This is a genomic window from Micromonospora sp. NPDC004551 (genome assembly GCF_040609975.1).
Taxonomy (GTDB): Bacteria; Actinomycetota; Actinomycetes; order Mycobacteriales; family Micromonosporaceae; genus Micromonospora.
In genome coordinates, this window is record NZ_JBEXLM010000005.1 from 222138 (window position 1) to 278049 (window position 55912).

At 70.5% G+C, this 55912-nt stretch carries 50 protein-coding genes and 1 pseudogene (1 of these 51 running past the window's edge); 22 read left to right on the plus strand and 29 right to left on the minus strand.

All coding sequences use genetic code 11. The features are described 5' to 3' along the window. Window positions 1-874, plus strand: the 3' portion of a protein-coding gene (locus ABZW14_RS09150; protein WP_355342263.1) for an ROK family transcriptional regulator. 233 nt of this gene lie to the left of the window's left edge; the window shows 874 of its 1107 coding nt (coding positions 234-1107); its start codon lies off the left edge, out of view; the stop codon is at window positions 872-874. A gap of 282 nt (window positions 875-1156) precedes the next feature. Here the strand turns inward: ABZW14_RS09150 and ABZW14_RS09155 are convergent, their stop codons facing one another. Together ABZW14_RS09155 and ABZW14_RS09160 are read right to left on the minus strand one after the other, a co-directional pair. Continuing rightward, complete coding sequence (locus ABZW14_RS09155) at window positions 1157-2485, minus strand: radical SAM protein (RefSeq protein ID WP_355342266.1); 1329 nt, start codon at window positions 2483-2485, stop codon at window positions 1157-1159. A gap of 129 nt (window positions 2486-2614) precedes the next feature. After that, entirely contained in the window at window positions 2615-3796 is a 1182-nt protein-coding gene (locus ABZW14_RS09160; RefSeq protein WP_355342269.1) for an MFS transporter, read from the minus strand. 485 nt (window positions 3797-4281) lie between these two features. Here ABZW14_RS09160 and ABZW14_RS09165 point away from each other — a divergent pair, with 485 nt between their 5' ends. Then, window positions 4282-4860 carry a TetR family transcriptional regulator C-terminal domain-containing protein gene (locus tag ABZW14_RS09165; protein WP_355342272.1) on the plus strand — a complete coding sequence of 193 codons (579 nt, stop codon included), beginning with the start codon at window positions 4282-4284 and terminating at the stop codon, window positions 4858-4860. Window positions 4861-4918: 58 nt separating this feature from the next. Beyond that, window positions 4919-6151 carry an MFS transporter gene (locus ABZW14_RS09170; RefSeq protein WP_355342275.1) on the plus strand — a complete coding sequence of 411 codons (1233 nt, stop codon included), beginning with the start codon at window positions 4919-4921 and terminating at the stop codon, window positions 6149-6151. 129 nt (window positions 6152-6280) lie between these two features. Here the strand turns inward: ABZW14_RS09170 and ABZW14_RS09175 are convergent, their stop codons facing one another. Then, window positions 6281-7474 carry a DUF418 domain-containing protein gene (locus tag ABZW14_RS09175; protein ID WP_355342278.1) on the minus strand — a complete coding sequence of 398 codons (1194 nt, stop codon included), beginning with the start codon at window positions 7472-7474 and terminating at the stop codon, window positions 6281-6283. 162 nt (window positions 7475-7636) lie between these two features. Between ABZW14_RS09175 and ABZW14_RS09180 the strand changes: the two genes are divergently transcribed. Together ABZW14_RS09180 and ABZW14_RS09185 are read left to right on the plus strand one after the other, a co-directional pair. Then, window positions 7637-8524: a TetR/AcrR family transcriptional regulator C-terminal domain-containing protein gene (locus ABZW14_RS09180; protein ID WP_355342281.1), complete on the plus strand. Its 888-nt coding sequence runs from the start codon at window positions 7637-7639 to the stop codon at window positions 8522-8524. Window positions 8525-8671: 147 nt separating this feature from the next. Then, window positions 8672-8839, plus strand: coding sequence for a hypothetical protein (locus tag ABZW14_RS09185; RefSeq protein ID WP_355342284.1), 168 nt, complete (start codon window positions 8672-8674; stop codon window positions 8837-8839). A gap of 213 nt (window positions 8840-9052) precedes the next feature. On the opposite strand, the gene ABZW14_RS09190 is transcribed toward ABZW14_RS09185, so the two are convergent. The 5 genes from ABZW14_RS09190 to ABZW14_RS09210 form a co-directional block, all read right to left on the minus strand. Beyond that, window positions 9053-10012 (minus strand): CU044_5270 family protein, encoded by a 960-nt coding sequence (locus ABZW14_RS09190; protein ID WP_355342287.1) that lies wholly within the window; start codon window positions 10010-10012, stop codon window positions 9053-9055. Next, window positions 10009-10554, minus strand: a complete 546-nt coding sequence (locus ABZW14_RS09195) for an RNA polymerase sigma factor (protein ID WP_355342290.1) — start codon at window positions 10552-10554, stop codon at window positions 10009-10011. Before ABZW14_RS09195 ends, ABZW14_RS09190 begins: the two co-directional genes overlap by 4 nt. Window positions 10555-10756: 202 nt before the next feature. Continuing rightward, window positions 10757-12964, minus strand: a complete 2208-nt coding sequence (locus ABZW14_RS09200) for a sulfatase-like hydrolase/transferase (RefSeq protein WP_355342293.1) — start codon at window positions 12962-12964, stop codon at window positions 10757-10759. 37 nt (window positions 12965-13001) lie between these two features. Then, entirely contained in the window at window positions 13002-14012 is a 1011-nt protein-coding gene (locus tag ABZW14_RS09205) for a formylglycine-generating enzyme family protein (protein WP_355342296.1), read from the minus strand. A 110-nt stretch (window positions 14013-14122) separates the two neighbouring features. Beyond that, complete coding sequence (locus ABZW14_RS09210; RefSeq protein WP_355342299.1) at window positions 14123-16126, minus strand: sulfatase; 2004 nt, start codon at window positions 16124-16126, stop codon at window positions 14123-14125. A 660-nt stretch (window positions 16127-16786) separates the two neighbouring features. Between ABZW14_RS09210 and ABZW14_RS09215 the strand changes: the two genes are divergently transcribed. Together ABZW14_RS09215 and ABZW14_RS09220 are read left to right on the plus strand one after the other, a co-directional pair. After that, a complete protein-coding gene (locus ABZW14_RS09215; RefSeq protein ID WP_355342302.1) occupies window positions 16787-17158 on the plus strand; it encodes a metalloregulator ArsR/SmtB family transcription factor in 372 nt (123 codons plus the stop codon). A gap of 214 nt (window positions 17159-17372) precedes the next feature. Continuing rightward, window positions 17373-19529, plus strand: a complete 2157-nt coding sequence (locus ABZW14_RS09220) for a glycogen debranching N-terminal domain-containing protein (protein WP_355342305.1) — start codon at window positions 17373-17375, stop codon at window positions 19527-19529. A gap of 99 nt (window positions 19530-19628) precedes the next feature. Here the strand turns inward: ABZW14_RS09220 and ABZW14_RS09225 are convergent, their stop codons facing one another. Beyond that, window positions 19629-21080, minus strand: a complete 1452-nt coding sequence (locus tag ABZW14_RS09225; RefSeq protein ID WP_355342307.1) for a HAMP domain-containing sensor histidine kinase — start codon at window positions 21078-21080, stop codon at window positions 19629-19631. 1 nt (window position 21081) lies between these two features. Beyond that, window positions 21082-21762, minus strand: coding sequence for a response regulator transcription factor (locus tag ABZW14_RS09230; protein WP_355342310.1), 681 nt, complete (start codon window positions 21760-21762; stop codon window positions 21082-21084). Between the two features lie 121 nt (window positions 21763-21883). On the opposite strand from ABZW14_RS09230, the gene ABZW14_RS09235 reads away from it, so the two are divergent. The 8 genes from ABZW14_RS09235 to ABZW14_RS09270 all read left to right on the plus strand — a co-directional run bounded on the left by ABZW14_RS09235 (window position 21884) and on the right by ABZW14_RS09270 (window position 27456). Then, on the plus strand, window positions 21884-22492 hold the full coding sequence (locus ABZW14_RS09235; protein WP_355342313.1) for a phosphatase PAP2 family protein: 609 nt from the start codon (window positions 21884-21886) through the stop codon (window positions 22490-22492). Further along, window positions 22489-23097 carry a DedA family protein gene (locus tag ABZW14_RS09240; RefSeq protein ID WP_355342316.1) on the plus strand — a complete coding sequence of 203 codons (609 nt, stop codon included), beginning with the start codon at window positions 22489-22491 and terminating at the stop codon, window positions 23095-23097. Before ABZW14_RS09235 ends, ABZW14_RS09240 begins: the two co-directional genes overlap by 4 nt. After that, on the plus strand, window positions 23061-24116 hold the full coding sequence (locus ABZW14_RS09245; protein WP_355342319.1) for an ATP-binding cassette domain-containing protein: 1056 nt from the start codon (window positions 23061-23063) through the stop codon (window positions 24114-24116). The genes ABZW14_RS09240 and ABZW14_RS09245 overlap by 37 nt, the downstream gene beginning before the upstream one ends. Continuing rightward, complete coding sequence (locus ABZW14_RS09250) at window positions 24113-24970, plus strand: ABC transporter permease (protein ID WP_355342322.1); 858 nt, start codon at window positions 24113-24115, stop codon at window positions 24968-24970. The genes ABZW14_RS09245 and ABZW14_RS09250 overlap by 4 nt, the downstream gene beginning before the upstream one ends. A 26-nt stretch (window positions 24971-24996) precedes the next feature. After that, the gene (locus ABZW14_RS09255; RefSeq protein WP_355342324.1) at window positions 24997-25425 is read left to right on the plus strand and encodes a hypothetical protein; all 429 of its coding nucleotides are present in this window, start codon (window positions 24997-24999) and stop codon (window positions 25423-25425) included. A gap of 588 nt (window positions 25426-26013) precedes the next feature. Further along, window positions 26014-26541 (plus strand): dihydrofolate reductase family protein, encoded by a 528-nt coding sequence (locus tag ABZW14_RS09260; RefSeq protein WP_355342327.1) that lies wholly within the window; start codon window positions 26014-26016, stop codon window positions 26539-26541. 4 nt (window positions 26542-26545) lie between these two features. Beyond that, entirely contained in the window at window positions 26546-26836 is a 291-nt protein-coding gene (locus ABZW14_RS09265; protein WP_355342330.1) for a DUF4287 domain-containing protein, read from the plus strand. A 47-nt stretch (window positions 26837-26883) separates the two neighbouring features. Continuing rightward, window positions 26884-27456 (plus strand): dihydrofolate reductase family protein, encoded by a 573-nt coding sequence (locus tag ABZW14_RS09270; RefSeq protein ID WP_355342333.1) that lies wholly within the window; start codon window positions 26884-26886, stop codon window positions 27454-27456. Between the two features lie 197 nt (window positions 27457-27653). Here ABZW14_RS09270 and ABZW14_RS09275 read toward each other — a convergent pair whose 3' ends face one another. From ABZW14_RS09275 to ABZW14_RS09305, 7 genes are all read right to left on the minus strand, one after another. Beyond that, window positions 27654-29537, minus strand: coding sequence for an L-lactate permease (locus tag ABZW14_RS09275; RefSeq protein WP_355342336.1), 1884 nt, complete (start codon window positions 29535-29537; stop codon window positions 27654-27656). Between the two features lie 56 nt (window positions 29538-29593). After that, window positions 29594-31015, minus strand: a complete 1422-nt coding sequence (locus tag ABZW14_RS09280) for a heterodisulfide reductase-related iron-sulfur binding cluster (RefSeq protein WP_355342339.1) — start codon at window positions 31013-31015, stop codon at window positions 29594-29596. Further along, a complete protein-coding gene (locus ABZW14_RS09285) occupies window positions 31015-32262 on the minus strand; it encodes an FAD-binding oxidoreductase (RefSeq protein ID WP_355342342.1) in 1248 nt (415 codons plus the stop codon). The genes ABZW14_RS09280 and ABZW14_RS09285 overlap by 1 nt, the downstream gene beginning before the upstream one ends. Then, entirely contained in the window at window positions 32262-33734 is a 1473-nt protein-coding gene (locus ABZW14_RS09290; RefSeq protein ID WP_355342345.1) for an FAD-linked oxidase C-terminal domain-containing protein, read from the minus strand. The genes ABZW14_RS09285 and ABZW14_RS09290 overlap by 1 nt, the downstream gene beginning before the upstream one ends. Before the next feature lie 30 nt (window positions 33735-33764). After that, window positions 33765-35348, minus strand: a complete 1584-nt coding sequence (gene aceB, locus ABZW14_RS09295) for a malate synthase A (protein WP_355342348.1) — start codon at window positions 35346-35348, stop codon at window positions 33765-33767. 323 nt (window positions 35349-35671) lie between these two features. Next, a complete protein-coding gene (locus ABZW14_RS09300; protein WP_355342351.1) occupies window positions 35672-36241 on the minus strand; it encodes a GNAT family protein in 570 nt (189 codons plus the stop codon). Window positions 36242-36538: 297 nt separating this feature from the next. Then, the gene (locus ABZW14_RS09305; protein WP_355342354.1) at window positions 36539-37285 is read right to left on the minus strand and encodes an MBL fold metallo-hydrolase; all 747 of its coding nucleotides are present in this window, start codon (window positions 37283-37285) and stop codon (window positions 36539-36541) included. A gap of 237 nt (window positions 37286-37522) precedes the next feature. On the opposite strand from ABZW14_RS09305, the gene ABZW14_RS09310 reads away from it, so the two are divergent. Then, on the plus strand, window positions 37523-38500 hold the full coding sequence (locus ABZW14_RS09310; protein WP_355342357.1) for a hypothetical protein: 978 nt from the start codon (window positions 37523-37525) through the stop codon (window positions 38498-38500). A gap of 20 nt (window positions 38501-38520) precedes the next feature. Here ABZW14_RS09310 and ABZW14_RS09315 read toward each other — a convergent pair whose 3' ends face one another. Both ABZW14_RS09315 and ABZW14_RS09320 read right to left on the minus strand, forming a co-directional pair. Beyond that, window positions 38521-39144 (minus strand): dihydrofolate reductase family protein, encoded by a 624-nt coding sequence (locus ABZW14_RS09315; RefSeq protein ID WP_355342360.1) that lies wholly within the window; start codon window positions 39142-39144, stop codon window positions 38521-38523. Continuing rightward, on the minus strand, window positions 39141-40055 hold the full coding sequence (locus ABZW14_RS09320; protein ID WP_355342363.1) for an alpha/beta hydrolase: 915 nt from the start codon (window positions 40053-40055) through the stop codon (window positions 39141-39143). The genes ABZW14_RS09315 and ABZW14_RS09320 overlap by 4 nt, the downstream gene beginning before the upstream one ends. A gap of 85 nt (window positions 40056-40140) precedes the next feature. Between ABZW14_RS09320 and ABZW14_RS09325 the strand changes: the two genes are divergently transcribed. After that, on the plus strand, window positions 40141-40896 hold the full coding sequence (locus ABZW14_RS09325; protein ID WP_355342366.1) for a PIG-L deacetylase family protein: 756 nt from the start codon (window positions 40141-40143) through the stop codon (window positions 40894-40896). An 87-nt stretch (window positions 40897-40983) separates the two neighbouring features. On the opposite strand, the gene ABZW14_RS09330 is transcribed toward ABZW14_RS09325, so the two are convergent. The 3 genes from ABZW14_RS09330 to ABZW14_RS09340 form a co-directional block, all read right to left on the minus strand. Continuing rightward, on the minus strand, window positions 40984-42063 hold the full coding sequence (locus tag ABZW14_RS09330; protein WP_355342369.1) for an endonuclease/exonuclease/phosphatase family protein: 1080 nt from the start codon (window positions 42061-42063) through the stop codon (window positions 40984-40986). A 178-nt stretch (window positions 42064-42241) separates the two neighbouring features. Continuing rightward, entirely contained in the window at window positions 42242-42916 is a 675-nt protein-coding gene (locus ABZW14_RS09335) for a cytidylate kinase family protein (RefSeq protein WP_355342371.1), read from the minus strand. 317 nt (window positions 42917-43233) lie between these two features. Further along, window positions 43234-43971 carry a hypothetical protein gene (locus ABZW14_RS09340; protein WP_355342374.1) on the minus strand — a complete coding sequence of 246 codons (738 nt, stop codon included), beginning with the start codon at window positions 43969-43971 and terminating at the stop codon, window positions 43234-43236. A 1123-nt stretch (window positions 43972-45094) separates the two neighbouring features. Here ABZW14_RS09340 and ABZW14_RS09345 point away from each other — a divergent pair. Beyond that, entirely contained in the window at window positions 45095-46603 is a 1509-nt protein-coding gene (locus tag ABZW14_RS09345; RefSeq protein WP_355342377.1) for a hypothetical protein, read from the plus strand. 217 nt (window positions 46604-46820) lie between these two features. Here the strand turns inward: ABZW14_RS09345 and ABZW14_RS09350 are convergent, their stop codons facing one another. The 3 genes from ABZW14_RS09350 to ABZW14_RS09360 all read right to left on the minus strand — a co-directional run bounded on the left by ABZW14_RS09350 (window position 46821) and on the right by ABZW14_RS09360 (window position 50066). Beyond that, a complete protein-coding gene (locus ABZW14_RS09350; protein WP_355342380.1) occupies window positions 46821-47402 on the minus strand; it encodes a dihydrofolate reductase family protein in 582 nt (193 codons plus the stop codon). 65 nt (window positions 47403-47467) lie between these two features. Further along, window positions 47468-48298, minus strand: coding sequence for a helix-turn-helix domain-containing protein (locus tag ABZW14_RS09355; RefSeq protein ID WP_355342383.1), 831 nt, complete (start codon window positions 48296-48298; stop codon window positions 47468-47470). A 181-nt stretch (window positions 48299-48479) separates the two neighbouring features. Further along, on the minus strand, window positions 48480-50066 hold the full coding sequence (locus ABZW14_RS09360; RefSeq protein WP_355342386.1) for a hypothetical protein: 1587 nt from the start codon (window positions 50064-50066) through the stop codon (window positions 48480-48482). Between the two features lie 443 nt (window positions 50067-50509). Here ABZW14_RS09360 and ABZW14_RS09365 point away from each other — a divergent pair, with 443 nt between their 5' ends. Both ABZW14_RS09365 and ABZW14_RS09370 read left to right on the plus strand, forming a co-directional pair. Then, window positions 50510-50911: a hypothetical protein gene (locus tag ABZW14_RS09365; RefSeq protein WP_355342389.1), complete on the plus strand. Its 402-nt coding sequence runs from the start codon at window positions 50510-50512 to the stop codon at window positions 50909-50911. A gap of 10 nt (window positions 50912-50921) precedes the next feature. Continuing rightward, entirely contained in the window at window positions 50922-51356 is a 435-nt protein-coding gene (locus ABZW14_RS09370) for a hypothetical protein (RefSeq protein ID WP_355342392.1), read from the plus strand. A 261-nt stretch (window positions 51357-51617) separates the two neighbouring features. On the opposite strand, the pseudogene ABZW14_RS09375 reads toward ABZW14_RS09370, so the two are convergent. Continuing rightward, window positions 51618-51717, minus strand: a pseudogene (locus tag ABZW14_RS09375) (integrase); the annotation flags it as partial. A 99-nt stretch (window positions 51718-51816) separates the two neighbouring features. Here ABZW14_RS09375 and ABZW14_RS09380 point away from each other — a divergent pair. After that, complete coding sequence (locus ABZW14_RS09380; protein WP_355342395.1) at window positions 51817-52359, plus strand: dihydrofolate reductase family protein; 543 nt, start codon at window positions 51817-51819, stop codon at window positions 52357-52359. A gap of 94 nt (window positions 52360-52453) precedes the next feature. On the opposite strand, the gene ABZW14_RS09385 is transcribed toward ABZW14_RS09380, so the two are convergent. Further along, the gene (locus ABZW14_RS09385) at window positions 52454-53494 is read right to left on the minus strand and encodes a DUF4034 domain-containing protein (RefSeq protein WP_355342398.1); all 1041 of its coding nucleotides are present in this window, start codon (window positions 53492-53494) and stop codon (window positions 52454-52456) included. Window positions 53495-53766: 272 nt separating this feature from the next. Between ABZW14_RS09385 and ABZW14_RS09390 the strand changes: the two genes are divergently transcribed. Further along, a complete protein-coding gene (locus ABZW14_RS09390; protein WP_355342401.1) occupies window positions 53767-54900 on the plus strand; it encodes a VCBS repeat-containing protein in 1134 nt (377 codons plus the stop codon). A 316-nt stretch (window positions 54901-55216) separates the two neighbouring features. On the opposite strand, the gene ABZW14_RS09395 is transcribed toward ABZW14_RS09390, so the two are convergent. Both ABZW14_RS09395 and ABZW14_RS09400 read right to left on the minus strand, forming a co-directional pair. Continuing rightward, entirely contained in the window at window positions 55217-55615 is a 399-nt protein-coding gene (locus tag ABZW14_RS09395) for a VOC family protein (RefSeq protein ID WP_355342404.1), read from the minus strand. Between the two features lie 140 nt (window positions 55616-55755). Continuing rightward, the coding region (locus ABZW14_RS09400) for a heme-binding protein (protein WP_355342434.1) at window positions 55756-55912 on the minus strand (157 nt) is incomplete at its 5' end.

Genomic DNA, 55912 nt, shown 5'->3' on the forward strand with positions numbered 1-55912 from the left:
CGCGCTGTCACCGACGGTGGGGGTGGCGTTGGCGGTCACCATCGCCCCGGAGGGCGTGGTGACGGAGTGCGTGGACGTCTACGGCGACACCGTGGCCCGCGCGGTCCATCCGATCGACCGGCCTGCCCGTCCGAGCCAGGTCTCGTCGGCGTTGCGGGCCGCGGCCGCGCAAGCCGGCGCCGCCGCCGGGCGGCCGGCCCGCCTGGCCGTCGTCGGCGCGGCCGACCCGGTGGACCGCGCCACCGGCCGGCTCGTGCAACTGCCGGACGCACCCTTCCTGATCGGCGAGCTGGACCCGGTCGCCGTCCTCGAGCCCTACGCCGACGGACCGGTCGTGGTCGACAACGACGTGAACTGGGCGGCCCTGGCGGAGCGCGACAGTGTCGGCGCCGAGCAGCTACACGACTTCGCCTACCTCTATCTGGGCGAGGGCCTCGGATGTGCGATCGTCAACGACGGCCGGGTCCGGCGTGGGCGCACCGGCCTGACCGGCGAGATCGCCCATGTCGTGACCGCCGGGCCAGGCGGCCGGGCGGTCCGGTTCATCGAGCTGTTCGAAGAGCTGGGTCTGCGCCGCGACGGATCCACGGCGATCGACACCGGGCGGCTGCTCGACAGCTCGGCAGCCACGCACGCGGCCATCGGCACGGCCGTCAGCGGTGTCGTCGCCGCCGTGGTCGCCCTCGCCGACCCGCAGGAGGTCGTCGTCGGCGGCTCGTGGGGCCCGGCGCTGGTCGAGAACATTCGCGCGGCGACGGAATTGATGCCGCGCCAGGTTTCCGTCCGATCTGCCGGGCTGACCGGCGAGCCGGTCCTGGCCGGAGTGCGAGCGGAGGCTGTGCGGCGCTTGCGGTCATCGGTCACCGCCAGCTGACGCCGCCCCAGGCAGGAACTGATGGCAGGGCCACATCCGCTAGAGCGTCCTAGGAGGATAGGTTCTTCCGGTCTGGGCGCGGACCCTCGCGTACCGCCAGGCATGCCTTCAGTAGCCGACGACACCGGACTACCTCGCGCGGCCGGCGCGGACTTCACTTCCGAGGGCCAGACCGGGACGATCACGCCGAAGAACTCAGGCGCCGAGCCGACGAACTAGACAGGTCCTCCCCACGCTGACCTTCGCCGGCACACGGTGTCGATCGCGTGTACGCCGATCCGGCTACGCCGGGGTGGCTGCCGGACTTTCCTCGGCCGGGAGGCTGTCCATGAAGGAGCTGACCGAGAAGACCGCGTTGCCGGCCCCGGGCGGGCCGTAGCCCGGCGGGCTGGACAGCCCGTTCGCTTCCATCGTCGCCCGGTAGACCTCCAGCAGGCGGATGTGGTACTCCAGCGGGGCGCCCTGCGGGTTGGTGCGGCCCAGCGGCGTCGTCGGCTCCGGGCACCACGTGGTGAACCGCGGGGTGATACCGCGGGACATGAAATACTCCAGGCCCTCGGCGGTCGAATCGATCGCCTCATCGACCGTCGCGAACCCATACGGCGCGGCCATCTCCACCCCGGCGACGAAGTTCGGAATCACGTTGCGCGGCCCGAAGACGTCGGCGGAGTCGAGGATCCGGCGATGCCACTCCTCGCGTCCCACGTACCGCTCCTTGCCCGGGCAGTACAGCTCGAAGAGCCGCTTGTCCCACACCTCGTAGTTCGGGTGGTAGATGCGAATGCCGTAGTCGTGGAAGCGCTGCACATCGGCCTTCGGTAGCGCCTGGGCGACGACCTTGCCGATCCACCGGCCCGGGAACCGCTCCTCGATGGCCTTGGCGTAGCGGCCGTAGAAGTCCGCCTCGGCCAGCCCGTCGACCTTCGAGGTCACGCTGCCGCCGGTGAGGGTGTACGCGCGCGAGGCCCCGGCCGTGTCGTACCGGTCGATGATCTCCATCGCCTCCAGCACCTCGTCGACCGGCTTGACCCCGGTGTACGGCCGGCCGGCCGCCTTGTGCTGGCGCCAGTTGTGGTTGATGTCGCAGTACTGGCACTCCTCCTTGGCGCCGAAGTACTGACACACCCGGAACACGGTCAGGTAGACCAGGTAACCCCATTGAATCGTCGGCGCGACCTCCATGACCGACTTGCCGTTGGCGAGGCGGTGCCGGTAGTACTCCGGCATCGGTGGCAGACCGACGTACGCGATCGGCCGGTCGTCCAGGAACAGCTGCAGGGCGCCGCTCCCGTCGTCCTTCACCCGGTACGGCGAGTCGGGATTGACGCGCACCGACACGACGGTGCGCCGCAGCCCGTACGGGCCGCCGGTGAGCACGATCTCCTCCGGTGGCCGGCGCAGAGCCGCCGTGCCCAGCTCCGGCAGGGTCCGGTGGTCGAAGGAGAAGATGAAGTACGACTTGGGCTTGACGTCGCCGGTCTCGTTGTCGGTCAGCGCCGAGTCGTCGAAGGCCATGCCGCCACGCAGCAGGTCCTCCTTGATGACCGCCTCCGGCGGGATGTGCGGGAACCGCCCCATCAGGTCCTCGATGAGATCCGTGCGGGTCTGCATGCGCGCTCCCCCAGTCCGTCGTGACGACGCCGCCGCGAACGGCATCAACCAGGTCAGCGGCCGCGAGCGTCGTTGTGCTCCGCCGACGCTACCTGGTCCCACTCGGCGAGTGAGGGTGACCTCCGCCGCTCACCGACAGACCGTCTCCGGGTGCCGCCTGTCGGCCTGGCGGCGGGAACCGAGGGCGAAGGCTACGCCGCCCACTGCGGCCGCCACGCCGCAGAGGAGCAGCGTGCTCCGATAGCCGACGTGCTCCACTGCCACGCCGGTCAGGATCCCGGAGACCAGGAGGCCGGCCGTGGACGCGTTGGCGAAGAGCGTGGTAGCGCGGCCGGTCGCCGGGGCGAGGAGGTCCTGGAAGTAGCGGATGCCGGCGGCGCCGACGATCGCAATTCCCACGCCACGGAGGACCTGCCCGATCACGAGCATCAGCAGGTCCGACGACACGACCGTCAGGGCGTAGTAGCAGACGAAGAAGCCGAAGCCGCTGAGGATCACGGCACGCTGGCTGAACCGGGCGGGCACGACTGCCAGCCCCAGCGTGGCCACCACCTCGACCGCGGCGCACACGCTGAAGAGCAGACCGACGGACGCGGGTTGCTGATGCAGGGCACGCGTGACGAACAACGGCAGTGCCACACCGCCTGCGAACATCGCGGTGAAGAACAGGGTGACGCCCATGGTGAGCAGGACAGGGGTACCGCCCGGCGACGCGCCCGCTGCCACGACCGGCCCGGGCCGCGGCACGACGAGAACGGTCAGCGCCGAAGCGAGGAACACCCCGGCAGCCGTCCACATCAGCCAGGAATAACCGCCCTGCGACAACACGAGCGCCCCCAGTAGCGGCCCGCCGGCCCACGCCAGGGACCAGGCCGAGCGCAGCAGCGGCGCGGAACGCTGCCCGGCGGCACCCTCGCCCAGCACGGAGCGGGCCAGGGCGAACAACTGCGGAAAGGCGGCCCCCAGCGCCCCGAGCATTGTCGCCGCCATCAGGAGCAGCACCGGGAAGCTCGAAACCCGCGGCAGCAGCAGATAGCCCGCCGAGCCCACCAGGATCACGCCGATCGCGTACGTGCGCGCGGGCCGGCGGTCGAACAGCCGGCCCAGCCACCAGCCGGTCGTGATGCCGCCGATCGCGAACACCGAGGCCCACTCGCCGATCTGCAGCGGCGTCAGTCCCGCCACATCGGCGCCGAAGAGCACGATGTAGGAGTTGACCATCGAGTCCGCGATGCCGAGCAGGAGGACGGCGGCGAAGAGCGCGACAGTCGGCACATGATCTTCGTACCGGTCGGACTCTTCCGGCGACATCGATTAACTCACGGCGGCGGCGGTCGTCCCCGCGAGCCTGCCGTCGCTGCAGCTCCTAGGCGCCCCACTCCCTGCGCACCGGAGGTGGTGGCGGCTCCTCGTGTGGGGGATCTGTGTCCACGGTCTCGACCAGGTCCTTGGCCGGCGTGACTCGGGCGGGTAGCTCGCCGAACCTGACGTGCCGCAGGCGGGCGAACTCTTCGTCCGTTGACCGTTCGGTGTGTCCCAGATCCTCAGCCATCGCCGATCTCCCTCGTCGGGTTCCATTGTTCCTCGCTGAGGCGATCTTGGCGCTGGTGGCGGCCCGTCGAGGTCGCGGCGTTATCGCCCGGACGAACACACGAAGGACACGACTGCCTTTACCGGTTCCCCGAGCCCGCTCGCAGGGAAAAAGATCATGACCCGCATATGTACTACCGTACGTATCATGCGTACGATCGTACGCATGACGAATGCAGTGAGGGCAGGGTCGAGGACGGCATCAGGTGAATGAGCCCGCCGATGCCGCCGCGGTGTCCGTTCCGCGGCGGTCACGCAGGCATGATCCCGGCCGGCGCGACCGACTGGTCGATGCCGCCCTGACCGTGATCGCCGCGCACGGTGTGGCCGGTACGACACACCGGGAGATCGCCCGCATCGCGGACGTGCCCCTGGGCTCGATGACCTACCACTTCGCGAGCCTCGACGAGATTCTCTTCGAAGCCTTCACCCGGCATGCCGAATCGGTTGCCGCAGTTTTCGATCAACGGCTGGCTGCGGCCACCGATCGCGACGAGGCGATCGAAGCGGTCATCACCCTGGTGAGCGAGGACGTGTTCGGCTCACCTCGCGACCTTGTGCTCACCGTGGAGCTGTACGCAGCGGCGGCACGCAATCCGGCCCTGCGCACCGTCACACAGGCATGGATGGAACGTAGTCGCCAGGCCCTGGAACTCCACTTCGACCCGGCCACCGCTCGCGAGGTCGACGCCCTCATCGAGGGTCTGACCCTGCACAACTGCCTGTCGACGCACCCCATGAACGCCCAGCAGATCCGCCACGCCGTCGAGCGCTACCTGCGCTGAACTGTCGGCGCCTCAGCTTCTTCGCCTCGCCCGATCCGACCCGTTCCGGAGTTTCACCGTGTCCATTTCCACCACGGCCGCGCCCGCCCGGCAGACACGCCAGGCCCGCGCCGCCGTCGCCGCGTTGTTCCTCACCAACGGCGCCGTGTTCTTCAACATCGTGCCGCGCTACCCGCAGATCAAGGCCGACCTCGGCATCAGCAACGCCGTGCTCGGCACCGCGATCGCCGGCTACTCGATCGGCGCGCTGGTGGCCGGGCTGCTCGCCGGTGCCGCCATTCGCCGGTTCCGGTCGGCTCGCGTGGCGGCGTTCGGCATCGTCGTCACCACCATCGCAACGCTGGCCATCCCGGTCGCGCCGCACTGGGCCGCGTTCGGCGGCGTGTTGTTCGTCGTTGGCGCCCTGGATGCTGTCGTCGACGTCGCACAGAACGCCCACGGCCTGCGCGTGCAGCGTCTCTACGGCCGGTCCATCCTCAACTCGCTGCACGGTGTGTGGAGCATCGGCGCCGTCATCGGCGGCCTGATGGGCTCGGCCGCCGCCGGCCTCGACATTCCCCTTGCTGTCCACCTGGGCATCTCGGCAGCGACGTGGAGCGTTGTCGCGCTGGTTGCGTACCGGTTCCTGCTGCCGGGTCCTGAGGACGCCGAACGTGAAGCCGAGGCCCAGGACCTCGCCGCTGCGGATGGCCACCCGGGCGCCCCGCCGGCCCGGCACGGTGGTTGGCGCTCGTGGGGTGGGCCCGCCGTGCGGATGCTCGCCGCGTTGAGCGCGCTGGCCGCATTCGGCGCTCTGGTCGAGGACTCCGGCGCCTCGTGGGGCGCGCTCTATCTGACCAGCCTGCACGCCAGCGCGGCCGTCGCCGGCTTGGCCGTCGTGGTCTTTCAGGTCGCGATGACGATCGGTCGCCTGGCGGGCGATCGGGTCGTTGATCGTTTCGGGCAGCGTACGGTCGCGCGCGCCGGGGCTGCGTTCGCCGCTGTCGGTATGGGTGCGGCTCTGGCCGTGCCGTCGGTGGGTACCGCGTTGGCCGGGTTCGCCTTCGCCGGGCTCGGGTTCGCCACCCTCGTGCCCGCCGCCATGCACGCCGCTGACGAACTTCCGGGGATTCCCCGCGGGACCGGCCTGACCATCGTCAGCTGGCTGCTGCGCGTCGGGTTCCTGCTGTCCCCACCGCTGGTGGGGTTCGTCGCCGACCTCGCCAGCCTGCGCGTCGGTCTGCTCACCGTGGTGGTGGCCGGCACCGCAACCTTCGTCCTCGCCCGTGTCTTCGCCAACCGATCCGCATGAAACCGATGGTGATCCGGATGCACCGCGTTCGGGCCCTCGCACCGGTCTCTCCCACCATGACGAACAACAACGCGACCGGTCACGCAGCGCGCAACCGGCCTCGTCGATCTACCTCTCAGGTCGAAGTGGCTATCGCCGCATGGCGGGCCGCTTCCGATGGGTCCACGCGCGCAACGCCCATTCGACGGGGCCGTAGCGGAACTGCCGCATCCACCATGAGCTGGCCGCCAGCTGCACCACAAAGATCGTCAGTACGATGAGCAGCGTCTGCGCCGGCGAGGCGTGGCCGGCCAGGCCCAGCCCGACGCCGGTGAAGACGAGCACGCAGATGAGCGACTGGCCCAGGTAGTTCGTCAGCGCCATGCGTCCCGCGGGCGCCAGCGCGTCCGCCACGCGCGGCCGCCGTGTGAACAGGCGCAGCAGGGTCGCGGCGTAGGCCGCCGCGAGGAACGGCGCGGTGACGATGCTGACCATCAGGCCGGTCATGCTCGCCGTGCCGCCACCGATCGCGAACACCGTGGCGCCGGCCAGACCAACCGGATAGCCGACCCGCTCGCATCGGCGCAGAAGGTTCTCGTGGGTGTGCACGGCGGCGAGCATCCGGTGCTTGCCGGCGGCGAGACCGACGAGGAACGCGGCGAAGGCCAGCGGTCCTTGCACGGCAAGTGCGCCGAGCATTGCCGGCAACGAGCGCAGGTGCTCCAGGACGACGTCGCCGAGCCCGCCGCGCAGGGCCTCCGTGGAACGCGCACCGGCGGTCAGCGCGGCGGCCTCGTCCGGGACCACCACGGCACCGAGAACCGCGGCCACACCGACCACGAACGCGATCACGCCCACAATGATCACCGCTGTGAACAGGGCGGTGCGCGGCTCGATCCGCCGGACGGCGAGCAGCACGAGACCGAGCAACGCGTACGTGGTGAGGATGTCGCCGTGGAACAGCAGCACCGCGTGCAGCGCCCCGAGCACGAACAGCCCGGACAGCCGGCGCAGGAACGACCGGGCGAAGGGCGCCCCACGACGGGCCGCCGAGTCGAGTTGCAGGGTGAAGCTGTAGCCGAACAGGAATGAGAACAGCAGGTACGCCTTCATCGCGAACAGCAGTTCCACGGCACCTGTGAGCAGCCGGTCGAGCGCGCCGTACGCCGGGTCGTCGACGAGTTGGAACTCGTATCCGGAGCTGAAGTACCACACGTTGACCAGCAGGATGAGCAGCAGTGCACTCCCGCGCAACGCGTCCACGACGTTGATCCGGGCGTCGTCATTGTTCTCAGCGGACACACCCAGGGCATGGCCCTGCCGGTCAGGTCGGAGCACGCTCATGGCATCGAACCTCCCGGGTCGTGGCTCACCCTGAGCGGCTTCGGACGAACGATATCAGTCATGCCGTACAGCGTATGAGTGCACTAGGGCCAGCGGTAGTGGGGCTATCCCCCGTATTCGTCCTCCGGGTACCGTGACTGCACTAGTGCACGGGAGGCTGCTGTGGAGGAACCGCCGTACCGCCGGATCGCCGCCGATCTCGCGGACCGGATCGCGTCCGGCGAGCTCGCACCCGGGGCGAGGATCCCGTCGACCCGGCAGCTCATGGCCGAGTACGGGGTCGCGATGGCGACCGCGACGAAGGTCCTGGCAACCCTGCGCGAGCGGGGTCTCGTCGAGCCCGTGCGGGGCGTCGGCACCGTGGTCGCCGCGGCCGGGGTGGGTAGAGCACCCATCCCCGACCGCGAACAGGTGGTCGCCACCGCCGTGGCCATCGCCGACGCCGAGGGGCTGCACGGCCTGTCGATGCGCCGGCTCGCCGGTCAGCTCCGCATTCCGACGATGGCCGTCTACCGGTACGTGGCCGACCGGGAAGAGCTGGTGCTCTTCATGATCGACAAGGTCATGGGCGACAACCCGCCCCCGGCCCTCACCCCCGACCGCGACGGCTGGCGGGCCAGCCTCGAGGCCATCGCCCAGCTGCATTGGGCGATGTACCGTCGGCACACCTGGCTGGCCCAGGCGGTCTCCTTCACCCGGCCGCTGCCGGCCCCGCACGCCATGGCCCACACCGAGTGGATGATGCGGGCCGTGAACGGGCGCGGCCTCGACCTGAACGCACAGTTCACGGCGGCGGTGACGGTGGCCAACTATGTGCGCGGTACGGCGGTGAACCGGGCCGAGGAGGCGCAGGCCGAGCAGGACAGCGGCCTGACCGACACCCAGTGGATGGCGGCCCAGGAAGAACGGATCGGCGCGGTCCTGGCCGACGGGCGGCTGCCGTTGATGGCCCGCTTCATCGCGGCCGACGACGGGCTCTGGAACCTGGACATGCTCTTCGAGTTCGGCCTCCAGCGCCTCCTCGACGGCCTCGCCCCGCTCCTGCGATGAGGGTCCGCTGGGGAGATGACGGCGTCGGGCGTCGATGGGCCCCCGAACATCCAGGAACGTGTCACCGTTCTGACCCAGCGTGACGTCGACCTGGTGGGCCAGCTGGCCCGACGGGCGAGACCACGATGGCACCAACTCTGCACGAACGTGCCAGAGGTCGTACTGGCAACCCTGGGGGAGGCATTCAAGGACAACCAGGCGCTCAGCGCCGCCGTTGGAGTCAGCGCCGACGAGGTCTCCCTGGCCGTTGCCGAACCCGCCCTCGCCCAGCTCGTCGCCGCGATCGACCTGACCGAACTCACCAGCGGCCGGTAGCGGCAAGCGATTTCTGCTCAGCGCTAACGGTCAGTAACGCGTTGCGGCCGACCCAGATGGGTCCTTCTGTGCGCGGCGGTGATTCATCACGTGAGGGTGACCTGCCGGCTGGACGCCGCTGGCGGTCCACGCGATGCACGTCGGCCGTCACCGAGCACGACGAGGCGGTGCGGACCGGTCGCGCCGCACCGCCTCGTGTGTGTCCCGATTTCGTCAGCGCAGTGCGGATGCCTCCGGGAGGCCGTCGTCGGACCATCGCGCGGTGATCACCGCGGTGAAGCTCGCCGGGTTGCCGGCGACCCAGCTCTCCTGGGCCAGTGCCCGGCCAGTCGTGGGATCGACGATCAGGCGGGTCTGCGCCTTGCCGAAGTCGCCCTGGCGGCTCACCGCCACGGCCACGCCGGGCCGGCCCAGCCGGTCGGCCACCCGGCCCAACGACGTCACCCCGGGCATCGCCGCGAGCATCCGGTACGCCGCCGCGCGCACCTGCGGGGACACCGGCAGGTCGAGGACGATGGCGGCGCCGGAGTTGAACAGGAACTCGTCGCGTTGCTCGACGCCGCCGGTGTCGGCGTACCAGGTGAGCAGCTTCTCCGTGAGCTTCGCGGGGTCGGTCGGCAGTGCGGCCAGTTCGCGCGCGGACCTGGGCGACCCGGCGAGCAGGAAGTTGTTGTCCGCGGTGTGGCCCCGCATCGGCCGGGAGGTCCACGAACCGTCAGCGGATCGGACGTAGCCGACCGAGGGCAGGCCCGGTACGGCAGCCAGCCACAACTCGTCCTGCACGCGCCGGGCGCCGTCGCCGTGCTCGGTCCGCACCACCCAGTAGCGGCCGGCAGTGACAGGCGCGGACTCGCTGCGTTCGGCAGCGACCAGCAGCAGGCTGCCGGCGCCGGTGGGCACGTCGACCGGGACGGGCGAGGACGTCGCCGGCTGCACCACGGGCGCCCCGGGCCCGGACGTGTTGTTCAGCAGGATGGCGCCGGTCGCGGCGAGCGCCACGGCAGGCAGCGCGCCCGCCAGCACGAGCCGGCGCACCGGCCGTCGGGCGACACGGGTGGCCGATTCCCGCCGGGGATACGCCATGATCAGGGCAGGATCGGCGGGCCGCTCGGACGGGTCGAGGCTGCGCGGGCGAGCGTCGGCCAGCGCCGCCAGGGTGTCGCGGTGACTCATCGGGCATACTCCTGTTCTGGGCTGCGGGCGGGGCGGTGACGGTCGACCGTTACGGCGTCGGACATGGCCTGCTCCAGGCGTTTGCGCGCTCGGTGCAGGCGCACGAAGAATGTGGCGGTCGAGCAGCCGAGGACGCGGGCGGCGTCCTTGGCGGACAGGCCCTGCCACGCCGTCAGCGTCAGCACCTCGCGGTCGTCCTCACTCAGACCCGCGAGCGCGGCCAGCATCGCCGCACGTTCGGCGACGCTGTCGGCGATGTCGGCGTCCGTTTCCACGACCCACGCGCGCAGCTCGGCGGCGAGGCTCGCCTGGCGGATGTCATCGCGGAAGCGTTCGCGGGTCACGTTGCGGGCCACGCCCAGCAGCCACGGAAGCGGTCGGGCGGGTACGTCGTCCAACCTGCGCCAGGCCACCAGGAAGGTGTCCCCGACCACGTCGTCGGCGAGCTTGCGTCCCGCCCGGCTCACCGCGTACGCGTACACCTGGTGGTAGTGCGCGTGGTAGAGGGCGGTGAACCGCTCGTTTGGTTCGGCATGCGCCACTGGCTCCTTCTCCTTCGCCGTGAAGGTGTCTCGTCGCCAGGTAGTGCGCCCCGGGAGCCGATTCTTACGTCACCTGGGGACCAGTGTCGAGGAGAGCGCGTCATCCCCAAGAGGTGGCGCTGGCGATGACCGCGTGCGTGGTGAGGGCCCGGAAGGTGGCTGCAGATCCGGGCCCTCACCGTTGCGAGCGTGGGGCGGCCCGTCAGCCCAGCCGGACGAAGGCGTCGGCCCACGACGTGTGGTTGAAGCCGTTGCCGGAGTCGGCGGCGCGCACGATCAGGCGCAGCAGCCGGGCCCCTCGGACGTCGACGTCCACGGGTTCGGGTCCGGTGGCCGCCCGGAGCACGCCGGTCGTGTGGACGAGTCGGTCGTCGGCCCACACCTCGGCGATCGTGTTGCCCCGCGAGCTCTGCCGCGCGCTGAAGTCATCGATGCCCACGAGCGCGGTGAACCGGGCCACCCGGGCGCCGAGGTGGTAGCTGACTTCGGAGTAGGAGTGGACACCGAGGCCCTTGGCGTGGACGGTGCCGCCGAAGGAGATCGGGGTGCCGTCCCCGGCGGCCTGCTTGCCGTTGCTGGTGTCCAGCTCCATCGGGCCCCAGCCGTTGACCGCGCTGATCCAGGGCAGATCGCTGAGGTACGAGTCGCTGGTCGGCGGAGGTGGCGGCGGCGTGAGGCGGCGCTCGGCGCGGAAGGTGAGCGGCGCGTCGCGGGCGACGGCGTAACCCGACACGGTCAGCCGCCATTGATCCGTCGTGGTCTCCTCGGGCACCTGCACTCGCCAGGTGGTGCTCACCCGGGCGCCGGGCGCGAGGCGTCCGAGCCCCCGGCTGGTCGCCGGCTCGACCGTCCAATCTGCGGGTGCGGAGAGCACCAGCCGAGCGCCGGTCCAGGGCACCGCCGAACCGTTCGCGAGCGTGGCGGTGAGCTCGTAGGTGACGCCCGGGAGCAGCAGGTCCGGGGTGTCGAGTTCGACGCCGTAGCCTTCCCGCGTGACCTCGTCGACCCAGGACCGCCTCAGGAGGCCGACCAGCCGGTTCACGACCTCGGGGTGGGCGGCGGCCAGATCGGTCGTCTCGCCGAGGTCACGGTCCAGGTCGTAGAGCTCGACCTGCCACTGGTCGTCCGGGACGGTCCGGTCCTCCCCCGGCGCCCACCGGATCGCCTTCCAGTTGCCCTCGCGTACCGCCTCGGCCGCTCGCTGCAACCGGCCGCCGTCGACAGCGCGGGCCCGCTTCGTGTTGCCGTTGTCGAGGCGCCAGAAGTAGAGGTACGGCTGCGCGGCGGCCGCGGTCGGCCGCGGCTCGAGCAGCGGGCTGAACGACCGGCCGTCGATGTCGCGCGGTCCGGCGACGCCGGCCAGGTCGGCCAGGGTGGGGAGCAGGTCGGACTGCTGCGTGATCCGGTCGGTCACGCCGGGCTGGATCCGGCCCGGGGCCCATGCGATCAATGGGACGCGGACGCCACCCTCGTACAGGTTGCGCTTGTAGCCGGTGAGGGGGCCGTTCGCGTCGAACCGGTCCGGGTCGAAGCCACCCTCCTCGTGAGGGCCGTTGTCGCTGGTGAACAGGACCACCGTGGACTCGAGCAGTCCCTGCGCGGCGAGTTCGTCGACCAGCGCGCCGACGTACGTGTCGACCCGGGTGACCTGGGCGGCGTGGCCCCGGTCCGCCGAGGGCCAGTCCTCGGCGGCGTACGGTTCCTGGCTGGGGACGTCGCTCGGGGCGTGGGGAAGGTTCGGGGTGACCACGAGCAGGAACGGCTCGGAGCGGTGGGCCCGGATGAAGTCGAGTGCCCGGTCCTGGAAGAGGTCGGGGGCGAAGGTGTTCGTGTGGGATCCGGCGTTCTCCGGCAGTTCGAGGCGCTCCCCGTTCTGCCAGAGGTACGACGGGTAGTAGTCGTGTGCGTGCCCGTGCGTGATGTAGCCCAGGAACTCGTCGAACCCTCTGGCGTTGGGGTGGCTCGGCTGGTCGCCGCGCTCGGGACCGAAGCCCCACTTGCCGAACAGGCCCGTCCGGTAGCCCCGGGCGCGCAGCACCTCGGCGAACGTGGTGTCGCCGTCGTCGAAGGCGATCGCGTCGGGGTCGCCCGCGGGGTTGTTGCGCACCGGCCCGTGACCTGCGTGCAGGCCGGTCAGCAGTGCGGAGCGGGAGGGCGCGCAGACGGCCGCGGCGGAGTACGCGTCCGTGAAGCGCAGCCCCTCGGCAGCGAGCCGGTCCAGGCGCGGTGTCGCGATGGTGCGCTGCCCGTAGGCGCCGAGCTCGCCGTATCCCAGGTCGTCGGCGAGCACGAGCACGATGTTCGGCCGGGGCCGGCCGGTGGTCGTCGGATCGGCGGTCGCGACGGACGGGAGGGCGGCGGCTCCGATGCCGGCGGCGGCACCGGCCAGGAGCTGTCGACGAGTGATCATGAAATGGCCTCCGAGAGGGAAGGAAACGCAGACAGGTTCAGGCGCAGCGGAAACCGACATTGGAGGCTGCGGAGTCGGGGGTGTTCCCGGAGCGGGCCGCGACCCGGTACCGGTAGCAGTAGGAGTCGTGGCACAGGAAGGACCCGCCGCGCATCACGCGCCGGCCCGCGGCGTCCGGTTCCTCCGGCCCGTGGGGGTCGACGACGGGGGTGCCGGCGCGCAGGGCGTAGGTGTCGGCGGCGAACCAGTCCGCGCACCACTCCCACACGTTGCCGACCATGTTGAAGAGGCCGTAGCCGTTGGGGGCGTACTGCTTGACGGGTGCGGTGCCGATGAAGCCGTCTTCGGCGGTGTTGAGGCGGGGGAACTCGCCCTGCCAGATGTTGCAGTTCCACCGACCGCGCGGGAGCAGTTCGTCGCCCCAGGGGAACCGCGCCCCCTCGAGACCGCCCCGGGCGGCGTACTCCCACTCGGCTTCGGTCGGCAGGCGCTTGCCCGCCCAGGCGGCGTACGCGCGGGCGTCGTTCCAGGTCACCTGGACCACCGGATGATTCTGCAGGTCCGTGATCGAGGAGGCCGGCCCGTAGGGATGGCGCCAGTCGGCGCCGCGGACCACGAGCCACCAGGGGGTACCGCCAGCCGCCCCGAGGATGTCGGGACGTTCCGCCTTCAGCTGGAGGTGGAAGACTGCGGAGACGCCGAGCGCCTCGGCCTCGGTGACGTAGCCGGTGGCCTTGACGAAGGTCGCGAAGGCGGCGTTGGTGACCGTCGTGGCGTCGATCGTGAAGGCGCTGAGGGTGACCTCGTGCACCGGCCCTTCCCCGTCACCGGGGTAGCCCTCACCGAACGCGTCGCCCATGCTGAAGCGTCCGCCGGGGAGGCTGACCTGGCCGCGCGTGGAGCGCGGCCGACCAGCCTCCCGGACGACCGGGTCCGGCTGCCGGGGCCGGCGGCCGATCTGGAGCAGCCCGCCGGGCGTCGTGGTCTCGGGCGGGCCACCAGGGGCGCAACAGCTCGGCGCGGTGGTGTGGTGATGCACGGAGGTCATCAGCCAGTGACCGCCGCGGTGCCGAGCGCAGCGGCGGCGGTGGCGGCGGTCACGCCTGGTGTGAGGGGCAGCGCTGACATGGGGACGTCCTCAGGTGAGTGGGCGGTCGGTCAGGCTCGGCGGGCGGTCAGGCCGTCGAGGGTGATGGTGCCGCTGTCGAGGCGAACGCTTGCGGCGTAGCGGTACTGGGCGCGTACGGCGGGGTCGCTGAAGTCGATCGCGCCGCCGGTGTCGGCGGTGAACAGGAACTCCCATCCGTCGCCCTGGTCGACGTACGCGGTCGCGACGTGGCCGCGCAGCACGAACGCGTACCGGGCGTTCGGGCCGGTCAGGTCGACGGTGCCGTCCAGGTTGTCCAGCGGCTCGACGCCTGCGGTGACCAGGGTGCCGTTGACGCGCAGGTCCCAGCCCGCGCGGTGCAGGCCGTTGTGGTAGCGGAACAGCAGGTAGTTGCCGGCGTCCTTGGCGAGGCCGACGAAGACGGTGTCCTGGGTGCCGGCCTCGGCGAAGGTGCCGGTGTCGAGTACGACCGCCGCCCGGTCGGAGCCCGGTGCGACGTCGGAGCGGAAGATCAGGTGGGTCATCCTGTTCGTCGTCACCGCGACCCTGCCGCCGCTGACGACGGCCGGGGCGGCGTACGCGGTGACGGGCAGGACGCTCCAGCGTTCGAGGCCGCTGTCGAACGGCTCCTCCAGCTCCGCCGTCGGGTAGTGCTCGGGGGTCGGCGGCGCGGGGAACAGGTCGCTCTCGGCGATGTGCGCCTGCAGCAGCCCCCGTAGCTGGCGGGCCTTCTGGGGGTAGCGGTCGGACAGGTCCGTGGTCTCCGCCGGGTCACGGATCAGGTGGTAGAGCTCGCTGCGCCCGTCGCGCAGGTACTGCACCAGCTTGAACTGGCCGGACCGGACGGCGGCGTGCGGGTGGGTCCGGCCGATGAAGTGGGGGTAGACCCAGAACAGTGTCTCGCGTTCCACCGTGCCGGTCCCGGTGAGCACGGGGGCGATGCTCGTGCCGTCGAATCTTCCGTCCGGGTTCCCGCCGGCGAGGTCCAGGACGGTCGGGAGCATGTCGATGGTGCTGGTGGGCGTGGCGTTCTCCTGCCCCCGGCCGACCGTGCCCGGCCAGTACGCGATCAGCGGGACCCGGATGCCGCCCTCGTAGAGGTCACCCTTGCCGCCGCGCAGCGGCTGGTTCGCATCGTCGTAGGGGCCGCCGTTGTCGGAGGTGATCAGCAGCAGTGTGTCGCGGTCCAGGCCGAGGTCTGCGAGGGTGTCGGCGATCTGGCCCACCTGCTGGTCGACGCTCTCCAGCATGGCGGCCAGTACCGGCCGGTTCGGGGCCTGGCCGGCGCCGGGCTTGGCCCGGTACTTGGCGACCAGGTCGGGTTTCCCGTCCAGTGCCGTGTGTACGGCGTAGTTGGACAGGTGGAGGAAGAACGGCTCGTGGCGGTGCCGGGTGATGAAGTCGACGGCCTCGGCCGCCAGCCGGTCGGTGAGGTGTTCGCCCGGTTCCCGGGCGGGCAGGTCCGGCATGAAGAAGTACGGATGGAAGTAGTCGCCGTCGGCGATGTACTTCTGTTCGGAGGCGATCACCTCGTCGAACCCGTGGGCGTAGGGGTTGCCCGGCCGCTCGTCGTACGGCCCGCTGTAGGTCTCGGTGAGGTGCCATTTGCCGATCAGCCCTGTGGTGTAGCCGAAGGGACGCAGGACGTCGGGCAGGGTCGGGATGTCCGGTGACAGGTACTTGTCGCTCGCCGCGGGCTCCCCGCGGAGGAAGTCCGTGATCCCCGTGTGCACCGGATAGAGGCCGGTCACCAGCGCGGCGCGGGTCGGTGAGCAGACCGGCGCGGCGGCGTAGGCGCTGGTGAAACGGATGCCCTCCCGGGCCAGCCGGTCGATTCGCGGCGTCTCGTTGAACGTGTTGCCGTAGCTGCCGAGCTCGTCCCAGCCGAGATCGTCGATGGAGATGAACACCACGTTCGGTGGCCGGTGGCGCGGTGCCGGTTCCGGTGGGCCGGCCGCGATCGCCGGGTCCGGGGCCAGCCCGGCCAGGGCCGCGCCGGCGACGCCGCCGAGGAAACCTCGGCGGGAGACGGTGGTCGGGTCGAGAACGTTCATGAGCGCCTCCGATTGCGCAGGGGAAGGCCGCTGTCCCTCACGGGCGCGGGCAGGGGTGAAGGCCGGTCATCCGGCGTCGTCAGGTGCAGCGGTGGCGGGCGCTGCGACCGGCTGCCGCGCAAGGGGGCCGGGGAGCGAAAGCCGGGTTGGTTGCCTCGGTGAGTGGTGACCGGGGTGGCACCGTCGGCGCCTGGTGCCGCAGAGTTCCCCTGCCCCGGCTGCCCTCACGGGCAGGGCGGGGAGCAGGCTCAGGCCTCGTCGAAGGACGCGCGGACCGGCTCGCAGCGCGGTCAGACGTCAGGTCCACCGCGTGGACTCACAGAGGCTGCTGTCCACGAGCATGAAGTCGATCGCGCGCCGGGAGGTGAGGTTTGCATTCGGCACATTGCCTATAATGTCGATAGGGATAGTGGGGTCAAGGTGTGTCTTGAAACCTGGGATGCCGGGACGTACGCGGCGTCATGCCGGCCACAGAGCGACAGCCTTGCGGAACGGGCCGCATCGATGATCTCCGCGAACAGGCGTCGGTCTCTATTCGGCAGCCGACGCCCACACCCGGTTCGGGCACGGACGCGGCCGGCACTGGGGTGATCCCCACCCGCCGACTGTCGACGGCCCAGTCCTGGGTTCCGCCAGCGGATTGATGGAGTTGGTGCAACGATGCATGACGTGGGAACCCCGAAAACCGCTGCACCTGCTGTCTCACCGCTCGCCGGCGAACCGATCAAGCGTGCCGATGCCGAACGGCTCGCCGGCGTGCTGAAGGCCGTCGCCGATCCGGCCCGGCTGCGACTGCTCAGTCTGATCCAGTCCACTCCCGAGGGCGAGGCGTCCGTCAGTGACCTCACCGCGCCGCTCGGGCTCTCCCAGCCGACCGTGAGTCATCACCTGCGGATCCTCACCGAGGCCGGTCTGCTCGAGCGGGAGAAGCGGGGTGTCTGGGCGTACTACCGCCTGGTGCCGTCCGCGATCGCGGCGATCGCTGAGCTGTTGACCCCGCCCCGCAAGCGAGCGGGCAGGAAGACCCGCTGAGCGACGCTCTCGAAGAGCGCCCGCGCAGGTCCGGACCAGCAATGCCGTCAGCTCTGATCGCACTCGGTTGACCGCCGGCAGCGCTCCCGTCGGGGTTCGCTGGTGCTCTGAACTCCCGAGCCTCACCCTTGCGCGCATGGTGTCTGTACGTCGACCGCGAATATCACCCGGATCGGGCGAGGGCGGCCACTCGCCAGCGCTCTAGCCTCGGCTTATGGCACAGCTGCGACCGACCCCGGCCAATCCGACGCCGGACAAGCCGCAGGACCCCACCCGTCCCGGCTCGCAGGCCCGCGCCCTTCCACCGGAGCTGGGCCCGAACCCGATCGCCCTGGTCAGCGGTGCCACCTTCATGTACTCGGATCCGGTCGGAGACGTCCCGGCCGGCACCATCGGCGGGCTGGTTCACCGGGACACCCGCCTGCTCAACGAATGGGTGCTCACCATCGACGGCCTGCGCCTGCTCGAGCTGCGCTCGAGCGTGGTGGACCACTACTCGGCGCAGTTCTTCCTGACCAATCCCGCACAGCCCAATCTGCCGGCGAACAGCATCGCGGTTCGCCGGCTGCGCTACCTGGGTGAGGGGTTGCACGAGCGGATCGAACTTGTCTCCTTCGCCCCAGAACCAGTCCGGTTCGAGTTGCGTCTGGAGGTGGGCAACGACTTCGCCGACATCCTCGAGATGAAGACCGCCATCCGCGACCGCTCGGAGCAGATCCAGCGCGGCCATTCGCCGGACGGCTCCCTGTTGCTCTTCCACTACGAGCAGGACGGGTTCACGGCGCAGACGTCGATCCGGTCGACCCCTTCACCGGAGCGGCTGGAGGGCGACCACCTCGTCTGGGGGATCGAGCTCGCTCCGCGCGGGGTCTGGCGGGTCGAGTTCAACGTGCCGGTCCCACCCGGGTTCGGCGTGACCGAGGCGGTCCGGGGCGACATCGCCGACATTTTCCATCATCGTGTGGAGGATCCGGCGGCCCGGTGGTTGGCCGGCGCGGCCCAGCTGAGCAGCGACAACCAGGTGTTGGAGCGGGCCATCGCGCAGACCCGCGCGGACATGTCCGCGCTGCGGATGGAGATGACGCTGGGGCAGGAGCGGATCAGCCTGCCGGCCGCCGGCATGCCGTGGTTCCTCACCCTCTTCGGACGCGACACCCTGATCACCGCGTACCAGGCGCTCACTTTCGGGCCCCGGCTGGCGAAGGGCACACTGCTCGCGCTCGCTCATCATCAGGGCCGGCAGTGCGAGGACTTCACCGACGAGGAGCCCGGCAAGATCCTGCACGAGGTCCGCTTCGGCGAGCTGACCCAGCAGGGACTCATGCCGTACGACCCCTACTACGGCACCGCCGATGCCACTCAACTCTGGCTGATCCTGCTGTCGGAGTACTGGCGCTGGACCCGCGACGACGACCTCGTTCGGTCGCTCCGGGACAACGCGTTGGCGGCGTTGAACTGGATCGACCAGTACGGCGACCGGGACGGCGACGGCTATGTGGAATACGCCACCCGCTCTCCAGAGGGGTTGGGCAACCAGTGCTGGCGGGACTCCTGGGACGGGGTGCGCTTCGCCGACGGCCGACTGCCGGTGCTGCCGATCGCCACCTGCGAGATTCAGGGTTACACATACGACGCCAAGCTTCGCCTTGCCGAACTCGCCGACGGGCCCTTGGCCGACCCGGCGCTCGCCGACCGGCTGCGCAACGACGCGCACCGGTTGCGCGAGTCGTTCAACCGCGACTTCTGGATAGCGGAGCGGGGCGGCTATTACGCCGTGGGTCTCGATGGTGACAAGAACAAGATCGATTCGATGACGTCCAACCTGGGGCACCTGCTGTGGAGCGGCATCGTCCCGCAAGAACGCGCCGGCGCGCTCGCCCGGCAGCTGCTCTCCGATGACATGTTCAGCGGTTGGGGGATCCGCACCCTGTCCAGGGGGGACGCGCCGTACAACGCGCTCGGCTACCACCTCGGCACGGTCTGGCCGCACGACACCTCCATCAGCGTGCTGGGCCTGACCCGCTACGGCTTCCGCGACGAGGCCAACCAGGTGGCCCTCGCCCTGCTCGACACCGCCGCCCAGTTCGGCGACCGGCTACCCGAGGCGATAGCCGGCTTCGAGCGTGAGCAGACCCTCTTCGCCATCCCCTACCCGACCGCGTGCAGCCCACAGGCCTGGGCGTCCGGCGCGCCGCTGAACCTGACCCGGGCCATGCTGGGACTCCACCCGGTCGACGGCCAACTGGTGACCGACCCGGCAGTGCCGCCAGAGGTCGGCCGGATCAAGATCCGCGGCATTTCCGCATTCGGCCACCGCTGGGACGTCGAGGCCGTCGGCACGGACGGCTACGTGCGGCTCGCCGCCGATTAGGCGGCTCCACCCGCAGAATCGTCCGCAACCGCGCGTCAGTCATGATCCTCCGACTTCGGGTTGTGGTTGCTGAACATGCGCCGCCCTGCCGGCACGGCGTCACCGCCGCACCGTGGGCAGGAGCACGGTCAGCGTCGTTCCGTGCGGATCGTGTTCGCACGGCACGTCGTACCGGGGGTTGACGCGGTGGTGGGCGCCGGCGGAGCAGATGCGGAGCTCCCCGTGGTGGGCGCGGACGATGGCGTCGACGATGGGCAGGCCGAGGCCGGTGCCGGGTGAGGTGCGGGCGGTGTCGGCGCGGCGGAACCGTTCCACGGCATGGGGCAGGAACGCAGCGCTCATGCCGGGCCCGCTGTCGTGGACGGTAATCCGCGCCAGGGCGTCGACGTGCCCGGCGGTGACGGTGATCGGGGGTGCGCCGTAGCGGAGGGCGTTGTCGATCAGGTTGGTCACGGCCCGGCCGAGGCGGGAGGCGTCCCCTCGTACGGTCAAGCCCGGTCCGGCCTGGCAGCGCAGCGTGTCGGGATCGGCGCCGGTGGTGGCCCGGTAGCGGCCGACGAGGTCGGTGACTAGGGCGGTGAGGTCGACGGTGGGGGCGGCGTCGTCCTGGACGGGTTGGGCGCCGACGGTGAGCAGGGCGTCGGCAAGGGCGATGAGGTCGGCCGTGTCGGCGGCGGCGTCACGGATGGTGCGTTCCAGCTCGGCGGTGGTGCGGGGGCGGCGGAGGGCGAGTTCGAGTTCGGTGGCGAGCAGGGTGAGCGGGGTGCGCAGTTCGTGGCTGGCGTCGCTGATGAACTGCCGTTCCCGGTCCAGCGCGGCGTCCTGGGCGGCGAGCATGTCGTTGAGGGTGCGGCCGAGGCGGGCGATCTCGTCATCGGTGGCGGGGACGGCGAGGCGTACGCCGGTGGCGCCGGTGGCGATGCGGGCGGCTTCGCTGCGGTAGCGCTCGACGGGGGCGAGGGCGGCGCGGGCGAGGCGGTAGCCGACCAGGGAGGCGACGGCGAGGGCGGCGAGGTTGGCCAGGGCGAGTTGGCCGATGAGTTCGCGCAGGGCCTCGTCGCGTTGGTCGCGGCGGACCGCGGCGACGGTCACCGCGGGCTGCCCCGCCGCCGGGGCGGCGCCGGGCCGGACGGGGACGGCGTACAGGCGCAGTGGGCGAGAGCTGATCGGCAGCAGGGTGCCCCGGTCGGCCCGCACTGGCCGGCGCAGGGCCTCGTTGAGCTGTTCGGGGCTGAGCAGGGAATCGGCGGGCAGGCCGGGGCTGGCGGCCAGGACGTGGTTGCCGGCGTCGAGGAGTTGCCAGTACTCCCCCGGCACGGTCGGGACGGCCGTGGGCAGCGGTGTGCCGGTGCGGGCGGCGTCGGTGAGTTGCGCGGACTGGGCGGCGAGGTCCTGGTTGAGGCGCAGGTCGAGGGCGTAGCGCACGCGCAGGTAGACGAACGCGCCAGCACCGGTGAGGACCACCAGCATCGCGGCGGCGAAGCCGGCGACCAGCCGGACGCGCAGCGGTAGCCGTCCCCACCGCGCCGACCATCGGCGACGTCGGGGCATGTCAGCCGCCGTCGGGGCGCAGTCGGTAGCCGACGCCGCGCAGGGTCTCGATGGCGTGCCGGCCGAAGGGCTTGTCGACCTTGGCGCGGAGGGTGGCGACATGGACGTCGATGACGTTGGAGCGGATGTCGGTCTCGCCGTCCCACACCTCGTCGAGGATCTGGTAGCGGGTGAGGCACTCCCCCGCGCGGGTCAGCAGCAGGGCGAGGATGTCGAACTCCCGCGCGGACAGCTCGATCTCGCTCTTGCCGCGGAACACCCGCCGTCTGGCGGGGTCGAGCACGAGGTCGCCGGCGCGTACCTCGGCGGTGGGGGGCGGCGCGGCGGACCGGCGGTGCAGGGCGCGGAGCCGGGCGAGGAGTTCGTCGAAGGAGAACGGCTTGGTCAGGTAGTCGTCGGCGCCAGAGTCGAGGCCGGCGACCCGGTCGGGAACCTCGCCGCGGGCGGTGAGCATCAGCACCGGCACCTGGTTGCCGTGCTGCCGCAGGGTGCGGCAGACCTGTGTGCCGTCCAGGCCGGGCAGCATGACGTCGAGCACGATCGCGTCGTACGGGCCGGTGATGGCCGCGAGCAACCCCTCGGGACCGGTGTACCGGATGTCGACGGTGTGTCCGGCTTCGCGTAGGCCCTGGGTGAGCAGGCCGGCCAGCCGCCGCTCGTCCTCCACCACCAGGACCCGCACCGCCGCCTCCTTCCGCCGTCGCCCTCGTCACCAAGTGCAGCACACCGCCGACGATCTTCATCTGGCCTTCATGTCCGGCTGCCTACTGTCGGCACCTCGATCCGCACGGCGGAGGGACAGGATGAACAACCGGCTCTTCTTGGAGATCAACGATCTGGCCCGGGCGACGCCCTGGCTGCACGCCCCGATGGCGGGCTATGCGAAGTACGGGGTGGTTCTCTTCGCCGTACTCCTGCTGGCCGGCTGGTGGATCGCCCGCCGCGCGGGCGACCGGATGCCGGCGGCGGTGTGGGCGCCGGTGGGCATGCTGCTCGCCGTGGCGGGGAACCAGCCGATCGTGTCCGCCGTGCACGAGCCGCGCCCCTACACGACGCTGTCCGGCATCCTGGTGCTGGCCGACCGCAGCCCGGACCCGTCGTTCCCGTCGGACCACGCCACCATGGCCGGCGCCGTCGCGGCTGGTCTGCTGCTGGTCAGCTGGCGGCTCGGCCTGCTGGCGGTGGCCGCCGCCGCGGTGATGGGTTTCGCCCGGGTCTACATCGGGGCGCACTATCCGGCGGACGTGCTGGCGGGCTTCGCGGTCGGCGCCGCGGTGACGCTGCTGGGCTACCTGATCGCCCGCCGGCCGATTGCCGCCGGTCTGGACTGGTCGGCCGGCACCCGGCTGCGGCCCCTGTTGCGAGCGGGCGGCCCGGCAGCCGCCGATGAGGCAGCCGCGGCCGGCCGTTGAGCGCTCTCGACCTCCTCACCAGCCTGGTGGCGCACTACGGCTACCCGGGGCTCGCCCTGCTGGTCGGGGTCGAGAGCTTCGGCGTTCCCGCGCCCGGTGAGACGGCGATCATCCTCGGCGCCGGCTACGCCGCGCACGGGCAGCTGGCCATCGTCGGGGTCGCGGTGACGGCGTTCCTGGCCGCGGTGATCGGGGACAGCATCGGCTACCTGATCGGCCGCACCGGCGGGCGGCGGCTCATCCTGCGTTACGGCCGCTACGTGCGCCTGACACCGGAGCGGTTCGCCCGGTTGGAGGCGGTGATGAGCCGGCACGGGCCGAAGCTCGTGGCAGTCGCCCGCTTCGTCGAGGGCCTGCGGCAGTTCAACGGGCTCATCGCCGGCGCCACCGGCATGCCGTGGGGGCGCTTCGTCGTCTTCAACGCCCTCGGTGCCGCCGCCTGGGTGGGCGTATGGGCGACCGCTGGGTACCTCGCCGGGGACCACATCCGTGCCGTCGTGGCGGATCTGCACCGCTTCCAGTGGTACGTCCTCGCCGCCGCGGCCCTCGCCGTCCTCACCTACGTCGGATGGCGGCTGGCCCGTCGACCGGCCCGCCCCGGATAACCGCCGCCGGCCCGCCGGCCGGTTTCATGCTGCCTTCATGTGCGATCTCTAGGGTCCGGGCCATGAGCGATGTGCTGGCGGTCGACGCCGTCCATCTCACCAAGAGCTACGGGTCGCTGACCGCTGTCAATGACATCACGGTGCAGGTCGCGCAGGGCGAGGTGTACGGAGTCCTGGGCCCTAACGGGGCCGGTAAAACGACCTTCCTGCGGATGTTGTTCGGGTTGATCCGCCCGGACAGCGGCACCTTGAGGGTGTTCGGGCGTTCCTGGCAGCGCGACGGCGTCACCTCCCTGTCGGGGGTCGCCGGGTTCATCGAGAGCCCGAAGTTCTACCCGGCCCTGTCGGGTCGGCGGAACCTGCGTCTGCTGGCCGGCCTCGACGGTGGCGGCGCGGCCGACCGCATCGACGAGGTGCTGGACGTCGTCGGGCTGACCGCCCGGCAGCACGACAAGGTCCGCGGCTACTCCTTCGGCATGCGCCAGCGCCTGGGAGTGGCCTCCGCGCTGCTGCGCGACCCGCGACTGCTGGTGCTGGACGAGCCGGCGAACGGCCTCGATCCGGCCGGCATCCGCGACATGCGTGCCCTGGTCCGACGTCTCGCCGATACCGGCCTCACGGTCCTGCTCTCCAGCCATGACATGGGCGAGGTCGAGCAGATCTGCGACAACGTGACCATCATGAACGCCGGTGCGGTGGTGCACCACGGCTCGATCGCAGCCCTGCGGGAGCTGGCGCCCGAGCAGGCACACCGGATCACCAGCACGGATGACGACCGGGCCGCCGAGCTGGCGCGTGCCCGCGGGCTCGAGGTCACCACCGCCGACGACGGGCTGGAGGTCCGCGGCCCGCAGAAGGATGTCGACGGGCTGATCGCCGACATCGTCGACGCCGGCATAGCGCTGCGCGGCCTCACCCGCGACGAGACGCCGCTGGAGGCGCTGTTCTTCATGCTCACCGAATCCGCCCCCGCCGGCACGCCCGCCGACCTCGACGCCGCTACCGGAGCCCGCCGATGAACGCCACCGCCGTGTCCGCCGTCGTCCCGGCGGCACGCCGCCGGCCCGGCACCGCCGCCGTGCTGCGCTGGGAGGCGGCCAAACTCGCCGCGCAGGCCCGCAGCCGCGCGCTGCTCATCGGTGCGATCGTCGTCCCGGTCGCGATCGTGCTGATCTTCAACACCCAGTTGCCGCCCAAGGACACCATCTACGGCCGGCACATCCACACCAGCGGCTACGCCGTGCCGCTGTTCGTGCTCGCCTTCGCCCACCAATGGGTGCTGCCGCTGCTGGCCGCGCTCGTCGCCGGCGACATCTTCGCCAACGAGGACCAGCACGGCACCTGGAAGACCATCCTCACCCGCTCGGTCAGCCGTACCCAGATCTTCTGGGCCAAGACACTCACCGCTGTCGGCTTCAATCTCCTCGTCCTGGTCCTGCTCGGCGCCAGCACCATCACCGCCAGCCTGCTCGTCGTGGGCACCCAGCCCCTGCCCGGGCTCAGCGGTCAACTCATCCCCGCCGGCCACGCCCTACCGCTGGTCATCGCGAGCTGGGCCACTGCGGTCGCGCCGGTCCTCGGATTCACGGCCTTGGCGATCCTGCTGTCCGTCGTCACCCGCAACCCGACCATCGGGGTCGCAGCGCCCGTCGTGCTCGGGATGATCATGCAACTGCTCAGCAGCCTCGGAGGGCTGAACAAGGGCCGTCGGCTGCTGCTCACCACCCCGTTCGAAACCTGGCACGGTCTGCTCACCGCGCGTCCGTTCCACGCACCGGTCACCACGGGCGTGATCGTGAGCGCCTGCTGGCTCGTCGTCTGCCTGACACTCGCCTACCTGTACCTGCATCGCCGCGACATCACCGGAGGCTGACCATGACCCGCACCCGCACCATCCCGGTGGCCATCGTCCTCGCTGTCGCCGCCTCGGGGGCACTGGCCGGATGCGGCCAGCCCGACGTCACCAGGGCGCGCCTCGAACGGGCCATCGGGCCCGCCTTCGCCGACCTCTACGTCCAGCGGGCCGACCTGCTCGGCGAACGCGGCGTCACGGTGCAGAGCATCGGCGCTTCCACCGGCTGCGACCGTGGCGGCCCCACGGTCCCCGATGTCGGCCCCGGCCCCGACTGGATCTGCATGATCCACTTCATGGACGACCACGGGCAACCGCAGGACGGCAAGTTCGAGGTTCAGGTCCGGGCTGATGCCACCTACGTCGCCGGCGGGCCTTCGAAACTCATCGGCCAGGCCACCCTGACCGACAGCCACGGCCACGACGTGCCCAACCCCGTCTTCGAATGGGACGGCGCCTTCGACCCCGACGACTGAACCCACGGCCCGGCCTCCAGCCTTCCGCTCGAAGGCCGGGCCGGGCTCCGTCCGCGCCCGCTGCTGGCCGTTGCCAGCGAGGTAACGACAGGGAAACGAGCCAGCGCTGGTACGTGATTACCTCGTCGCGGATCAACTCGGCCACGCGCTGCCGGGTCCTGTCCAGCATGCACCAGCTCAACCAGGCGTTCCTGACCGAACATCCCGCCGTGCCCGCAGACCTCGATCATCGACGAAGCCGGGGCGCAGCGCTGATCGCGCGAGCTGCTGCGGAGGCTGGCGTGCCGCGTTGTCGATGCCTGCCATGTGCGCGTCAGGTTTCCTACGAGGTTCGCGCGCATCGGAGTAACCGGCTGACCTGGCCGGTCGTGAGTCGCAGCTGTTCGGCGATCCGGCCGAAGGGCAACTCCTTGGCGAGGGTGGCATCGCCTGGGCCTCGCCCCGCTCCAGCGTGCCCACGCCTGATCGTTGTCTGTGAGGCAACGATGGTGGCCGGAACGGTGCTTGATCGAATCCTCGTGCTCACGGAGGGTGGTTGTTGTCACCCCTTCACGAGTAGAGGACAACGAAGTGACGCACCGCAGGATTGTGGCCGGCCTGTTCATGTCCGCCGACGGCGTGGTGGGCTCCCCCGAGCAGTGGACCTTCCAGCACATGACGCAGGAGGCCGGCGCGGCCATCGGTGGGATGATTGCCGAGGCCGACACCATGCTGCTGGGCCGCCGGACGTATCAGGAGTTCGCCCGTTACTGGGCCACCCAGGCCGGGCCGATGGCCGAGGCCATGAACGGCATCCGCAAGCTCGTGGCCTCCAGGACCCTCACCGAGGCGGACTGGGCCAACAGCGAAATCCTCGACGGCGACCTGGTGCAGAGCCTGACCGAACTCAAGGAGACGCCGGGGGGCAACATCAACGTCTCCGGCAGCATCTCCATCGTCCGGGCCTTGCTCCAGGCCGGGCTGATCGACGACCTGCACCTGATGACGTTCCCCATCGTGCTCGGCGACGGGGCCCGCCTGTTCCCCGAGCAGGGCAAGCGCATCGACATGACGCTCGAGAATTCCACGACCTTCGGCACCGGCCTCGTCCACCTGCACTACCGGATCGGCGGCTGACCACATGTCCTTCCAGGCATACCTCGATGCCATCGAGGACAAGACCGGCAAGACACCGCGAGTCCTGGTCGACGAGGCCAAGGCGCACGGCTACGACGCGGCCGACGTGAAAGCCGGTGTGATCGTCGACTGGCTGAAGAACGAGTACGGCCTCGGCCGCGGCCACGCGATGGCCCTGGTCCACGTCATCAAGAAGGGGCCGAAGATCAGCGCGAGGCACGTCGGCTCCGACGGCTCACACCGCGACCCCACAGACACCCTCTGGCTCGACGGTAAGGCCACCCGGCCGACCTGAACGGAAACGCCCGTGAACCATCGGCAAGACATCAAGGAGACCGCGCGATGCGCACCCTGATCAGCACAATGTTCATTTCACTCGACGGCGTTGTGGAGGGCCCGGGCGGGGAGCCCGGCTACCGCAACTCCGGATGGACCTTCAAGGACATCGAGTTCGTCCCTGAAGCGTACGAGATCAAGGGAAGGGAGCAGGAGGAGGCCACCGCAATGCTCATGGGCCGGGTCAGCTATGAAGCGTTCAGCCCGGTCTGGCCGAGCATGGTGGAATTCGCCGGCTACAAGGAAATGCCGAAATATGTCGTCTCCACCACCCTCACCGAGAGCGACCTGGTCGCAGACTGGGGTCAGACCACGATCCTGCGCTCGATCGACGACGTCGCCACGTTGAAGCAGACCGACGGTGGACCCATCGTCGTGCATGGGAGCGCATCTCTCAACCGCGCTCTTTCCGACGCCGGGCTGATCGACCGCTATCACATGCTCGTCTTTCCTCTCCTGCTCGGTGCGGGCAAACGGCTGTTCAGCGACGCGGACAAGGACACTCAGAAGCTGAAGCTCGTCGAGTACGAGGCGTACGCCAACGGCATCCAGAAGAACGTCTTCGACGTCGTCCGCTGACAGCACCCCAGCTCAACACACCGGGCGGTGCCGCGCCTGTGCGATACCGCCCGGTGCGGTAGCAGCATGAGAGACGACTAAGGCCGCTGACGTGAGTAGTGCCAGGTCAACGACCTTATGTAGAAGCCCGCCGAGCTGGAGCCGCGACGAGCCCGGGCGCCACGTGAGCCGTGGCGCCCGGGCGGTCGGACCTGCGATCAGGGCACCATCCAGCTCAGGACCGGGGAGCCCTGGAGCGCGACCAGCACGCACATGAACAGCAGCAGCACGAGGCTCCAGCCGAACACCTTCCGGAAGATCTCCCCCTCCCGGCCGGCCATGCCGACCGCGGCGGCGGCGATCGCCAGGTTCTGCGGGCTGATCATCTTGCCCAGCACTCCGCCGGACGAGTTGGCCGCGGCCAGCAGCAGCGGGTCCAGCCCGGCCCGGGCCGCCGTCTGCACCTGCAACGCGCCGAACAGCGCGTTGGCGGAGGTGTCCGAGCCGGTCACCGCGACGCCGATCCAGCCGAGGATCGCCGACAGGAAGACGAACGCCCCGCCGGCCGCGGCGAGGAACGCACCGAGGGTGTTGGTCTGGCCGGACTGGTTCATCACGTACGCCAGGGCGAGCACCGCCATCACCGTGAGGATCGCGTAGCGCAGCTCGACGTAGGTGCGGCCGTACGCGCGCAGCGCCCGGCCCGCCGAGACCCGCAGCACCAGCGCGGTCAGGATGCCGGCGAGGATCATCAGGGTGCCCGCCGCGGGCAGCCAGTTGAAGGTGAACGTCACCGAGGACAGCGGCTTGCCGTTGCCGCCCAGGATGTCCAGCCCCGGCCAGGGGAACTTCACCGTCCACGGCTCCTTCGCCAGGGCCGTCTTCACGGCGCCGACGTTGGCGATGGAGAAGATCGCGATGATGATCAGGTAGGGCGCGTACGCCCGGAAGATCTCGGCCGGGGTGTCGGCGATCCGCCGGCCGCCGGCCGTGGCGGCCCGCGCCTGGTCGGTGGGCCGCGGTTCCAGGTCGTCGTCGCCGCGGTGCCGGCCGACGGGGCCGGTCTCGTCGATGCGCGGATCACCCGGCGGGGTCTGGCCACCGGAACCGCCCAGTCCGGGGGCGGCGGTGCTGGTCGTGTCGGAGCGGGTGCCCGCGGCGGCGCGGACCGTGCCGGGGCCGGCCAGTTCCGCGTCGACCGCCCCGCGGGCGGCCGGCACGGCGGCGGTCTCCGGTTCGCGGCCGAGGTCGGTGGGGGTGACCGGGCGCCAGAGGCGGACCAGCAGCACCACTGCGGCGGCCGAGACCAGCGCGGCGACGATGTCGGTCAGCGGCACGGAGATGTAGTTCGCCGCGACGAACTGCGCCAGGCCGAAGCTGACTCCGGCGACCACCGCGGCCGGCCAGGTCTGGCGGATGCCGCGCCGTCCGTCGACCAGGGCCACCAGCATCAGGGGTACGACCACCGCGAGGATGGGAGTCTGCCGGCCGACCATCGCGCCGAGGGTGTCGACGGTGAGCCGGGGGTCGGGGTTGGCACCGCTGCTGACGCTGGACAGCGTGACGATCGGGGTGGCGAGCGCGCCGAAGGCCACCGGTGCGGTGTTGGCCAGCAGAGACACCGAGGCGGCGTGGATCGGGCGGAACCCGAGCGCCATCAGCATCACCACGGTGATCGCCACCGGCGTGCCGAAGCCCGCGAGTGCCTCCAGCAGCGCGCCGAAGCAGAACGCGATGATGATCGCCTGGATGCGCATGTCCGGGCTGACCCGTTCGAAGGAGCGGCGCAGCACGTCGAAGTGGCCGCTCTCGACGGTGAGGTTGTAGACCCAGATCGCGTTGATGACGATCCAGAGGATCGGGAAGAAGCCGAAGGCGGCCCCCTCGGTGGCCGAGAGCACGGCCTGCCCGATCGGCATGGCGTAGACGGCGATGGCCACCATCAGGGCGACCACGAGGGAGATCACGCCGGCCAGCCATGCCTTGACCTTCATGACGCCGAGCAGGACGAAGAGGGTGAGCAGGGGTAGGACCGCGAAGACGGCCGAGAGCGCGACGGAGTCACCGACGGGTTCGGTGACGACTGTGAACTGGTCGAACATGGGTCACCTCGACGCTGTGGGGGGACGGGGGTCAGCGGTGACGGTGGATCCCGCCGTCAGGACGGGGTTCGCTGGTGCAGCAACTCCTCGACCCCTCGTCCGCGGATCGAGGCGTCGAGGACCTGGGCGGTGTGTGCCAGCGCGATGTCGCCGCCGGCGCGGGTCACCGAGGCGGCGACCTGCATGAGGCATCCGGGGTTGGCGGTGACGAGCAGCCTCGCCCCGGTGGCCAGTACGGTGCGGGCCTTGCGGTCGCCGAGTTCGGTGGCCGGCCCGGGGTGCAGGATGTTCCAGATGCCCGCCGAGCCGCAGCAGATCTCCGGTTCGGCGATTTCCCGCAGCTCGAGCCCGGGGATGTCGCGCAGCAGCCGGCGGGGCTGCGCGCGGACGCCCTGGGCGTGGGCCAGGTGGCAGGCGTCGTGATAGGCGACCGTCACCGGTAGCGGGTGCCGGATGGCGACCGGGCCGAGCTCGACCAGCACCTCGGAGAGGTCGCGGACCCTGCCGGCGAAGTCGGCGGCAAGCGCCGCGTACCGGGGGTCGTCGCGCAGCAGGTCGCCGTACTCCTTGAGGGTGGAGCCGCAGCCGGCCGCGTTGACCACGAAGTAGTCGATGCCGGCGGCGGCGAACGTGTCCAGCATGCGGCGGGCGAAGCGGCGTGCCTCCTCCTCCCGTCCGTTGTGCGTGCTCAGTGCCCCGCAGCAGCCCTGCCGGTCGGGCAGGATCACCACGTCGCAGCCCTCGGCGGCGAGCACCCGGGCGGTGGCGGCGTTCGCCTCGGGAAAGAAGGCGCCCTGCACGCAGCCGGTGAGCATGCCGACCACGGCCCGCCGGGTGCCGGCGGCGGCCACCCGCTGCGGCGGGCGGGCGGCCCGGCCGAGCCGGGGGGCCAGTGACTCCACCGTCGCCAGGGTGGGTGCCAGCCGGCGCAGCAGCCCGCTGCGGCGGATCAGGCGGGGCAGGCCGGTGGCCTGGTACGCCCGCAGCGGTCCGCGCAGCAGCCGCAGCCGCCTCCGGTACGGGAAGAGCGCGAAGATCGCCGCCCGCAGCGCCCGGTCCCGGGTGCCGCGTCGGTGCCGGCGTTCGACCTGCTGGCGGGTGGCTCCGATGAGCCGGTCGTACTGGACGCCGGAGGGGCAGGCGGTCACGCAGGACATGCAGCCGAGGCAGCGGTCGAAGTGGGTGGCCATGGAGTCGGTGAGCGGTTCGCCTTCCAACCCTTGCTTCATCAGGTAGATCCGCCCGCGTGGCGAGTCCATCTCCTCGCCCCACAGCACGTAGGTCGGGCAGGTGGGCAGGCAGAAGCCGCAGTGCACGCAGTCCCCGACCAGCTCGGCAGATGGCGGGTGGTGCTCGTCGAAGGCGCCGACGCCGGGCGGCTGAGCGGCCGCGCCGAGCACGTCCCGGGGACCGCTGGCCGGCCGGCTGCCGCCGGGCGCGGTGACCGGGGTCGGGCCGGGCTGCTGGGGGATGCTCATCAGATCCCTCCCACGAATCGGCCGGGCGCCAGCCGGGCGTCCGGGTCGAAGCGATGCTTGACCCGGCGCATCAGTTCCAGGCCGTGGACCGGTCCCCACAGGTCGATCCGGTCCCGCAGGGGCGCGGGTGCGGTGAGCACCACCGTGTGCCCGCCGACGGCTGCGGTCGTCGTGCGGAGCGCGTCCACCAGGCCGGCGACCCGCTCCGGGTCGGATGCGCCGGGCAGGCCGGCGTAGAGGACACCGACGCCGGCCGAGCCGCGCAGCGCCAGCGGCAGGTCGTGCCGGTCGGCCGCCGCGCGGGCATCGCTGAGCAGCCGGGGTACGCCGGCCAGCGCGGTGGTCAGCTTCAGGCCGACGTCCCCGTCGCGCCACGGATAGCGTGCCCAGCCGTCGGGCGGCTGGTCGGTGTCGGTGGCGTCGGCGCCGAGCAGGCGGCGGGCCGCGCCGGCCCGGGCGGTCACCCCGGCCGGGGTGCCCTGCAGCAGCACGGTGACGGTCGCTCGGTCGCCGGCCGGGGCGTCCACCTCCAGCGCGGTGGGTACGAGCTGGGCCGCCCGTATCGTGGCGGCCAGGCGGCCGGCCTCGGCCGGGTCGTCCACGGCGCAGGAGACGTATACGGCGGCGGCGGGCAGCGGGTGCAGCCGGAACGCGCACTCGGTGATCAGCCCCAGCGTGCCGTACGCGCCGGTGACCAGCTTGCCCAGGTCGTAGCCGGCGACGTTCTTGACCACCTTGCCGCCGGCGTGCGCCACCACCCCGTCGGCGCGTACCAGGGTGACCCCGATGAGCAGGTCGCGGACGGTTCCGTAGAGCATGCGGCGGGGGCCGCTGGTGTTGGTGGCGACGGCGCCGCCGACGGTGCCGCCGGGCAGCGGTGCGTCGAGGGCGAGTTGCTGCCCGGCGCCGGCCAGGGTGGCCGGCAGCTCGTCGAGGCGGGTGCCGGCGCGGACCACGGTGATGAGGTCGCCGGCGGCGTGCTCGAGCACCCCGGTCAGGGCGGTGGTGTCGAGGATCAGGTCGAGTCGTCGGGGTGGACTCCCCCAGTCCTGCTTGGTGCCGCCACCGCGGAACGTGACGGCCAGGTCGAGCGCGGCTGCCGCGCGCAGCAGGGAGGCGGCCTGGCCGGTGTCGCGGGGGACGGCGACGTACCGGGCCGCGACCCCGGCGACGGTGTCGTGCTCGCCGGCGGGGCGGACGACCTCGGCGGCGGCGCGGAGCTGGCCGAGGGTCCGGTCGGCGGGCATCAGAACACCTCCGCCAGGCCGGCCTCCTGCGCCGGGTGGACCCCCTTGCGTCGGCCCGGCACCTCGCCGCAGAGGCGGGGGGTCGGGAAGACCTTGCCGGGGTTGGCCAGCCCGTCCGGGTCGAACGCGCAGCGCAGCAGCTGCATGGTGTCCAGGTCGTCGTCGGTGAACATGCGGGGCATGTACTTCGCCTTGTCCATGCCCACGCCGTGCTCCCCGGTGATCGAGCCGCCGTGGGTGATGCAGAGGTCGAGGATCGCGCCGGAGACCTCCTCGGCGCGGACGGTCTCGCCGTCGACGGCGGCGTCGAAGAGGACCAACGGGTGCAGGTTGCCGTCGCCCGCGTGGAAGACGTTCGCCACCCGGATGCCGCGCTCGGCGGAGAGCTCGCCGATGCGGCGCAGCACCTCCGGCAGGGCGGTCCGCGGAATCACCCCGTCCTGAACGATGTAGTCCGGGCTGATCCGCCCCACGGCGGCGAACGCGGACTTGCGCCCCTTCCAGAACAGCGCCCGCTCGGCGTCGTCGGCGGCGATCCGGATCTCGAACGCCCGGTTCTCCCGACACAGACTCTCCACCTGCGCGAACTGGGCGTCGACCTCGGGTTCGGGCCCGTCCAGCTCGACGATCAGCACCGCCCCGGCGCCGGGCGGGTAGCCGCAGTGCACCGCCGCCTCGGCTGCCTCGATGGCCAGGGCGTCCATCATCTCCACCGCCGCCGGCACCACCCCGGCCGCGATGATCGCCGAGGTCGCGGCACCGGCCTGGTCGGTCGTCTCGAACGCGGCGAGCAGGGTGCGCACCGACTCGGGCAGCCGGGTCAGCCGGACGGTCACCTCGGTGGCGATGCCGAGGGTGCCCTCGGAGCCGACGAACGCGCCGAGCAGGTCGTAGCCGGGGGCGTCGGGGGCGCGTCCGCCGAGGCGTACCCGGTCGCCGTCCGGGGTGACCAGCTCGACGCCGAGGACGTGATTGGTGGTGAAGCCGTACTTCAGGCAGTGAGCGCCGCCCGAGTTCTCCGCGACGTTGCCGCCGATGGAGCAGATCTGCTGGCTGGACGGGTCCGGCGCGTAGTAGTAGCCGTGCGGGGTGGCGGCCCGGGTGATCGCCAGATTGATGACGCCGGGTTGCACCACCGCCCGCTCGTCGTCCGGCGCGATCTGCAGGATGTCCCGCATCTGCGAGGTGACCACGAGGACGCCGTCGGCGTGGGGCAGGGCGCCGCCGGAGAGCCCGGTGCCGGAGCCGCGGGCCACGAACGGCGTGCCCGCGGCGACGCAGGCCCGCACGACGGCGGCGCACTGGTCCGCGTCGGCTGGGAGCGCCACCAGCGCGGGGATCACCTTGTACTGGGCCAGGCCGTCGCACTCGTAGGTGCGTAGCTCCTGCCGGTCGCTGATCACCCGGTCGGCGCCGATGGCGGTCCGCAGGGCGGCGGCGAGAGCGTCGAGGTCCGTCGTCGTCGGGCTCATCGCCACCTCCACCGTCGCGTCGGTCGTCGGTCAGGGCATCCGTTCGTACGCGGGCACAGTCAGGAAGTCGGCGAAGTCGTCGGCGACGGCGACCTCCATGAACAGCGCCCGGGCCTCGGCGTAGTCACCGGGAGCGCCGGGCAGTTTGCCTATCTCCTCGTCGGCGATCCGTTCGACCAGCTCCCGGGTGACCCGTTCACCGGTGTCGTCGAGGGTGACGTCGTTGTGCAGCCACTGCCACACCTGGCTGCGGGAGATCTCCGCGGTGGCCGCGTCCTCCATCAGGTTGTAGATGGCCACCGCGCCGGAGCCGCGCAGCCAGGTGGCCAGGTACTGCACGCCGACGCTGACCGCGTTGCGCAGCCCGTCCTCGGTGTGCTGCCCGGGGGTGGAGCGGACGTCGAGCAGTTCGGCGGCGGTCACCCGCACCTCGTCGCGGGTGCGGTCGAGCTGGTTGGGCCGGTCACCGAGGACCTGGTCGAAGACCTCCCGGCAGATCGGCACCAGGTCGGGGTGGGCGACCCAGGAGCCGTCGAACCCGTCGCCCGCCTCCCGCGTCTTGTCGTCGCGGACCTTCGCCAGCGCCGTCTCGTTGACCTGCGGGTCGCGGCGGCTGGGGATGAACGCGGCCATCCCGCCGATGGCGTGCGCCCCGCGCCGGTGGCAGGTCCGCACCAGCAGTTCGGTGTAGGCGCGCATGAACGGCACGGTCATGGTCACCGAGTTCCGGTCGGGCAGCAGGAAGTCGGCGCCCCGGGTGCGGAACTTCTTGATCACGCTGAACATGTAGTCCCAGCGGCCGGCGTTCAGCCCGGCGGAGTGTTCGCGCAGCTCGTAGAGGATCTCGTCCATCTCGAACGCGGCCGGGAACGTCTCGATCAGCACGGTGGCCCGGATGGTGCCGCGCGGGATGCCGAGGCGCTCCTGCGCGAGCAGGAAGACGTCGTTCCACAGTCGGGCCTCGAGGTGGCTCTCCATCTTGGGCAGGTAGAAGTAGGGTCCGGCGCCGCGGTCGAGCTGCCGGCGGGCGCAGTGGAAGAAGTAGAGGCCGAAGTCGACGAGGCTGCCGGAGGTGCGTTCGCTGTCGACGAGGATGTGCTTCTCGGTGAGGTGCCAGCCGCGCGGCCGGACCACGATGGTGGCCAGCTCGCCGTCGTGCAGGGCGTACTGCTTGCCGTCGGGCGAGGTGAAGTCGAGTTTGCGGTCGATCGCGTCGCGGAGGTTGAGCTGGCCTGCGATGACGTTCTCCCAGAGCGGGGTGTTGGCGTCCTCGTGGTCGGCCAGCCACACCTTCGCCCCGGAGTTGAGCGCGTTGATGGTCATCTTCGCGTCCGTCGGGCCGGTGATCTCCACCCGGCGGTCGACCAGGCCCGGCGCGGGATCGGCGACCCGCCAGTCGGACTCGCGGATCTTCCGGGTCTCGGGGAGGAAGTCGAACAGCGCGCCTGTGGCGAGTTCGGCCTCGCGCCGCCTGCGCCGGTCGAGCAGTTCGCGGCGGCGGGCGTCGAAGGCGCGGTGCAGGTCGGCGAGGAAGCTCAACGCTTCGGGGGTGAGGATCTCGTCGTACCGGGGGTGCATCGGCCCGGTGACCTCGATGCCGGCAGTGTTGGCCATCGACTCGCTCCTCACCGTGATATGTGTCGCGATCTATCCGGTGGCGCTTCAGCCGACTGTAGTTCTCGCTGGTCATGGCCGCGAGTTGAGCGACGGCACAGTGGCTGGGAACGGTCGGTCCACTGCGGCGAGCGGTGCCTGGTCTGCGGCGAGCGGCGAACGGCCGGGGTCGGGACGGCACATCGTCAACGACCAACCACTACAAGATTGGCAGGGCACGCCCAGCCCCGATGGGCAGGCTCAGCCGCCATGACACGGGTTGCTGCCGGGGGACGCCTTTCGCAACGGCTCGACGCCAACCAGGGGGACGCCGAGCCATCCGGTCACAGCGGTGACGGGTCGTCGCGCAGCCGGCTGTAGAGCCACCCGTCACGCCAGGCGCCGGCCCGGAACTCGCAGGCCCGCAAGACCCCCTCCAACTGGAAGCCGGCCTTCTCCAGCGACCGCTGCTCGGCGGCGTTCTCGGCATGGGTGCTGGCCTGAATGCGCTGCGCCGGGGTGTAGCTGAACAGGTAGTCGCAGAGCAGCGCCTGGGCCCGCCAGCCGAGACCCCGGCTGCGCCACTCGGGCAGCAGCACGATGCCGATCTCCCAGTACGGCGCCCGCCCGCCGCCCTGGTGCTGCAGGTAGCTGAGGTAGCCCGCCGGGACGTCCGGGGGCTCGACCTGGACGATCAGGCCGCCGACCTGCTCGCCGAGATAGCCGTCCTCGGCGAAGCGGCGGGCCGGCGCGGCGGCGTCCCGGAAGCCGGCCCAGTCGAGCCCGATCAGCCCGGGTTCGACCGCGAACCGGCGCAACATCGCCAGATCGTCCTCGGCCACCGGGCGCAGTCGTACGGTCGAGCCGGGCGCCTCGTGCACGACGCCGACCACCAGCGGATGGGAACTGTCCATCTCCCGCACCGTAGTGACGGGCCGGGCCGCCCGCTGCCCCGGGCCGGCGGCCGTCAGGCGGTGGCGCAGCGTTCCCGCAGGGTGACCACGCCAGGGCCGGTGAGCTCGTCGCAGGACACGGCGTCCGCCACCCGTAGCCCCTTGATGACGCGGTACCGGGCCCAGTCGTCGGCGAGGGCGGCTCGCTCGGTGTGCGTGAGTGCCTACAGTGCTTCGCGGGACGGAGCAGTGTCCTCGATCATGACGAGCACCCCACTGATGTCGCCCTGCCCCCGGTCAAGATCGGCAGGACAGGCCCTAAGGTCTCCGGCGCAGGTAGGTCTCGGCCAAGTGGCGAAGGCGTGTCCTGTCGAAGCTGTGCCCGTGGCCGGGATGAACGACGGACACGTCGAGGTCGGCGAGGAACTCCATGCTTCGCCGGTAGGCAGCCACGTCGGAGTTCGGCAGGTTGTCGATCAAGGCACCGTCGTAGATGACGTCGCCGGAGTACAGGGTCCCGGTGCGTTCCTCCAGCAGGGCGACGCTTCCCGGTGTGTGGCCGGGAAGGTGGAGCACAGTCAGTGCTCGCCCGCCCAGGTCGATCCGGTCGCCGTCGTCAAGCATCCGATGCAGCGTCATCGGTTCGATCCGGTAGGAAGCCGGGTCGTAGCCGGGACCGGGCGAAGTGTCGATCATGAGCTCCGGGGCAGGTTCTCCCGCTGCGTCGATTCCGAGTTTGTCGTAGAGCTCCGCGCCGTACAGGCTCGCCGGTACGCCCGCCGCCAGGAGCCCCGCCTCGGCGGGATGGGCGGCCCGGTCACCGAACTCAGGCGCCCCACCGACATGATCCAGGTGCGCATGGGTGAGCACCACCATCGGATCCCGCTCGAACAGGCCCGGAATCGCCTCCCGCAACGCGACGACACCGAGCCCGGCGTCGACCACGATGTCACGATCGTTGCCGCGTAACCACCAGAAGTTCGCCGACACCAACTCGTTGACGTGCGGTTCCGAAATCCGGATGACATCACCAGCCACTTCGGCCCGCGCGTACCAGTCGACCATGTCCACATCGATCCACTCGACGACTTCCTCGCTTACACCGGACTGCCCCTCCGACCCCCATGCAACCGGGGCGTTCAACGACTTCACTCCCCCGCTAGAGGGAGCGCGTCCCCCGCTACTGGGAGGACATCCCGGTCGGTCGCCACAGAGCATTGCTCCATGACCATCAGGCCTTGCTCTGTCAGTCCCGGCCCCCGGTCACCGGCTCCTGCGGTCCGGCCGTCGGCGGTGGCCTGCTTGGTGTTCGTCGTCGCCGAGGTGACCCTGCGGGCGTACTGGATCTCGGGTGGCCGGTGGGGGTACACCGTCTGCGACCGCACCAATCTGGTCGACCCGACCGGCGGATGCGGCGCGAACCGGATCGAGACACTGCCGTTCTGGGCGGGTTGGGGAGCGGTGGGAGTGGGTGCCGCCCTCGCGGTGCTGGTCGTGTGCGCGGTCCGGTTCCCCGGCCGCTACTCGGTCGCCGGCAGTTGGGCGGCTGCCGCGCTGCTCCTGGTCCTGTCCTTCCCGCTGCATCTGCTCTTCGAGGTCCCAGCGGCGTTGGCGGGGCGACCCTCGGACTGGCGGGACCTCGGCGCCCGGCTCGCGCTGGCGGCCGGCGGTCTGCTGTTCGCCGGGCTTGCGGACGCCTGTGGTCTCCGGCGCGGAGCGCGGGCGGCCGGATACCAGCCGGTGCCGCGGTGGACCCGCCGCTGGGCGTACGTTGCGGTCGCTCTGCCGGTGGTGGGTTGGGCCGTGCCGCACGGGCTGTGGGTACTCGGCGTTCCGTTTGGAATTCCGCAGCGGGAGTTGAATGACATCCACCGGAGCCTCTCGAACTGGACCGGCGTGGCGATCACCGTCGTCCCGCCACTCGCCGGCCTGCTCGTTCTCGGGTTGATACAACGCTGGGGGCAGCGGTTCCCACGCTGGGTACCGGGACTACACGGTCGCCAGGTTCCCCGGCTCCTGGCGGTGATCCCCGCCGGGGTGGTGGCGCTCGCGCTGGTCACCTACGGCGTCCTGAGCGTCGCGGTGCTCGTACGGCAGATCCTCGCCGGCGACACGCACTGGTCGGACGTGCGTGAGGGATGGGCGGTAACCGCCACCCTGCTGGTATTCCTCTGCTGGGGAGTGGTACTCGGCGTCACCACCACCGGCTACGCCATCACCACCCGGCCTCATCAGGAGCGGGCCACCAACACCGAACCCTCGCCCTGCCCCCGCGGGTAGGCCTCCCTGCCTCGACGGGATCAGCGCCCGACGGCGTACCGCACATGAACGGCGTACGGCGATTGGTGGACCGAGAGGATTTTGAGGTCGATGTCGCGGTCGAAGCCCTCGAAGAGCCTCTTCCCCCGGCCGAGGACGACCGGGGCGGTGGTGATGCCGAGCTCGTCGACCACCCCGGCCGTGAGCGCCTGCCGGATGATGTCGGCGCCCCCGCCGATGGCGACGCCGCCGTCCCCGGCGGCCCGGCGGGCCGCCGCGAGCGCTTCCTCGAACCCGTCGACCATGAGGAAGCCGGTGTCCGGGTCGGGCTGGTCCGCGGTGCGGTGGGTGAGCACGACCATGGTGCCGTCGAACGGGTTCCGGCCGCCCCAGGCGCCGGCGCTGTCGTACATGCCCCGGCCGCACAGGCCGGCGCTCGTCCCGTCGAGCAGCGCGTCGAAGTAGGCGCGGTCATCGTCGGTCATGCCGGCGCCGGGTTCGCGTTCGGTCTCGTAGGTCCACGGTCCGCCCATCACCCAGTAGTGGAGCCGCTCGCCGCCGATGCCGAGCCCCTGGCCCTCGTGATCGTCGGGACCGGTGATGTAGCCGTCCAGTGACACGGTGATGGCGGCCTTCACGGGGCCGCGCCGTCCGGTGGGACTCATGGTTCCTCCTCTGACCAGCGGTGCAGCGCAGCAGCCAACTGGGCCAGCGCGCCGTGGGCGGCGTCGAACAGGGCGAGCTTCCGCGGGAAGTTGTGGATGAGTCCCTGGTACCGGGCTGCGGTGACGGGGACGCCCGCCGCGAGCAGCGCGGCGGCGTACCGTTCCCCCTCGGCGGACAACAGGTCGAGCTCGGCGGTGATGACCACGGCGGGCGGCAGGCCGGTGAGGTCGGCCCGCAGGGGGTCCAGATCCGGCTGCGTACGGTCCACGCCGGGTGGGGCGAACGCGTCCCAGAAGAACCGCATCTCCTCCCGGTCCAGGCCGTAGTCGTCCAGTGCCGGGTAGTCGGCCGCGGGGTCGATGACCGGGCAGACGAGGAGTTGACCCGCGAGCTGGATCCCGGCGTCGCGGGCACGCCGGGCGGTCACCGCCGCCAGGTGCCCTCCCGAGGAGTCACCGGCCACGGCTGTCCGGCGCGGGTCGAGGCCGTGCCGCGGCGCCTCCGGCCCGCGCAGCCAGGTGAGCGCGCGCAGCATGTCGTCCAGCGGGGCCGGGTACGGATGCTCGGGGGCGAGCCGGTAGTCCACGGAGAGCACGGCCCAGCCGGACGCGGCCGCCAGGTGCCGGCAGAGCCCGTCGTGGGTGTCCACGCTGCCCATCACCCAGCCTCCGCCGTGCGCGAAGAGGACCACCGGCAGCGCGTCGTCATCTCCGTCGCGGTAGAGGCGGGCGGGCACGCCGCCGGCGTCGACGGTCAGCACGGACCGGATCGCCGGTCCGCTGCCCACCTCGGCGGGGGTCGCCTGGACCATGCTGAGCCGTGCCGCCGGCAGGTTGGCGCGGGTGAGCGGGACACGCTGCTGGACTCGCATCGCCGCCCGCGCCTGCGGGTGGAGCCGGCTGGGGTCCACCCGGTCAGTATCGCTGGCCCGGTGGATGTCAGTGTCGCCGACACGGCGGTGCCGGACGGACGAAGAGGCGGCTACGGTCCGGAGTGTGGACGAGCTTCTGCCGGCGCTGCCGGAGGACTGGGACCGCTGTCTCGCGGTGGCCGCGCACCCCGACGATCTTGAGTACGGTGCGGCCTCGGCGATCGCCCGCTGGACCGGTCAGGGCAAGCAGGTCACCTACCTGTTGGCCACCCGGGGCGAGGCCGGGATCGACGCGATGCACCCGGACCAGGCCGGGCCGTTGCGCGAGGCCGAGGAGCGCGCCGGGGCTCGCGAGGTCGGCGTACACGTCGTGGAGTTCCTCGACCACCGCGACGGCGTCGTCGAGTACGGTCCGGACCTGCGCCGCGACATCGTGCGGGCGATCCGCCGGCATCGGCCCGACGTGATCGTCTCGGGCGCGTTCACCGTCCGCATGGTGGGCGGTATGACCAACCAGGCCGACCACCGCGCGGTGGGACTGGCGACGCTGGACGCCGCCCGCGACGCGGGCAACCGGTGGATCTTCCCGGAACTGGTGGACGAGGGGCTGCCGCCCTGGGGCGGTGTGCGCTACGTCTGCTTCGGCGGCGCCGAACGCCCCACGCACGGCGTGGACGTCACCGGTGAACCGTTGCGGCGCGGCATCGCCTCACTGGCTGCGCACGCGGAATACACCCAGGGCCTGGGGGTTGCCGGACCTGAACCCGGGCCGTTCCTGACCTGGGCGGCCCGCCAGGGCGGGCCGGCGCTGGGCGTCGAGGAGGCGGTCCTGTTCGACGTGCACACCCTCACCTTCGAGGGCCCACCACCCTGGATCTGAGCCCTGCCGCAACGTTCTGGATCGTCAGCGTGTCCACGAGGACAGGTGTCATCTGCCGCAGGCGGAGCGCCGACCCGTACGCGGTGTTCACCAGCTTATTCCGGCCGCCACCGGCAGGTGGTCGCTGCCGGTGGCCGGCAGCAGCCACGAGCGTTCCGGCTGCACGCCTCTGACCAGGATCTGGTCGATCCGCACCATCGGAAACTGTGCCGGCCAGGTGAAGCCGAAGCCGTTTCCGGCTGCGTCCTGAACCGGGCGCAGCTGCGAGGTGATGCTGGCGAACGCGCGGTCGTCCATGGTGCCGTTCAGGTCGCCGAGCAGCACCACCCGCTGGTTCTGCTCGGCGGCGACGGCCTCGCCGAGCGCCTGCGCGTTTCTGTCCCGGTGGGCCGTCCAGAAGCCCGCCCTGGGGTTCACCCGCGCGGACCCCAGATGGGCTACATACACCGCCAGCGGACCCCGGTCCGTCGTCACCGTGGTACGCAACGCCCGGTTGTAGGACAGCTTGACGTCGGCCGGCTTGGTGTCGGCCAACGGCCCGTAGTCCATCTTGGTGTCGACCGGCTGGCTGTCCGACAGCGGCAGCTTGCTCCACAGCCCAACCGTCCCCTGCACCGTGTGGTAGGGGTACGCCCTCGCCAGCTCGTTCTCGTACGTACCCAGGTCCTGCGGGGTCAGCTCCACCAGGGCCAGCACGTCGGCTCCGGAGGCGGCCAGGTCGCGGGCGGTGCCGGCCGGGTCGGAATTGCCGGCCCCGACGTTGTGCTCGGCCACGGTGAGGTCGCCGCCCGGGTGGGACTTGTCGCCGAGCAGCCCGCCGAAGAGGTTCAACCACACGATGGCCGGCAGCAGCAGCGCGGCCACCGCGGAGGCGGAGCGGCGCCACAGCGCCCCGATCAGCAGTACGGGGATGAACAGACCGAACCACGGCAGGAAGGTCTCCACCAGGCTGCCGAGGTTCCCGATCCGGTTCGGGATCTGCGCGTGCAGCAGCATGAGCAGCCCGAGCAGCAGCGCCAGCACCACGAGCACCCGGCCGCGCTTCCAGGGGCCCGGCCGGGAGGCGGCGCGTATCGCCCGGCGGAGGTGCGAGCGCCAGGTCCCGCTGCCGGTGTCCCGGCGGCCAACGCCACCCTGCCCGGTCTCCCCCGTGTCCACCTGCGTCATCGCCTGTCCTCGCTCACCGCCGGCTGCATCCTCGGGCCCTGGATGGGGTCGGCATTCATTCTCGGGCAGCAGCCGTCGTCGATCGCTTCCGGGCAGCCCTCGGCGTACGACCAAGATCGCGGACCGCGGGCGCGGGCAAGCGTCCAGGGTTGGCCACACCCGGACGTGCCGAATTCGGTCAGTGTGTGTGGGTCTCCCACGCCGGCCGCTGGGGCTCGTCGTTGTGCACGATGATGTTGGCGTGATCGGTCGGGCGGACCGTTGCGAAGTAGAGCTGTTGGGAGGGGATGTAACGCTCGCGCCAACGGCGTTCGACGTCAGTTCGCGACAACACCCGGCGTTCCCGGATGGCGGCACGATCCACGGTCTTCTCGAGTGCCGTCGACACGAAGATGCGCAGGTCCCACCGATCGATCAGTTCCGGGCGCATGAGGAAGACGCCGTCGAAGATCAGCACGGCGCCGGCGGGGGCGGTCGTGACCGGTGGGGACAGCGCGGTGTCCGCGGTGCGGTCGTAGACCGCGTGTTGGAAGCGCCGGTCTCCGCCCGGGCCGAGTGGGTCGAGCAGGACCCGGTTCAGCGCGCCGTAGTCGTGGGTGTCGAAGTAGCAGCCCTCGGCCGAGTACTCGCCGCGCGGATAGCGCTGCGCCCGGGGGAAGAGGAAATCGTCGATTGTCGCGCGGATGACGTCGCGGCCCTGTCCACGCAAGACGACCGCCAGCTCGTCGGCGAGGGTGGTCTTGCCCGCGGCGGGCGCCCCATCGATGGCAACCCGCGTCGGGTGTGGGGCTGTGACGGAGCCGACCGCCTCCGCCAGGCAGCCGAGCAACTCGTCGCGGGTGCCTTGGTCCATGTCCTACCCGTCCTGGTCTCGCGAAGATCGCCATGTCGAGCCGACCTGTGCGCGCCGGCCCTCTTACGCCTGCCGATGCGCCCGGGAGCACGCGTGTCCGTCAGCGACGCCGCGCCTGTGGCCTCGACCGGTTTCCCGGCTTCGCGGCCTGTGTCACGGCCCTGGTCAAGGTGGTGGCCGTCTTCCTGCCGCGCTGGAGTAGTGGACCAGTCCGAGCAGGACAGTGGCCTCCCCGTCGGAGACGATGCGAGTCCTCACGCAATTCGCCGTCTCAGGCCAGCCAGCGGCGGCATTGTCGCCAGTGCAACTGCTCGAATTTACTCGATGAACACCTTCACGGAGTCGGCCAGCCCGTCGTTCCGGTTGATGCCGACAAAGAATTCGCTCCCCACGTGGGTAACATCTTCGATCTCGTCGGTCAGGTTGTTCCCCGGAATTCCGATGTCGCTCTCCACATCGCCTCCAGACCAGTTGTACTGGTACACCCAGTTCCACCCGGTAGTGGGCGTTGAAGTGTTGATTGACTTGGTGTTCCAGATATAGTTCTCAGAGCAGTCAATGCCTTGATCGGAACGATTATCGTGACTCGTCAGGTTGCTCTTTGCCAGCGTCCATCCACTCGCAAGCGCACCAGCGCCGGGATGGGTCCACAGGCTGCCCAATCGTCGGGCCGCATATTTGCCGGCTCCGCCGGCAGCCGTCGCGCTGTAGCAGAGGCCGCTGATGTTGCCTATCGGCAGACGCACTTCCCCGGTTGTGCCGAGGGATCCGTCGGTGTTCAGGCGCACGATTGTCACCTTGTCGCTCAGGAACGCGGATTGGCTCCCTTGGGTGGCGATCAAGGCCGGGCCCTGGCCCAGATAGTTCGGGTTGTAGGCGAGGTCGTTACCGTGGCCGAGTGTGGGGATGGAGGTTGGCGCCCCGGCGCAGATCCAGCTAGTGCCATCCCAGGTTGAGCCGTCGCGCAGCCACCTGGACAGGACCGGCTCCGCTCCGGCCGCCTTGGTGAACACGATGTAGAGCTGGCCGCCTGGCCCTGCCGCCATGCCTTGCATGACCGTGCGACCCGCCTTGCACGCACTGCTGTTCGGGATGTTCAGCCGTTCCGCCCCGCTCCTGTCCGTAGCAGCGTAGGCAGACGCTGCCGGGGCAGTGGCAATTCCAATTGAGAGTGCGAGCACGGACGCGACGCTTGATAGCTTCTTCACTTCGGTGTCTCTCCTCCAAGGGGGGTAAGGCGAGAGCAGCGTATCAGTTGACGTCAACCTTTTTATATTGATTCTCATGGTAGCGAGCGGCGCTTCGCCTACTGATTAGCCTCGATAATTCGTGCCGAGGATCGGCTCCTTCCGCCCGGCAACGCCCAGTCGTCTTCGACCTTTCCGGTGGCAGGGTCAACGATTCCCGGAACGTCAAGGCTGTTCTCCATGTGCTCGTCGAGTGACTGATTCGGCGAGCGGCAGTACGCGGCGATCCTGCTGCCGGGCACCCTACCGGCGGTAGATCACTTCACCCTGAGTCGCGCAGTGTCCGCCAGCAGATGGTCGACGCGGACCGACCTGCCGGCTGACCCGCCTGCCCGAACCGGCGGGCTGATCGCCCGATCAGCCGGGCGGACCGCCGGCCGATATTCCGCCCGAGGTTCACCGATCCGCCGGCGTGGACCCGCCAACCGGCGATCCGGCTTCTTGATCGGCGGCGCCCGGCCGCCGCCCGGGTCGTCGCGACGCCGATAGCCGACTCATCCCTTGCCGCCGAGACCTGCGATTTCGAGAGTGAGCAGGAAGCCGGCCCGTACCGCCGAGCGCGAGGACAACGCACGCCGGCGTGGAAGCCGCCGCGAAGCGGCGGCCCGAGCAGGGACCGGAGGTGACGGTGACGGACACCGCCGGCGTCGACAGTGACTACGGGGGTGACCGTTTTCGAGGAGGACGACGACCTGGAGGCCCTCATCGGGGAGACGGTCGAGTACGACCTTCCCACGGACGAGGAGCAGTGACGTGAGGAGGCACCTGGTACCCGACCTGCGGGCGGCCTGCGAGGAGATCAACACGGGGTCGCCCCACCGCGACCGCTAGTACCAACGGATGGGCGGCCTCACCGGCGACAGCGTCGTCGGCTGCGTAACCAGAACCTAGAGGGGTCGCCGGGTCCACTACTGACATCGGGAGAGTTCTCATGCGGGTGTCCTTCCGTCCGGCTCGGGACGGCTACGCCTTCACCAACGGCTTCACCAACCACATCAAGATCGCCGGCCTGCCGATCACCGACACCAAGGGCCGGTGCGGCGGAATGGCGTTCGCCGCACTGGACCACTGGCACCAGCGCCTGCCGGTGCCCGCCGCCAGTGCCCTGCCGCCGGACGGCAACCCGGTCGCCGACTACATCTACGACCGGTTGATCACCAGCATCGTCGACAACTGGCCGATGTACTTCCAGTTCATGCGAACGCCGGACCATCCGACCACCCTGAGTGGGATCGGCGTGGCCCGGATGACGCGGGAGGAGCAGTTCCCCAAGCTCAAGCAGCTCCTCGACCAGGGGCTCCCGCAGCCGCTGGGCCTGTGTCAGTCCCGCGACCCGGGCGGCTTCGGCAACGACCACCAGGTGGTGGCGTACGGCTACGAAGAGGGCGAGCGGACCCGGATCTTCATCTGGGACAACCGGTACGCCCGCCGGGAGGACGTGCTGGAGTTCAAGACCGCGTATGACCCAGCCGACCGGGTGGTGCGGCAGGGCAACGGCGACCAGTGGCGCGGCTTCTTCGTGGAGCGGTACGCGCCGCGGCTGCCCTGGTACCTCGCCGGTGGGAAGTTGCTCAGCGACCGCTCCGACCCCCGGGTCTATGTGGTGCACGGCGGGGCGAAGTTCTGGGTGACCAGCCCGCAGGAGTTCGACCGGCTGGGGTTGCACTGGAACGAGGTGGTGGAGCTCCCGGACGGGTCGACCTCGTACGTCGCGGACGCACCCGGGGACCGCGTCCTGCTCCGGGAGATCGACCGCGCGGAGGTGTACGTCACCTATGGCGGGCACGGCTTCCACATTCCCGACCCGGACACCCTCGTCCGCCTCGGGTTCAGCTGGGCCGACGTCCGGGTGCTGCCGCGCGACTCGCTGCGGGCGTTGCGTCCGGTGCCGGTGGACGGCACGGTGCTGCGCGAGGAGCACCAGGATCCGGTCTACCTGGTGGCCGATGGGATGCTGCGGCACGTGCCGGACCCGGTCACGTTCACCGCGCTCGGGCTGCGCTGGGATCGGGTCGGTGTGGTGCCGGACGGTTCCCTGGCCGCCCTGCCGAAGGGTAGCCCGCTGCCGGCCTCTCACCTTCCGGCTTGGTCGGAGCGGCCGGCCGGGCAGCTGATCACCCGCGACCACGACGCGGTCGACTACCGGATCGAGGCAGGCGCGAAGCCGGCGGACGAGGTGGAGTTCGTGCTGAACCTGGGCAGCGGCCTGACCTGGCGCAAGGAGCTGGGCCTGCACGCGAAGGACGGGGACTGGACCATCGCGGTGCAGGACAGCAAGCGCACCGACGCCAACGGGCTCTACCGCTACCAGCTCCCCGAGGGACAGCTCCGCCTGCGCAAGGCCAAGCTGTTCGGCGCGGTCACCGGCGTGCTGGAGCTGAACGACCTGGACCGGCTCCCAGCGGGCGCCCGGGTCACCTTCACCTGGGTACGGGACTGATCCGGGCAGCTCCGTTCAGGGCAAGGGCACCAGCACGGTCGTCATCCACCTCCATGCGGCGCCAACCGCGACCGCCTCGCTGATGGCCCGCCGCCGGAAGGCCTACGTCTGGGCCGTTCGGCGGCGGGGCGGCCGCGGGCCGCCGGTGTCACGGCGTGCGCGGCTCCGCAACCTCACCAACTACATCGCCCGATCCCTACTCGAGACAGCAGCTCGCTCAACGGCGCACCCGATAGCGCAGGTGAAGCACCCGGTTGCTCTGAAGCACCACGTCCGGATCCTCCAACAGGTGCTGCGCGTGGACCGACCCGAAGTAGCGCTTGCCGGACCCCAACACGACGGGTACGACGTCCATGCGCACCTCGTCGATCAGGCCCGCGGCAAGCACCTGGCCACCGACGTCGCCAGCGGCGACCTCGACGATGCGGTCACCCGCAAGTTCCTGCGCCTTGGCCACGGCTGCCTCGACGCCGTCGACGAAGTGAAACGGCGCCTCGGGGTCCCAGCCTTCGGGCTCCGGCCGGTGCGTCACGACGACCACGTGGTCGATCCCGCCCGGAGGCTTCCCGTCCCAGCCGTCCGTCATGTCGAAGACGTGGCGGCCGACGACTGTCACCCCGATCTGGTCCCAGTACGGCCGGGTGTAGTCGTAGGACGTCTGCGACACCTTCACCGCGCCGCTCTCGTCCAACGGGACGTCACCGCTGGACAACCAGTCGAACAGCGGTCCGGGCTGGTCATTCTCGTCCGCGACGAAGCCGTCCACCGACACCGAGCTGTACATGACCACCTTGCCCACGACGCGCTCCTCTGCTTTGGGAAGCCCCAAATTAGCGTGTCGTGAGCTGCCGCTCTTGTAAGAAATCAATCGGTCGGCAGCGGCCAGCTGTCCAGCACGTGACCGGGATGTTCGCGCAGGAACCGCCGCCGGATTTCGACGTACCGGGTTGGCGTGAGCCCGGTGAACGCCCGGAACTCGTGGCCGAAGTGGGCCTGGTCGAAGTAGCCTGCGCGACCGGCGAGGTCGCCCCAGTCGATCGGTCTGGCTGGGTCGATCGCGAACACGGTGGCGGTGAAGCGGTAGGTGCGGGCCAGCCGCTTCGGCGTGACGCCGATGAGCTTCTTGAACCGCTGTGCCAGGTGAGTGCTGCTGACACCGGCTGCCACGCTCAGGTCGCCGATCGCCGCCGCCCCGCTGGTCGCCGCGATGACGCTGCTCGTATGGCGGACCAGGCCTAGGCCGGCGGTCTCGCACAGCCGTCGCATCAGCTCCTCCTCGAGCAGCGTCAGCATCTCGTGCGGTCCGTTCGCCATGGCCAGCCGGTCTCGCAGCTCAGCGATGGCGGGCCGGCCCCAGGCCTGCTCCACCGTCACCGGCCGGTCACACAGCTCGGCCGCGGGCATCGGCAGGAACGGCGCCAGCCCCCACGGCTTGAAGTGCACGCCGACGGACCGGGTCCGCAGTGGGTAGCCGAACTCCCACGCGCGGGTGGGCGTGGTGACCACGCAGCCGTCGGCGTACTCGGCCGTCTCGATGTCGGTGCCGGCGCGGATGCGGAACGGCGCCCCGAGGTTGACGATGAGCAACGCCGCCGGCGACACCGGCAGCGTCAGCCGGGCGTACGGCGGCGCACCCTCCAGGTAGTAGAGGTCGTCGATCAGCCGGTCCAGCGGCGGTCGCGGCACTCTGGACACGTACTCCACACCCACAGCATTGCATTGTGAAGAGCCAGCAATAGGCGCTGGCGACATCCTTCCGCCGACCGTCACGCGCGAGCTGTCGACGCTTGGCAGTCGACTGCCGTCCGGGGCACTACCGTGAGGCCCGACCGGCTTCGCGTCCATCGGCGTGGTGGCGAGCAGGGCATTCTTTTGGTCAGCGCCGGCCGGTCTCGGCCGACCGGGTGCTGGACCGACGCCGGGCTGTCTCCGAGCGCGGTTGTGGGTCCGCTTCGTCCGGCCGGTGCTGTTGGAGTCTTGATGCTGGTCGTTGTCCGGTGGCCTCTTCCGCGGTGTCGGAGATCGCGGCGGGCGGGGTGGTGCGGCTCGCTGCGGCGTCTACCAGGTCCGGTAGGTCCCGCCCGCCCACCAGCGGTAGCTCTCGGGTGACCTGCGCGACCGGCCCCGGCTCACCTGCCGGGTCGGTGATTCGGGTTGTGCGGGCCCGGCCCGTGGCGGTTCGCGTGATCGGTGCCGGGCTGCGGGTCGTTGCCGACGGCGCGGGGGCAGGCTGCTCGGCGACGAAGCCCGGCGCGTCCGTGGTAGCCGACGTCTCCCCGCGACCGGTGGCCGACCGGCCTACCGTGTTGCGCGCTGTCCGGCGCGGTGCGGTTGCCGGCAGGAGCGGGGCAAGTTCCGCATGCAGCGCCGCCCAGTCAGAGGCGCGGGACGGATCGGGCTGATCGGTGCTCGAGGTGAGCGGGTCGCCGTCGGTCCGCTTCATCTGCAGGGCGGTACGGTCGGGCGTCTCCGCCTCAGTTCGCTCCGATGGCAGCCGCTCGGCACTGTCTGCCGCCTGCTCGGTGGCCTTCACGTGGTGAACGTCGTCCCCGGCCGCTCGTGGCGCCGCTGAGCGGGCCTCGGCCGCGTGTACTGACGGGGAGTTGGGGACCGTGTCCGGCGCGGGGGCTGCGTCCGGCGCAGGGGCCACCGTGTGCTGCTCGGCGACGCGCACGAGGCCCGCCGGGGTGTCGGCAAGCAGCCGCGCAGCCGAGGCGAGTGCGACGGGGTCGGGCTGACCGGCCCGACGCCACCACCGGCGGCGGCCGCCTGCTGGCAGGTTCCCGGCCAGCACGCGCTCCGGTGCCAGGTCGGCCGCGATGAGGGCGGTAAGCCCGTCGTAGTCCGCCTGCTCGCCCAGCCGGCGGGCGATCTCGTCGAGGTCGTACACCGCCAGAGCGATGTCGGCGGTCGTGGCGTCCAGTGCTCGACGGATCTTGCGGTGCAGGACCTTGCTGAGCGCCGCCTGCCGCCGCTCGCCGCGGATCTGGGTGTGGGCGGCGTCGAGCGAGTCGTACAACCCGAGGCCGGGGTCGGCCTTGGCCAACGAGCGGGCACGGCGGGTCAGCCACGGATGTTGCAACCAGTGTCCGACCGGTTCGTACGCCGGCGTGGTGGGTGGCAACTGTTGTCGGGCGCGCAGCCGGTCCCGCCGCTGGTTCTCGGTGTTCATCAGCCACACCAGATATCCGAGCAGGGACATGCCCGCGTAGAAGCCGCCTTCGAGGTGGTTGGCGTGAGCCAGCCAGTTGAAGACGACCGCCCCAGCGGCGATGGCGGCCGACAGCACGCGCGACAGGATCGCCCGTTCGCCCAGTCGGCGGCGAACATCCGCGTTCGCCAGCACCACGACGCCGCCCAGTTCCAGCGCCCCAACGGCAGGAAGGGCCACGTACCACGGCATGCCGAGCCGCTCCATGGCCCCGGACACCTGGCCACCGAGTGCGACCAGCAGCACGACCACGTAGAACCCGGTACGTAGCACGGCGACCTGTCGCACCGCCTTGGCCAGGCCCGCGTCCCACGTTGATGGCGGGTCAACTCCTGGCGCACCGCCGGCGGCGCCTTGTGTCCCGCCAGTCGGGCTTCCGCCGGTCATCCTGGTCCGGTTCGATTCCTGGAACACGCCGAGCAGGTTCCTCTCTCACTCCGGCCCCGGCCTTGCCGGCGCCGCGGCCGCCTGACCCGGCGGTGCCGCCCGCCGCGTCGCACCGGAGCCCCGCTCCGACTGCCGCCCGTCGTCCGCCGCATGCTACCGGGTGACCGGCCGAATGGGAGATCTCAGACACTACGCCCGGGGACATCGTGGCCCTCACGAGTCGGCCGTGTCAGGCTCTGCGGCTGACGCGGTCCGCTCCACATTCTTGGGTTACGCGCGCTTCCGGCCCTTGTGTCACGATCTTGGCCATGCGTCTTTCGTTCGGCCTGCTCGTTGCATCCGCCGCGGCTGGTGTGCTCTCGGTTGCGGCGGCGCTGCTCGCGATGACAGCCGCGTCGCTGCAGTTCGGCTTGGTCATGCTGCTCGCGCTGCTCGGCTACGTGGTGGCGAGCCGGGGTGCGCGCCGTGTGCGGTGGACCGTCGCCGCCGGTGTCGGGCTGCTGGCCGTGGTGGCGGCGATGAGGCTGTTCTGGTACCAGGAGCAGGTCGATGAAGCAGGCTGGTTGACGTACGGCCAAGGGGTAGCGAAGACGTCCATGTTGACCCGTTGGCGGGAACTCATCGACCGGGAGAGGGTCGCCGCACTGGGTCTGGCGGTTGGCGTTCTCTGTCTCGCGGCCGCCGTGTCGGCGCTACCGTCACGCGGGTAGGCGCCGGGGTATGGCGACGACAGTCCTCGCGCTGCTGCTACTCGCCTGGTTCGGGCTGAGCTTCGCGCGGGGGTTCGGCCGTTCTTCGCTGGTGGACCTGCTCGGGACGGTGTGGCCGGCGCTGCTCGCTGCCCTCGTAACCATGGGGGCCCTTGCGCTGTCGGGGCGGCGGGCCGACCGGCGGTGGCTGCTCCCGGTGGGGTTGGTCCTGCTGTCCCTCGGAGCGGTTCGCGCTTACTCGGATCTCGCCGCGGCATGGTCAGGCTGGTGGGTCATGGCCAAACCTGCCGACGGAACCTTCCTGGCGGTAGGGGTGGCGGTGAGCACGTCAACGGAAGGCTTCCCTCAGGTGTCGCGGGCCATAGAGGCGGCAATCGCGCTCGCCGGTGCGGGACTGGTGGCCGTCGGCGCGTTGCGCAGCTCCCGCGAGGCTGACGCTTCTTAGCTGAGGTTGGGCAGAGTCCATCTGTTGGCGCCGGTGCCCCGATCGGTCCCACCAGCTCGTCCTGCCACGCGCCGTCGGGCAGGCTGTCGTACGGGTTGACCTCGTAGAGCCTGCCGTCATGATCCCAGATTTCCACCGCAGCAGGCTCACACACGTTCGTCAGACAAGGCGGCGCGTTACGGGTAACGGCCGGCCGGCCGGCCCGGCCGATGCCGGCCACAGGTGGCTGGCGCGGGTAACCACAAACGACCACCGGGTTGGTTACGCAGCCCGGCACCGGGGACGGCCCCACGTGTTGTTCACACCGTACGCGGGCACGTTCCCGACGCTGCGCGACCAGCACATCCGGATGCCGGATGTTCCGTTGAGCCCAACCAAAGATACGCGTGCAAATGCGGCCGTCGCCCTCACCGGCCGAACTATGCTTCGGCCCCAGGCCCCCAAATCCTTGGAGAGACGCATGAGCGATGTGAGCATCGGCACCGGCAAAGTGGTCGTGAACAGGGCGATGTCGCTGGACGGGTTCATCGCCGGTCCCGGCCATGCGATGGACTGGATCTTCGAGTACATGACTGCGGTGACGTTCCCGGAGGTTATGACGGCCACGGGTGCCATGCTCATCGGCCGGGGCACCTACGAGGTCGCCAAGCGTATGGCCGACCAGGACACTCCCTACGACGGGGGAACACAGTTCGTCCTCACCCACGAGCCTCCCGACGAGCCGGACCCTACCGTCACGTTCCTCACCTGTGACATCGAGAAAGCCGTTGCCACGGCACGCAGCGCCGCGGGCGGCAAGAACCTGGAGATCCTCGGTGCTGACGTGGCCGCCCAGTGCCTGCAGCACGGGCTCGTCGACGAGATCCTGGTGTATGTCCTACCGGTGCTGCTCGGCGACGGTGTCCGCTTCTCGCCCCCAAGCCTCGACAGGATCGACCTGGAACCTTTCAGCAACACCCAGTCGGGCGCCGTCACCATGCTCCGTTTCCGCGTACGAAAGTAGGCGCAGCCTCCAGCAGCTGACACCAGCGCGCAACGGACACCCTGACGTCAGGTGCTCTGACCAGAAACGCTGACAGTGTCGATTCAGTGGGTGGTCAGGCAGCGCGGCGGGCGCGGCGGCGGGCTCGGATGAAGGCTGCATCGCCGCGTACGCCACCCCACCAGGACCACGGGACGCTGGTCACGTACCGGCCGATCGACGCGAAGACCGGCGCGGCGTCCGCGTCGCGGCCAGTGCGCGCCAGCCCGTACGCCAGGAAGTTCACGTCGTTGAGCCAGTCGGCGTGGCGGGTGGCAGGCTGGTGGAACCACCGGGACAGCGCGTTGTCGAGATCGGACTGCATGACCGCATCCTGCCGCCACCGCTGGCCGATGTCGTCGGCCGTGATACCTGGAGCTTCCCGTTCCTGCTCCCACAGCGCCCACTCGGCGGCGGCCCGCACCGGCAGCACGTGCAGCGGCGAGCCCGCAGGCGCTGCGGCGGCGACCGACCGCGCGAAGCCGAACATGGCCTCGTGCGAGCCGCTCCATTTCCTGCAGTGGTAGGTCAGCTTGAGTGTGTGCCCGTCCCGGTGCCAGCGGTCTCGCCGGGTAAGTTCACGCCACGTCTGCTCGACGTCCTCCCGTGGCGCGCTCTGGTCGATCATGAGGCGCAGCCGGCTCGCCCATGGCGTGGGGTCCTCGGGTGCGAGCCGCGTTGCAAGATCGTTCACCTGACCCGCCAGGTGCAGCAGGCGGCTGAACTCAGCCCACCGCTCTGGACGGACGTTGGCGGCCCAGTCCCCGCCGCGCACCTCCCAGGCTCGCGCCATCAGGGACTGAGCACGTACGAGCTGAGCATCGGGGTTGCTGGGTGAGTCCGCCGCCCAGCGGTCGGTCCAGGCGGCCTCGGTGTCGACCCGACCGGTCGTGCGGTCGACTCGGGATCCCAGCCCATGTGCGGTCGATTCGGCGAGTACGCGGACGTAGCGCGCCCGACGGTCGTAGTCCCCCCGGGTGGCAGCCAAGGCCTTACGGGCCGGCCCGATGTCGGTGCCGTACCGCGCTTCCATGCACGCCTCGCGCAGCACTACGTCGTCCTGAGCCAGGTTGGTATCGATCTGGCGGGTGAGCAGCCGCCACACGGTCGGAATCATAACGAAGGATGGTAAGCATCAGCTGGCGTCCGCCTCAGGTCTGGATCCGCTTCCGCGCGAGCCTCTGACGGCCGTCCACTACCGGTCGCGGATGTGGCTACTCCCTTTGGCTGCTCGCCCTATCACCGGGCAGTCGACACGTAGCGGACGTGTACGGGATCCAAGGTTGCCCTCCAGATAGCACGTTCTTAGTGATCTCTTAACCCGCACACGGCAAGACTTCGGATGACATCGATGCGTTCGTGTCGCCAACCCGAAGAGAGGGGTCCTTGATGCGTATCCGTGCCATTGGTGTGCCGCTGCTGGTCACCGCGCTGGCCGTGGTAGCGGTTCAACCAGCCGCCTCGGCGGCCACCGCCAGTTTCGGGCCGAGGACCGACTATCCGGCTGGCTATTCGCCGTTCTCCATCGCCGTCGGCGATCTCAACCGCGACGGCATGCAGGACATGGCAGTCGCCAACCAACTCGGCAACACCGTGTCGATCCTGACCAGTACCAGCGAGGGTGTGCTGCAACCGATGCCGGAGGTCAGCACCGGGAGCCGTCCGCTCACCGTCGCAGTCGCTGACATCGACGGCGATCATCGCCCCGATCTCGTGACCGCCAACAACGGCGAGGGCACCAACGGCCACAGCATTTCCATCGCGATCGGACGGGGCGACGGCCGGTTCAAGACGCCCCGACACCTCGACCTGGGCGGATCCAGCGGACCGTGGGGAATCGTCGCCGAGGACTTCGATGACGACGGCCACATCGACCTGGCCGTCACACTCTCCAGCCGCTCACAGATCCAGATACTGGCAGGAAACGGCCGCGGCGACTTCACCCCCGGCCAGATCCTCGATGCCTCGTACGGCTCCCTCGCCGATCTGCGCACCGCCGATCTCAATCTCGACGGCGTTGCCGATCTCGTCGCCAGCGTGCCGTTCTCGAGCGACGTGCTGATCTCGCTCGGCCGGGCCGGCGGGACCTTCGACCCGTTGCAGCGCATCGACGTCATCAACGCTACGAGCAACGTGGTGGTTGACGACTTCACCTCCGACGGCATCCCCGACATCGTCGTCGCTCGTACCAACAGCTACTCCGACAGCGCCTGGCTGATGGTCGGTAACGGCGACGGCACCTTCGGCGACCTGCGCACCGTGCCGGTGCGCTGGGCGGAGACGTCGACCAGCGGAGACTTCGACGGCGACGGCCACCAGGACCTGGCCTTCGCCGTGTCGTCGGTGGTGTTCGTACTGCTCGGCAACGGTGACGGCACGTTCCAAGAGCCGCTGGAACTGGCTGTGGACGGGGATCCAGGCATCCCCAACAGCGCCGACTTCAACGCCGACGGCAAGGACGACCTGGCGGTGCCGAACGGTGCGGGATCCGTCGGAACCGTGTGGCTGTACCTGACCAACTGAGCCCAGCATCGACGCTCGGCCCTGACGCGGTCCGGGACGGCCGCCGTCCCGGACCGCGACGACGAGTTGGCCCACCGATAGGTCGTGGCCGCAGTTCGGAAGAGCGCGCTCACCGGGCCGTGATGCCCGAACAGTCTGCGGCCGGCGGCAGCGCTGGATACCGCTCGTGCCCGCTCAAAGCCTCTGCGTGCCACGACTGCCGGCCCACGGACGGCCCGGCCAGCAGCCCCACAGGAACGGGCCGAAGAAGTCCGAGCTACGGGTCGAAGCCGCGTGGCCCCGGCCGAGCCCGTCGGCTGGCAGGTTGCAGATCAAGCTAGTCCTGCTGCGGTGCCAGGCTGCGTAGAACGTCGAACTCGTTGCCCTCGGGGTCGGCCATGACCACCCAGTTGCGCCCCGATCCCTGGCCTACATCCCTGGTGGTGGCGCCAAGGCTGAGCAACCTGGTCACCTCATCCTCGGTGCTTCCGTCGATGGGGCTGACGTCGAGGTGAAGCCGATTCTTGACGGTCTTGCCCTCGGGTACCCGGATGAACTGCAGGGTTGGCGGCATCTGACGGGCCCGCACATCCTCGACGGTCGGCACCCAGGAACCGATCTCGACCCTGCCCTCGCCCCGATCGATCACCGTGAAGTCCAGGACCGCGCACCAGAAGGCCGCGAGCCTTTCCGGATCACGGCAGTCGACGACCAACTCCGTAAACCTACTTGTCACGACTCTCCTAGATGATCAGGTGCGCGCAGAGAAGTTCTCGGGTGCCGGGCCAAAATACCTTGATCACTGTCGCCGTGGCTTCCCCGCACTGCGGCGAGCTGACGGTCGTGCCGGGCCTCGCCGGCCGGACGACGAGCCGTTCAGGGTGCGGCCCTCTTCTCGGAATCCTTGGAGTTCAGGAAGAGTTCGAGGGCTTCGACGACGAGGCGGTGGTCGTCGAGTTGGGGTAGTCCGGAGACGGTGACGGTGCCGACCGGGCCGGTGCCTTTGAGGATGATCGGGAAGCAGCCGCCGTGT

Bases quoted from the DNA above. Each gene is read 5' to 3' on its own strand.
- ABZW14_RS09270 (WP_355342333.1), top strand. From the start codon at position 26,884: ATGCGCACCCTGATCAGCACAATGTTCATTTCACTCGACGGCGTTGTG.
- ABZW14_RS09390 (WP_355342401.1), top strand. From the start codon at position 53,767: ATGCGTATCCGTGCCATTGGTGTGCCGCTGCTGGTCACCGCGCTGGCC.
- ABZW14_RS09220 (WP_355342305.1), top strand. From the start codon at position 17,373: ATGGCACAGCTGCGACCGACCCCGGCCAATCCGACGCCGGACAAGCCG.
- ABZW14_RS09305 (WP_355342354.1), bottom strand. From the start codon at position 37,285: ATGGTCGACTGGTACGCGCGGGCCGAAGTGGCTGGTGATGTCATCCGG.
- ABZW14_RS09160 (WP_355342269.1), bottom strand. From the start codon at position 3,796: ATGTCGCCGGAAGAGTCCGACCGGTACGAAGATCATGTGCCGACTGTC.
- ABZW14_RS09205 (WP_355342296.1), bottom strand. From the start codon at position 14,012: ATGACCTCCGTGCATCACCACACCACCGCGCCGAGCTGTTGCGCCCCT.
- ABZW14_RS09345 (WP_355342377.1), top strand. From the start codon at position 45,095: ATGCGGGTGTCCTTCCGTCCGGCTCGGGACGGCTACGCCTTCACCAAC.
- ABZW14_RS09290 (WP_355342345.1), bottom strand. From the start codon at position 33,734: ATGAGCCCGACGACGACGGACCTCGACGCTCTCGCCGCCGCCCTGCGG.
- ABZW14_RS09190 (WP_355342287.1), bottom strand. From the start codon at position 10,012: ATGAGTCACCGCGACACCCTGGCGGCGCTGGCCGACGCTCGCCCGCGC.
- aceB (WP_355342348.1), bottom strand. From the start codon at position 35,348: ATGGCCAACACTGCCGGCATCGAGGTCACCGGGCCGATGCACCCCCGG.
- ABZW14_RS09315 (WP_355342360.1), bottom strand. From the start codon at position 39,144: ATGAGTCCCACCGGACGGCGCGGCCCCGTGAAGGCCGCCATCACCGTG.
- ABZW14_RS09265 (WP_355342330.1), top strand. From the start codon at position 26,546: ATGTCCTTCCAGGCATACCTCGATGCCATCGAGGACAAGACCGGCAAG.
- ABZW14_RS09385 (WP_355342398.1), bottom strand. From the start codon at position 53,494: ATGATTCCGACCGTGTGGCGGCTGCTCACCCGCCAGATCGATACCAAC.
- ABZW14_RS09245 (WP_355342319.1), top strand. From the start codon at position 23,061: ATGGCGGCTGGCCCGTCGACCGGCCCGCCCCGGATAACCGCCGCCGGC.
- ABZW14_RS09370 (WP_355342392.1), top strand. From the start codon at position 50,922: ATGGCGACGACAGTCCTCGCGCTGCTGCTACTCGCCTGGTTCGGGCTG.
- ABZW14_RS09155 (WP_355342266.1), bottom strand. From the start codon at position 2,485: ATGCAGACCCGCACGGATCTCATCGAGGACCTGATGGGGCGGTTCCCG.
- ABZW14_RS09365 (WP_355342389.1), top strand. From the start codon at position 50,510: ATGCGTCTTTCGTTCGGCCTGCTCGTTGCATCCGCCGCGGCTGGTGTG.
- ABZW14_RS09380 (WP_355342395.1), top strand. From the start codon at position 51,817: ATGAGCGATGTGAGCATCGGCACCGGCAAAGTGGTCGTGAACAGGGCG.
- ABZW14_RS09250 (WP_355342322.1), top strand. From the start codon at position 24,113: ATGAACGCCACCGCCGTGTCCGCCGTCGTCCCGGCGGCACGCCGCCGG.
- ABZW14_RS09200 (WP_355342293.1), bottom strand. From the start codon at position 12,964: ATGATCACTCGTCGACAGCTCCTGGCCGGTGCCGCCGCCGGCATCGGA.
- ABZW14_RS09335 (WP_355342371.1), bottom strand. From the start codon at position 42,916: ATGGACCAAGGCACCCGCGACGAGTTGCTCGGCTGCCTGGCGGAGGCG.
- ABZW14_RS09210 (WP_355342299.1), bottom strand. From the start codon at position 16,126: ATGAACGTTCTCGACCCGACCACCGTCTCCCGCCGAGGTTTCCTCGGC.
- ABZW14_RS09330 (WP_355342369.1), bottom strand. From the start codon at position 42,063: ATGACGCAGGTGGACACGGGGGAGACCGGGCAGGGTGGCGTTGGCCGC.
- ABZW14_RS09340 (WP_355342374.1), bottom strand. From the start codon at position 43,971: ATGCAAGGCATGGCGGCAGGGCCAGGCGGCCAGCTCTACATCGTGTTC.
- ABZW14_RS09280 (WP_355342339.1), bottom strand. From the start codon at position 31,015: ATGAGCATCCCCCAGCAGCCCGGCCCGACCCCGGTCACCGCGCCCGGC.
- ABZW14_RS09275 (WP_355342336.1), bottom strand. From the start codon at position 29,537: ATGTTCGACCAGTTCACAGTCGTCACCGAACCCGTCGGTGACTCCGTC.
- ABZW14_RS09300 (WP_355342351.1), bottom strand. From the start codon at position 36,241: ATGGACAGTTCCCATCCGCTGGTGGTCGGCGTCGTGCACGAGGCGCCC.
- ABZW14_RS09225 (WP_355342307.1), bottom strand. From the start codon at position 21,080: ATGCCCCGACGTCGCCGATGGTCGGCGCGGTGGGGACGGCTACCGCTG.
- ABZW14_RS09215 (WP_355342302.1), top strand. From the start codon at position 16,787: ATGCATGACGTGGGAACCCCGAAAACCGCTGCACCTGCTGTCTCACCG.
- ABZW14_RS09285 (WP_355342342.1), bottom strand. From the start codon at position 32,262: ATGCCCGCCGACCGGACCCTCGGCCAGCTCCGCGCCGCCGCCGAGGTC.
- ABZW14_RS09235 (WP_355342313.1), top strand. From the start codon at position 21,884: ATGAACAACCGGCTCTTCTTGGAGATCAACGATCTGGCCCGGGCGACG.
- ABZW14_RS09175 (WP_355342278.1), bottom strand. From the start codon at position 7,474: ATGAGCGTGCTCCGACCTGACCGGCAGGGCCATGCCCTGGGTGTGTCC.